The sequence below is a fragment of the Dactylosporangium maewongense genome (genome assembly GCF_039531485.1).
Classification (GTDB): Bacteria; Actinomycetota; Actinomycetes; order Mycobacteriales; family Micromonosporaceae; genus Dactylosporangium; species Dactylosporangium maewongense.
Map to the genome: position 1 here is coordinate 1 of NZ_BAAAQD010000052.1, position 57671 is coordinate 57671.

50 protein-coding genes, 1 pseudogene and 1 CRISPR repeat array (1 of these 52 running past the window's edge) are annotated in these 57671 nt (G+C 70.2%); of the genes and pseudogenes, 14 read left to right on the forward strand and 37 right to left on the reverse strand.

Going from position 1 to position 57671, the window contains the following annotated elements; all coding sequences use genetic code 11:
- Together ABD332_RS57070 and ABD332_RS57075 are read right to left on the reverse strand one after the other, a co-directional pair.
- On the reverse strand, window positions 1–577 hold a 577-nt coding region (locus ABD332_RS57070; protein ID WP_344515057.1), incomplete at its 3' end, for an ISAs1 family transposase.
- A gap of 31 nt (window positions 578–608) precedes the next feature.
- A complete protein-coding gene (locus tag ABD332_RS57075) occupies window positions 609–944 on the reverse strand; it encodes a transposase family protein (protein WP_344515059.1) in 336 nt (111 codons plus the stop codon).
- A 156-nt stretch (window positions 945–1100) separates the two neighbouring features.
- Here ABD332_RS57075 and ABD332_RS57080 point away from each other — a divergent pair, with 156 nt between their 5' ends.
- Entirely contained in the window at window positions 1101–1247 is a 147-nt protein-coding gene (locus ABD332_RS57080; protein WP_344515061.1) for a hypothetical protein, read from the forward strand.
- Window positions 1248–1273: 26 nt separating this feature from the next.
- Here ABD332_RS57080 and ABD332_RS57085 read toward each other — a convergent pair whose 3' ends face one another.
- The 5 genes from ABD332_RS57085 to ABD332_RS57105 are packed head-to-tail and all read right to left on the reverse strand — an operon-like array spanning window position 1274 to window position 6131.
- Window positions 1274–1582 carry a hypothetical protein gene (locus ABD332_RS57085; RefSeq protein WP_344515063.1) on the reverse strand — a complete coding sequence of 103 codons (309 nt, stop codon included), beginning with the start codon at window positions 1580–1582 and terminating at the stop codon, window positions 1274–1276.
- Window positions 1569–2225, reverse strand: a complete 657-nt coding sequence (locus ABD332_RS57090; protein WP_344515065.1) for a TniQ family protein — start codon at window positions 2223–2225, stop codon at window positions 1569–1571. The genes ABD332_RS57085 and ABD332_RS57090 overlap by 14 nt, the downstream gene beginning before the upstream one ends.
- Complete coding sequence (locus tag ABD332_RS57095; RefSeq protein ID WP_344515067.1) at window positions 2222–3295, reverse strand: TniB family NTP-binding protein; 1074 nt, start codon at window positions 3293–3295, stop codon at window positions 2222–2224. The genes ABD332_RS57090 and ABD332_RS57095 overlap by 4 nt, the downstream gene beginning before the upstream one ends.
- Window positions 3292–5370 carry a Mu transposase C-terminal domain-containing protein gene (locus ABD332_RS57100; RefSeq protein ID WP_344515069.1) on the reverse strand — a complete coding sequence of 693 codons (2079 nt, stop codon included), beginning with the start codon at window positions 5368–5370 and terminating at the stop codon, window positions 3292–3294. Before ABD332_RS57100 ends, ABD332_RS57095 begins: the two co-directional genes overlap by 4 nt.
- A complete protein-coding gene (locus ABD332_RS57105; RefSeq protein WP_344515071.1) occupies window positions 5367–6131 on the reverse strand; it encodes a TnsA-like heteromeric transposase endonuclease subunit in 765 nt (254 codons plus the stop codon). The genes ABD332_RS57100 and ABD332_RS57105 overlap by 4 nt, the downstream gene beginning before the upstream one ends.
- A gap of 530 nt (window positions 6132–6661) precedes the next feature.
- Here ABD332_RS57105 and ABD332_RS57110 point away from each other — a divergent pair.
- The 12 genes and pseudogenes from ABD332_RS57110 (at window position 6662) to ABD332_RS57165 (ending at window position 20797) form a co-directional block, all read left to right on the forward strand.
- The gene (locus tag ABD332_RS57110; RefSeq protein ID WP_344515073.1) at window positions 6662–7906 is read left to right on the forward strand and encodes an FAD-dependent monooxygenase; all 1245 of its coding nucleotides are present in this window, start codon (window positions 6662–6664) and stop codon (window positions 7904–7906) included.
- 79 nt (window positions 7907–7985) lie between these two features.
- On the forward strand, window positions 7986–8156 hold the full coding sequence (locus ABD332_RS57115) for a hypothetical protein (protein WP_344515074.1): 171 nt from the start codon (window positions 7986–7988) through the stop codon (window positions 8154–8156).
- A gap of 91 nt (window positions 8157–8247) precedes the next feature.
- Window positions 8248–9330: pseudogene (locus ABD332_RS57120) on the forward strand (IS701 family transposase); the annotation flags it as partial.
- Between the two features lie 572 nt (window positions 9331–9902).
- Window positions 9903–10691 carry a hypothetical protein gene (locus tag ABD332_RS57125; protein WP_344515076.1) on the forward strand — a complete coding sequence of 263 codons (789 nt, stop codon included), beginning with the start codon at window positions 9903–9905 and terminating at the stop codon, window positions 10689–10691.
- A 677-nt stretch (window positions 10692–11368) separates the two neighbouring features.
- Window positions 11369–11635, forward strand: coding sequence for a hypothetical protein (locus ABD332_RS57130; RefSeq protein WP_344515078.1), 267 nt, complete (start codon window positions 11369–11371; stop codon window positions 11633–11635).
- A gap of 79 nt (window positions 11636–11714) precedes the next feature.
- The gene (locus tag ABD332_RS57135; RefSeq protein WP_344515080.1) at window positions 11715–12173 is read left to right on the forward strand and encodes a hypothetical protein; all 459 of its coding nucleotides are present in this window, start codon (window positions 11715–11717) and stop codon (window positions 12171–12173) included.
- A 2-nt stretch (window positions 12174–12175) separates the two neighbouring features.
- The gene (locus ABD332_RS57140; RefSeq protein WP_344515082.1) at window positions 12176–12568 is read left to right on the forward strand and encodes a hypothetical protein; all 393 of its coding nucleotides are present in this window, start codon (window positions 12176–12178) and stop codon (window positions 12566–12568) included.
- A 209-nt stretch (window positions 12569–12777) separates the two neighbouring features.
- On the forward strand, window positions 12778–12906 hold the full coding sequence (locus ABD332_RS57145; RefSeq protein ID WP_344515084.1) for a hypothetical protein: 129 nt from the start codon (window positions 12778–12780) through the stop codon (window positions 12904–12906).
- Window positions 12907–13233: 327 nt separating this feature from the next.
- A complete protein-coding gene (mobF, locus tag ABD332_RS57150; protein ID WP_344515086.1) occupies window positions 13234–17760 on the forward strand; it encodes a MobF family relaxase in 4527 nt (1508 codons plus the stop codon).
- 249 nt (window positions 17761–18009) lie between these two features.
- Window positions 18010–19692, forward strand: coding sequence for an enoyl-CoA hydratase-related protein (locus tag ABD332_RS57155; RefSeq protein ID WP_344515088.1), 1683 nt, complete (start codon window positions 18010–18012; stop codon window positions 19690–19692).
- 87 nt (window positions 19693–19779) lie between these two features.
- On the forward strand, window positions 19780–20058 hold the full coding sequence (locus tag ABD332_RS57160) for a hypothetical protein (RefSeq protein ID WP_344515089.1): 279 nt from the start codon (window positions 19780–19782) through the stop codon (window positions 20056–20058).
- A gap of 31 nt (window positions 20059–20089) precedes the next feature.
- On the forward strand, window positions 20090–20797 hold the full coding sequence (locus ABD332_RS57165) for a hypothetical protein (protein ID WP_344515091.1): 708 nt from the start codon (window positions 20090–20092) through the stop codon (window positions 20795–20797).
- Window positions 20798–20826: 29 nt separating this feature from the next.
- On the opposite strand, the gene ABD332_RS57170 is transcribed toward ABD332_RS57165, so the two are convergent.
- Together ABD332_RS57170 and ABD332_RS57175 are read right to left on the reverse strand one after the other, a co-directional pair.
- Complete coding sequence (locus ABD332_RS57170) at window positions 20827–21552, reverse strand: hypothetical protein (RefSeq protein ID WP_344515093.1); 726 nt, start codon at window positions 21550–21552, stop codon at window positions 20827–20829.
- The gene (locus ABD332_RS57175; protein ID WP_344515095.1) at window positions 21549–23024 is read right to left on the reverse strand and encodes an APC family permease; all 1476 of its coding nucleotides are present in this window, start codon (window positions 23022–23024) and stop codon (window positions 21549–21551) included. The genes ABD332_RS57170 and ABD332_RS57175 overlap by 4 nt, the downstream gene beginning before the upstream one ends.
- 569 nt (window positions 23025–23593) lie before the next feature.
- Between ABD332_RS57175 and ABD332_RS60370 the strand changes: the two genes are divergently transcribed.
- Entirely contained in the window at window positions 23594–23869 is a 276-nt protein-coding gene (locus tag ABD332_RS60370) for a hypothetical protein (RefSeq protein WP_425552464.1), read from the forward strand.
- Here ABD332_RS60370 and ABD332_RS57180 read toward each other — a convergent pair.
- From ABD332_RS57180 to ABD332_RS57315, 28 genes are all read right to left on the reverse strand, one after another.
- Window positions 23839–24732: a hypothetical protein gene (locus ABD332_RS57180; protein WP_344515097.1), complete on the reverse strand. Its 894-nt coding sequence runs from the start codon at window positions 24730–24732 to the stop codon at window positions 23839–23841. The two genes, ABD332_RS60370 and ABD332_RS57180, sit on opposite strands and share 31 nt — an antisense overlap.
- A gap of 18 nt (window positions 24733–24750) precedes the next feature.
- Complete coding sequence (locus ABD332_RS57185; RefSeq protein WP_344515099.1) at window positions 24751–25002, reverse strand: hypothetical protein; 252 nt, start codon at window positions 25000–25002, stop codon at window positions 24751–24753.
- A gap of 232 nt (window positions 25003–25234) precedes the next feature.
- Window positions 25235–26053, reverse strand: coding sequence for a hypothetical protein (locus tag ABD332_RS57190; protein WP_344515101.1), 819 nt, complete (start codon window positions 26051–26053; stop codon window positions 25235–25237).
- Entirely contained in the window at window positions 26050–26616 is a 567-nt protein-coding gene (locus ABD332_RS57195) for an RNA polymerase sigma factor (RefSeq protein WP_344515103.1), read from the reverse strand. Before ABD332_RS57195 ends, ABD332_RS57190 begins: the two co-directional genes overlap by 4 nt.
- A gap of 399 nt (window positions 26617–27015) precedes the next feature.
- Window positions 27016–27288 (reverse strand): hypothetical protein, encoded by a 273-nt coding sequence (locus ABD332_RS57200; protein WP_344515105.1) that lies wholly within the window; start codon window positions 27286–27288, stop codon window positions 27016–27018.
- A gap of 374 nt (window positions 27289–27662) precedes the next feature.
- Window positions 27663–33135: a CRISPR direct-repeat array (repeat unit 37 nt; unit sequence GTTGTGATCCTCGCGGTCGGCGCACCGACCGCGCTGG).
- 133 nt (window positions 33136–33268) lie between these two features.
- On the reverse strand, window positions 33269–33559 hold the full coding sequence (cas2, locus tag ABD332_RS57205) for a CRISPR-associated endonuclease Cas2 (RefSeq protein WP_344515107.1): 291 nt from the start codon (window positions 33557–33559) through the stop codon (window positions 33269–33271).
- On the reverse strand, window positions 33559–34590 hold the full coding sequence (cas1c, locus tag ABD332_RS57210; protein WP_344515109.1) for a type I-C CRISPR-associated endonuclease Cas1c: 1032 nt from the start codon (window positions 34588–34590) through the stop codon (window positions 33559–33561). Before cas1c ends, cas2 begins: the two co-directional genes overlap by 1 nt.
- On the reverse strand, window positions 34583–35227 hold the full coding sequence (gene cas4, locus ABD332_RS57215; RefSeq protein ID WP_344515111.1) for a CRISPR-associated protein Cas4: 645 nt from the start codon (window positions 35225–35227) through the stop codon (window positions 34583–34585). The genes cas1c and cas4 overlap by 8 nt, the downstream gene beginning before the upstream one ends.
- 16 nt (window positions 35228–35243) lie before the next feature.
- Complete coding sequence (cas7c, locus tag ABD332_RS57220) at window positions 35244–36140, reverse strand: type I-C CRISPR-associated protein Cas7/Csd2 (RefSeq protein ID WP_344515113.1); 897 nt, start codon at window positions 36138–36140, stop codon at window positions 35244–35246.
- A 14-nt stretch (window positions 36141–36154) separates the two neighbouring features.
- On the reverse strand, window positions 36155–38008 hold the full coding sequence (gene cas8c, locus ABD332_RS57225) for a type I-C CRISPR-associated protein Cas8c/Csd1 (protein ID WP_344515115.1): 1854 nt from the start codon (window positions 38006–38008) through the stop codon (window positions 36155–36157).
- Window positions 38008–38499, reverse strand: a complete 492-nt coding sequence (locus ABD332_RS57230) for a type I-E CRISPR-associated protein Cas5/CasD (RefSeq protein ID WP_344515117.1) — start codon at window positions 38497–38499, stop codon at window positions 38008–38010. Before ABD332_RS57230 ends, cas8c begins: the two co-directional genes overlap by 1 nt.
- A complete protein-coding gene (cas5, locus tag ABD332_RS57235; protein WP_344515119.1) occupies window positions 38432–38752 on the reverse strand; it encodes a CRISPR-associated protein Cas5 in 321 nt (106 codons plus the stop codon). Before cas5 ends, ABD332_RS57230 begins: the two co-directional genes overlap by 68 nt.
- A complete protein-coding gene (gene cas3, locus ABD332_RS57240; RefSeq protein ID WP_344515121.1) occupies window positions 38683–41034 on the reverse strand; it encodes a CRISPR-associated helicase Cas3' in 2352 nt (783 codons plus the stop codon). The genes cas5 and cas3 overlap by 70 nt, the downstream gene beginning before the upstream one ends.
- A 123-nt stretch (window positions 41035–41157) precedes the next feature.
- Entirely contained in the window at window positions 41158–42195 is a 1038-nt protein-coding gene (locus ABD332_RS57245) for a tyrosine-type recombinase/integrase (RefSeq protein ID WP_344515123.1), read from the reverse strand.
- Window positions 42196–42336: 141 nt separating this feature from the next.
- Window positions 42337–43452, reverse strand: coding sequence for a C40 family peptidase (locus ABD332_RS57250; RefSeq protein ID WP_344515125.1), 1116 nt, complete (start codon window positions 43450–43452; stop codon window positions 42337–42339).
- Complete coding sequence (locus ABD332_RS57255; protein WP_344515127.1) at window positions 43449–43613, reverse strand: hypothetical protein; 165 nt, start codon at window positions 43611–43613, stop codon at window positions 43449–43451. The genes ABD332_RS57250 and ABD332_RS57255 overlap by 4 nt, the downstream gene beginning before the upstream one ends.
- A gap of 377 nt (window positions 43614–43990) precedes the next feature.
- Entirely contained in the window at window positions 43991–44281 is a 291-nt protein-coding gene (locus tag ABD332_RS57260) for a hypothetical protein (protein ID WP_344515129.1), read from the reverse strand.
- Window positions 44281–44598, reverse strand: coding sequence for a hypothetical protein (locus ABD332_RS57265; protein ID WP_344515131.1), 318 nt, complete (start codon window positions 44596–44598; stop codon window positions 44281–44283). Before ABD332_RS57265 ends, ABD332_RS57260 begins: the two co-directional genes overlap by 1 nt.
- Window positions 44595–45287 (reverse strand): hypothetical protein, encoded by a 693-nt coding sequence (locus tag ABD332_RS57270; protein ID WP_344515133.1) that lies wholly within the window; start codon window positions 45285–45287, stop codon window positions 44595–44597. Before ABD332_RS57270 ends, ABD332_RS57265 begins: the two co-directional genes overlap by 4 nt.
- On the reverse strand, window positions 45284–47143 hold the full coding sequence (locus ABD332_RS57275) for a type IV secretory system conjugative DNA transfer family protein (protein ID WP_344515135.1): 1860 nt from the start codon (window positions 47141–47143) through the stop codon (window positions 45284–45286). Before ABD332_RS57275 ends, ABD332_RS57270 begins: the two co-directional genes overlap by 4 nt.
- Window positions 47143–48822 carry a hypothetical protein gene (locus ABD332_RS57280; RefSeq protein WP_344515137.1) on the reverse strand — a complete coding sequence of 560 codons (1680 nt, stop codon included), beginning with the start codon at window positions 48820–48822 and terminating at the stop codon, window positions 47143–47145. The genes ABD332_RS57275 and ABD332_RS57280 overlap by 1 nt, the downstream gene beginning before the upstream one ends.
- On the reverse strand, window positions 48819–50366 hold the full coding sequence (locus tag ABD332_RS57285; RefSeq protein WP_344515139.1) for an SCO6880 family protein: 1548 nt from the start codon (window positions 50364–50366) through the stop codon (window positions 48819–48821). The genes ABD332_RS57280 and ABD332_RS57285 overlap by 4 nt, the downstream gene beginning before the upstream one ends.
- Window positions 50367–50452: 86 nt before the next feature.
- Window positions 50453–52375 carry an ICP22 family protein gene (locus ABD332_RS57290; RefSeq protein ID WP_344515141.1) on the reverse strand — a complete coding sequence of 641 codons (1923 nt, stop codon included), beginning with the start codon at window positions 52373–52375 and terminating at the stop codon, window positions 50453–50455.
- Between the two features lie 836 nt (window positions 52376–53211).
- Window positions 53212–54039: a hypothetical protein gene (locus tag ABD332_RS57295; protein ID WP_344515143.1), complete on the reverse strand. Its 828-nt coding sequence runs from the start codon at window positions 54037–54039 to the stop codon at window positions 53212–53214.
- Window positions 54039–54419 (reverse strand): hypothetical protein, encoded by a 381-nt coding sequence (locus ABD332_RS57300; protein ID WP_344515145.1) that lies wholly within the window; start codon window positions 54417–54419, stop codon window positions 54039–54041. Before ABD332_RS57300 ends, ABD332_RS57295 begins: the two co-directional genes overlap by 1 nt.
- A 19-nt stretch (window positions 54420–54438) precedes the next feature.
- On the reverse strand, window positions 54439–55368 hold the full coding sequence (locus ABD332_RS57305; RefSeq protein WP_344515147.1) for a cellulose synthase operon protein YhjQ/BcsQ: 930 nt from the start codon (window positions 55366–55368) through the stop codon (window positions 54439–54441).
- A 958-nt stretch (window positions 55369–56326) separates the two neighbouring features.
- The gene (locus ABD332_RS57310; RefSeq protein WP_344515149.1) at window positions 56327–57124 is read right to left on the reverse strand and encodes a hypothetical protein; all 798 of its coding nucleotides are present in this window, start codon (window positions 57122–57124) and stop codon (window positions 56327–56329) included.
- A 114-nt stretch (window positions 57125–57238) separates the two neighbouring features.
- On the reverse strand, window positions 57239–57671 hold the 3' portion of the coding sequence (locus tag ABD332_RS57315; protein ID WP_344515151.1) for a L,D-transpeptidase. Its footprint extends 485 nt past the window's final position; 433 of the gene's 918 nt are visible here — the last part of the coding sequence; its start codon lies off the right edge, out of view; it ends in the stop codon at window positions 57239–57241.

The window sequence follows — 57671 nt, forward strand, 5'->3', positions numbered from 1 at the left end:
TGGCTTGGCCGGCGGTGAAGTTGGCGACGGCGTAGATGGTGACGGTCGACCAGTGGCCGGTGGTCAGGTTCATGCGGCGTCGGCGCACGCGGATGGCCTGCACGGCGTGCGGGAAGTCCAGGCCGATCGCCGGGGCGACGGTGATCACCTGTAGACGGCGGATGTCGTAGCGGCCGTGGCCGCGGGTGTGGACCTCGTCGCAGACCGGGATCTTGCCCCAGGGTAGGTGTTTGACCTGGTGGTAGAGGGTTGGTTGGTTCTTCTTCACGACGAACAGGTAGCCGGCGTTGCGCTGTTCGACCAGCCAGCGGGCGTGCTCGCGCTGGGTGTGCAATGCATCGGCGGTGATCACCGCGCCGTCGAGGTCGAGGCCGGCCAGCAGCGGCACGAACCTGGTGATTTCGTTGGTCTTGCCGTCGACCGCGGTCTGGGCGAGCACGGCCCCGGTGTGGTGGTCGACCGCTGCGAGGAGGTGGATCTGCGCCCCGGCCGGGCCGGACCCGCAGGGGGTATTGCCGTCCGCGGCGTAGGCGCGCCGCTGCGGTGGCTGGCCGGCGGGTGGAGTGGGCAGGCCCACCAGCCACCGGCTGACGGCGGTGTCGAAGGCATCACTGTCGAGGCTCGGCCAGCACCCGACCGATCGTGGTGGCGTCCGGCACGCGGTGGATGTCGGTGAACGGGTCACGGACCACGCCCAGCGCGGCGAGGATCGCGGCTGGCACGTCGGCGACCCACTCGCCGATCGCGGCGACCGAGCGGGCGCTGGCCAGCACGGCGGCGACAGCGACCGCGAGCAGACTCGGCAGCGGGTGGATCACACCGCGTGGATCGCGTGGGTCGGGCACCCGGGCCAGCGCTTGCAGCAGCGCCGGTGTCTGCATGGGGTCGATCGACACACCCTGGGTGCGTGCGGTGAGGCGATCAATCAGCGATGACGCAGCCACGAGCGCGGTCCTTCTTCTGATCATCCAGCGTAGACAACTGCATGATCACCACGGGCCTCGCTCGCCTCGTGAGGCCGCTGCAACGGGCGCGGCTATCCCCAACCCGACGAACCGGTCAAATCCTTATCTTGCAAAGGCCCTGACCTGGATCTGCTGTTGACCTACTCCGGGCACCGTGCCTTGCCGGACGTGCAGCGCAGCGCACTGCTGAACTCCATCGCGCGGCTGATCGACGTGGACTACGGGGCCCAAATTATCAAGCGCTACCTGACTGAGCTGAGGATTGCCCAACGAGTCCGGTGAATCGCTTCGACCAGTGGCGGTTGGATTCAGCAGAGCGCCTGTGCCCCCGCCGGGGACTGATTGAAGGGCAACAATGGCGCCCCGTGCAGGTCGGCTGCACGGGGCGTCCAAGATTCTGTGCGAGGCGCTCCCGTCACGGAGGGCCCTCCCGGAGGCTGGCGCGCAGGGGCGGTGAGCGGAATGAAGGCCGTGCCGTTGCCGAGATCGTTCGGTGTCGGGCCGGATGGAGTTGCGACGTCGGCGAGTCGATTGGCGAGGGCGGTCAGGGCCTCTCGGTCGCCGTCGAGTGCGGCGCGTTCGTCGTCGGTGAGGTCGAGTTGCTCAAGCTCGATCATGGTCGAGAACGGTAGGCACGCCAGATTCCAAATAAGTCCGCCGTTGGTTGACGACCATGGCGACGTTGCCGTAGGAGACCTCGATATCGGTGTTGTCGAGGATCTGCTCCCAGACCTGCAGCGCCGAGATGAAGGGTTGGCGCTCGAGCAGCGCGTCGATGATGGCGGGGAGACCGAGCAGGGATTTCTTGTTGGGCGGTTTCCAGGGTGGGGGTTCGGGGGATCCGATGGCCAGGGCCACGGTCCGGGCGCCGACGCGGAAACGTGTGCAGAGGCTCTTGACGCTGGTGTCGGGCTCGGCGGCCAGGGCGGCGCGGATCGCACGGTAAAGGGCGGGTTTCTCGGAGTGGCGGCGGCGGAGCCTGTCGGTGCGTTGCGGCCGGCGGGGCGTGGCGTCGAAATCGGCGAGGGCTCTGGTGAGCGTGTCTGCGGTACGTCCGGACAGCGCGATGAGGCGTTCCGGGCGGACTGCGCTGAGGCCGGGGCGGCCGGCGAGGTAGCGGCGCAGGTAGCTGGGGCGCAGGTGGTTGGCGCGAGCGAGTCTGCGGATGTAGGACTCGACGGTTTCGCCGCGGCGTGGCCGGACCGCGATCGGCAGAGCGCGCAGCTGGTCATGCTCGGCGGTCCGATGGTCATGGCTCATGTCGAGGGCTGCGCGCGGGTGCGGTAGTGGTCGGCTGCGTGATCAAGCTCCACGCCTTCCAGCACTGTCTTGGTGATCTTCTCGGTGCCGTCGAGGATGGACTCAATCGCGGCGCCGCGGATCAGGTGGGACAGGCTGCCGATCATCCCGCCGGTGCGTTGGTGCAGGTACTGGTCGAGCCGGCTGAGCGTTCCAGCGCGGTGGTGGTGCAGGCGTAGCGCCTGTTCCAGCGATGCGACCAGACCTTGCCATTCGGTGGTGTAGGGGAACGGCACGGTCTCGACCAGGCTGAAACGTCCGGCTATCTGGCGGCCGCGGGTGCCGGAGAACAGGCCCTCGCGTTCGACGTCGATCCCGGCGTACACGAAGGTCGCCGGGATGCGCTCGGAGAAGTACTTTAAGGTGTCCGATACCTCGGCGCCGCTGCGGGTAGCCAGCTGCAGATTATGGATTTCATCGACACAGACCAGTCCGACGCGGGCATCGATGGCCACGCCGCAGACTGCCTCGATCACGTCCGTCATGTTGGCCCGGTAGGTCATGGGCAGCCCGAGGAACCGGGCGAACTCCACCGCCAGCATCCTCGGCGTGGCCGCCGGTGGCACCGTCACGTAGACCACCGGAATCCGCGCCAGCCCTGGATAGCGCAGCCGGTCGGTGGCCTCGTGGGTCTTGCCGAGCTGGGCGATGGCGGTGGTCTTGCCCGTGCCGGCCGCGCCGGACAAGATCAGACCCCGCCGTGCGCTGACCGCATGCCGGTTGAGCAACGCCAACCGTCGTCCGGCGTTGACGACCTGGCGCAGGGTGCTGGTCGCGACGACCGCCATGTGGGTGTGGTAGTCCAGCCGTTGTTCGTCGTATCCGGCCCGGTCGACGTCGGTCAGTGCCTTCCACCTGGCGGCCGGTAACAGCGCGGGCGCGGCGACCTCGGCAGCGGTGAACTGCCGCCAGCCTTCCAAGGTGGTCAGGTGCCGGTGATACTCCACCTGCCCACCGGCCCACGTCTGCTCGCCGGGCTCGTCGGGTCGCGTGCCGTCCTCGGCCGTGTCAGCGCTGGTCGTGGCTGTCATCGCCGCCTCGCCTCAGCGAACGGGTCGAACAGCGGCAACGGGATCACAGTCGCCATCGGGGTGTCGTCCTCCTCGTCGTCGGGCGCGGGGGCAGGCGGGACGCGATCTGCCGGGTCCGGCGAATGCGACGGCGTCGCATTCGTGTCCGGCGGCGCCGCGGCGCGGCTGGTGGCGCGGGTCCGTGCGGCGACCCGCCGCGCCCGCCGGCCGCGGCGGGCGGGCGGTTCGGGGCCTTCGTGAGCACGGGACAACAGCGCGGCTACCGCGTCGGCGAGCTGTTCCTCAGTGCCGTCGGGTCGCTCATGACGCACGTGGTCCCAGGCCAGTTCACCGAACGGTGTCGGCACCCGGTGCAGGTGCTTCCAGAACGCGGTGATCCAGCCGCCGTCGCGGTGGTTGCGCACCCAGACCCGCGACACGTCATAGGGATCGTGGTGGATCTCCCACAGTCCTTTCTTCTCCTTGACCGCGGACCGCTGCCGACGCAGCGGGTTGAGTCCTTCGGCGTCGTAGGTGCGGCGGTTGAGCCGGATGCCGTAGGCGTTGATCGCCTGCCATCGGGCCGGGAGCAGCTCGACGTAGTCGTCGGCGGACAACGCCACCGGCACATACCCGGCGGCCTCGACCAGCGCGGCGTACTTCTCGTTCGGGGTGAACGCCCGCCCCGGCGCCGCCGGATCACGCAGTTCGTCGTGCGGACGGTTCTGCCAGGCCGCGACGAGCCACTCGTCCAGCAGCTCCTGGAGTTCCAGCATCGACCACAGCGGACCGTCTTCGACCTTGGTGCTGCGCCGTTCGACGTTCGAACCGGTGTAGCCGGCGACGAACTGCGCGAACAGGGTCGCCACCGAACCCAGCATCCGCTCGATATGCGGCTTGTCGGTCGGCGTCCCCTTGTGAGCCGGCTGGAAATTGATCCCCAGGAACCGGCACGACGACCGGAATGTGCGGGAGATGAACACCTTGCCGTGATCGCACACGATCGTCTCCGGCACGATCACCGGCCGTGCCGTCGCGTGCGTCAACCGCTCGTCAATGCTCAGCAACCGCGCGAACGGCAGGACCGAGTGGGACATCCGTAACGCATCCACCCAACCCGGACGCATCGGCTCCGGGGTTACCGTGCGGGCCAACAGCACCGACGCGTCCACCGCCTTCGTGGTCGGGCGCAGCACCGCGGCGGTCACCGTCCTTGTCGCCACGTCGATCATCCCGGTCAGTTCCACCGGGCCCACCACGGCGTCGTCGAGCCGGACGAGCACGTCCAACGGCGTCGAGTCGATCTGCACCAACTCGCCGGGTGCGCACGGCGTCACCTGCCCGAACGGCGGCGGCGGACGGTTCGCCTCCGACCGGCGGGTCCGCGCCGACCCCGTCGTGTGCCGGCCCTGCGTCAGTTTGCCGAACAGCCGATACAACGTCCGCCGCGACGGCACCGCCGCCGGGTCCGCGTCGGCGGTCTGCTGCAACAGCTGCACCGTGCGCCACGCGATGAACCCAACCGTGCGCGTTGAAGACTGCGTGGCCTCGTCGATCGCGGTGCGCATCGCCTCGACCACCCGCGGGTCCACCCGGCCGAACTCCGTCGTGTGCTTGTCCGCCCGATGGTCGACCAGGCCGACCAGGCCGTGGGTCTCATAGCGCTGCCGGCGGCGCTTGACCGTGGCAACGGTCACCGCATACCCCTCGGCGACCAACTCTGCGGCCTTGGTCTGCTCCCGACTGGCCAGCGAATGCCGGGCCGGGTCGTACTGCGGACGCGGTCCCGTCCCAGGTCCACCGTCCGGACGAACCCCGTGCAGCACCTCCAGGATGTGCGGCTCCCACCACAAGGCCCGCACCAGCACCGATTCCGGCAGCCCTTCCAACGACGCCACCGCCGGCACCGCTCGCCGGCGCCGGCGGTCAAGCACCTCGAAGTCGGACGCGGCCTGCAGCAACGACAACGGCACCGCCGTCACACCGCCGTGCACGTCCGCCAGCCGGACCAGCGTTCCGGACAGCCCTACCACGGTGCGCACCAACCCCTCGGCGCGTACCTGGTCACCGATGCCCAGCACCTCCGGACGGCTCACGGCACGCACCGTCCCACCCTGACCACGGTGCCCGGCCGCAGCGGCTCGACGGTCAGATCGGCGACCAAGACCTGGCGCCAGAGCAGGTGATAAAGCACCGGCAAAACAGCCAGCCGGTCGCCGACCTCGGCCGCGCCGGTGAACAACCCGGTTGGCCGGTCGAACACGCCAACCAGGGACGCGACGACGTCACGCCGAACACCACAACGGGGGTGGCGATACCGCGCCAGCCAGCGCAGATTCGCCGCCAACACCGGATCCGGTGTCCCCACCCGGTGAAACAGCCAGCCCACCTCGGCGCAGGCCCGTGCCGTCGCGTCGAACGCCTCCGCGTCGGCCTGTTCGATCCGATCATCAGGACGAACGTCGATCACGACACCCGTACCGTCAGCCCGCCGGGCGAAGAAGTCCGGCGCGTGCCGACGTGTTCGGTCACCGTGTCGCCACGACAACCAAAACGGCTGCGATGCGAACGCCACCACATCGGCCCGAAAGTCCAGCAGCATCGCATGATCCCGTTCGAGCCACGACTCGAACCCCACGTGGTCGCCCATCGTTGAGGACCACCACCAGCCAGCGTAACTGCCCAGCCCTTTCGCCCATCGGAACCGGCGAACCGGCATCGCGTGTTCGAACGGCACATGCCAGCACGAGCCCAAACTTCCATGGCGAGACTCACCGTCCTCGCCCACGAACTCGACGGCGAACGCCGACCGGTCAACCGCCGCTACCGAGACAGCTGGCTCATCAACGTGCGTCACTCCGGCAGCATCCCGCGTCCCGGAGCACCTTCGATGGCACCATGCCGCCAGTCGAGCAGATTCGTTGGCACACGAGCACCTTCGATGGCACGGGACACGTAGGTCGCCAGCGCGTGCTGGCTATACGAGCCACGGCATCACTAGCGGCAGACACGTGCTGGCTGGCTTCTCGCGGCGAAGGTCCAGGCTGACCTGCCGCACTGCCGGGGCTGGGACCACAGCGGCGCCGGAGACGCCGCTGCTGAGGACACAAGGTCAGGCCACCCGAACCGGGGACAGCCAAGCCCCAGCGCAGAACATCTTGGCACCCATGTCTCGCTCGACCGAGACAGGTGCTGTGTCTCGCTCCGCTCGACCTGCACCATCTCGCTCCGCTCGACGCCAAGATCTTCCTTCTGGTGGCTTGCGGCCCCGGCCCTGGCGGCCTCTGACCAGGCCCGTCAGCGCGGCACACCGACGCCCCGGGATCGCCCGATCCGGCGCACACAGACAGGTGAGCCGCACCGGAACGCCCGATGGGAGCCCACCGCATGTCCTCCACCGCAGGCACCGAACGCGACAGCGACCCGCAATCCAGCACGACGCCCGACCCCGACACGTCGACCACGCCGCAGTCCAACCGGCCGGCCGGTCCGCCGACCAAGTCGACGCGAGCCACCGCGCGGCCGCGGGTCGCGGTCGTCGGCGGATCGCTGAGCGGCCCGACCATGGCGCTGCTGCTGTTGCAGGCCGGAGTCGAGGACGTCGCCCTCTACGAGGCCGTCCCGGCCAGCGCCCCGCAAGGCGGCGGACTGATCGGCCTCGAGCACTCCTCCCTCGACGTGCTCGACCACCTCGGCGTCCCCCAGGACGAGTTCGTCCGCTACGACTCCGAGGCCGTCATGCACATCACCCTCTGCCAACGCCGCCCCGGACAGGTCGCCCGCCACCTCTACGCCGGCCGCAACACCACCTGGACGCTGCTGCACACGGCCCTGTCCCGCCGCCTGCCCACCGACGTCCTGCACACCGGCGCCCGGGTCACCGGCCTGTCCGCCGAGCACGACCGGCCGCTGCTGCACTTCGCCGACGGAAACACCGCCCCAGCCGACCTGGTGATCTTCGCCGACGGCCGCTCCTCGACCGGGCGCCGGCTGCTGGACCCGCAGCGGCGGCTGCACTACGCCGGCTACGTCGCCCACCGCGGCCAGACGACCACCACCCGGCCGACCCTGCACGACTTCCTGCGCTTCGAAGCCTCCGAGCACAGCGGGATGCAGTTCAACGTCGCGCCCATCCCCGACGGCGCGGACTGGACGTTCTACCTCAGCGCCACACCCGCCCAATACGAAGACTTCTTCGGCGCCTCACCGACCCGGCGTCTCTTCGCCCTGCCGCAGCACATCACCGCAGCGGCCCGCGCCGAGGTCGACGCCAGCGCCGAACAGTACCTGCCTGAAGAACAGGCCGCCCTGGTGCACGCCACCACCACCCGGATGGCCGCCCCGGTCATGGACATCGAACCCCCGACTCGGATGGTCTGGCCCATCGGCGCCGGCCACGCCGTCCTGCTCGGCGACGCCCTCGCCCCGGTCCGGCCGCACACCGCCCGCGGCGCCAACAACGGCATCGAACAAGCCTGGGGCCTCACGGCCGCGCTCACCCAGCACCGCAAATACCACGCCGACCTGACCACCGCCCTCGACGGCTGGCAGCGACGCCACCTGCCCGCCGCCGTCGCCGCCGTACAGCTCGGGCCTGAACTCGGCCGGCGGTTCGGCCTCGGCACCGTCTGACCCACTCCCGGTGGTGGGTCGGCCCGCACGCCGCGGGCCGACCCACCACCGGCAAGCGTCCGACACCTCAGGGGGAACCGTGACCACCGACCGCACCGCCTGGCTCGCCCTAGCCTCCCTCGCCCAACCCGGCCAGCCCCGCCGCACCGACGCGCACATCGTCACCGTCGGCGAGAAGGAGCACTACGACCCGCGCTCCGCCCGCGACGCCGCCGAGTACCGCATCGCCCTGGGCTACAGCAAGCGCTGACCCACGCCGAGCACGGGCCGGACTAGTACTGCAACGGCGGGTCGTGGCTCCGCTCGTGTTGGCTCGTTGACTGGTTGTGGTCGATGTTGAGTTGGTCGGGTCGTGGGATGCCGGGTTGAGCGAGTTGTTGTTCCGGTTTTCGCATCGGTTTGAGCGGGTGGAGCCGCGCCGGCGGGCAGCGGCGTATCTGCGGGGGCTGTTGGCGCCGTTGGAACGCCGCAACGGTTGGACCCTGGCCGAGGAGGCCGGTCATGGGTCACCGGACGGGTTGCAGGGCATGTTGTGCAGTCCGGCGTGGGACCGTGACGGTGTCCGTGATGATGTGCGGGCCTGTGTGATCGAGGCGATCGGCGCTCCGGACGGGGTGCTGATCGCGGATGAGACCGGGTTCGTGAAGAAGGGCCGCGCGTCGGCGGGGGTGCAGCGGCAGTACTCGGGGACTGCGGGAAAGGTCGAGAACTGTCAGCTCGGTACGTTTCTGGCGTATGCGTCGGGTCGGGGCCGGGCGTTGATCGATCGGGAGTTGTATCTACCGAAGTCGTGGACCGATGACCCGGCCCGGTGCGCCCGGGCTGCGGTGCCTGAGGACGTGGTGTTCGCGACGAAGCCTGAGCAGGCCCGGGCGATGCTCGAACGGGCGGTCGTGGCTGGGGTGCCGTTCGCGTGGTTCACCGCTGATGAGGCATACGGTCAGAACCCGGGTTTGCGGACCTGGCTGGAGGGGCAGGACATCGCCTACGTGATGGCGACCCGCTGCGATCACGAGGTGCCGTCCGGGTTGCGGACCACGACCAGCGTGCAGGAACTGGTCGGCAGGATCCGGGCGGGTGCATGGCGGCGGATGTCCTGCGGTGACGGCGCGCACGGACCGCGGGTCTACGACTGGGTGTCCACGCCGATCCGGGCGCGGTTCCCGCACGGCCGGCAGGGTTGGGTCCTCGCACGGCGCAGTATCAGCACCGGCGAGTTGGCGTACTACGTGTGTTTCGGGCCGCGCGGCACCCGGCTGCGGACCCTGGTCCGGACCGCGGGCGCGAGGTGGGCGGTCGAGGAGTCGTTCCAGACCGCGAAGAACGAGGTCGGCCTCGATCAGTACCAGGTCCGTCGCTACGACGCCTGGTACGGCCACATCACCCTGGCCATGGCCGCGGCGGCGTTCCTGGTCATCACCCGGGCCGCCGAGGCCGACCGCGACGCCGAAGCCGCCGAGGCCGTCGAGGTTGACCGGTCACAGGGGGACCAAGCCGGGCCAGGACATGCTGATCCCGTTGAGCAGCAACGAAATCCGTCGCCTGTTCACCCGGCTGATCTCGACCGTCCAGCACCACGCCAGCCACATCCTGCACTGGTCGCAATGGCGTAGACGCCGGCAAGCCCAGGCCCGAGCCGCTCACTACCGCAAACGACTCGAACCGCCGTAAGACACGACCCGCCGTTGCAGTACTAGGCCGAGGTCCGGCCCCACTGGCGCATCACACACCAGCCGATCCAGGCTCCGCCGCGACCGCGTCCGCGCGCCATGGCGGGCCCAGCACGCCCGCAGGTCCTGACACCGCCCAGCCGGTGCCCACACGGCAGGCCACAGAATCCCCGACCGCGCTAGAATGCACGGTGTCGGCTCGGCCTCTCGAGGTGGGCTGGTTTTGGGAAATTGGTGGGCGAGGTGTGCGAACACTCCTGGAGTGATCCTCGCCCGCCGCCTCACCACTCTGCCGGCACAACCGTCACCGATAGGACTGCCAAGCCGTGCTGATCAAGGTCATCCGCGGCCACGAGTGCACGGACCGCGCAGGCGTCGCCGAACTCCTCGAACGCAGCCTCCAAACGGTGAAGTATCTCGCCGCCGATCGTCCGGTCACCGGCTTCCCTGAACCGTTCGAGGTCGACGTCACCGGCCGCGGCTCCCGCACCACCGCCGACGGCGCCAGAACCGGCCGCGAGTACTACCGCATCGCCGACATCCTCGCGTTCAAACCCGGCTACCTCGCCCGAGTCGCGGCCGCCACCCTGCCGCGCAGCCATGGCCGGACCCTCGACACCGACCCCGACACGATGCTCGACCCGGCGGCGTTCGCCGCGTACCTCCGCATCAGTCCAGACACGTTCGGCAGCTACGTCGCCAAGAGCAAAGACTTCTGGCACGCGTACGCCATCGTCACCCGCCACGCCACCACCGAGGCCGACCGGCTCACCATCCACGCGACCGTGAACGGCGAGTCGCTGCTCATCGCCGACGGTGATGACACATTCTCCGTCGACGCCGACATCCACAAGGTCTTCGGCTACTACGACGGCACCTGGCAACCCGAGCTTCCTGGCTACACCTTTCCCGGCGACGCGCGTGCAGCGCTTTCGACGCTGCTGACCGGCGAGGACTTCTACCTCCCGCCGCCCGACGAACAACACCCCGGCCGTGGCGGCATGCACCGCCGGTGGCGCGGCGCCACCGCGCAGTCGTTCAACGACCAGCGACACGGTTCCGCCGACTGGCCACGGCGACGACGGCGAGCGCGCCGAGCCCACCCGTCGGCGTAACGACCCAGCAGCGGCACCCCACGCCGGGCACCGGGCGCACCCACGCCCCGCCCTGCGCCCACCGTCGGCGTGCCTGGGCCCGTGACGGTGCAGCATGCTTCTGGCCCAGGTCCGCGGGACGTCTCGCCGTAGCTCCCGCGGACAACGGGCCGGGGCCCAGCTGACGCCGGCCCGGGCCCTGCACCCCCGTCTGTGGTTGCGCGCCACGCCTGCCGCCCGCCAAGCCGCCGGCTACGCCCCGCCCGCTGCAGCACAGGCCCCGAAGTTCTCGGGGCACCGCCCCGAACCCCGCGCCTCGCCGGCGAGGCAGGCCAACAGGATGGGCAGCAACACGACCGGCCCTCAACCGCCGTCGTGGGGCGCCCCGCGTTCCGGGCCATCCCGCCGTCTGACCCAAGGGTCTGCCACACCGGGCGACCGGCCGCAAGATCGCAAAAAGAGCGCTCACTTGCACCCGGCCACCCGGCGCGGCCGATCAAAGACCAGACGACGGGACGGCCCTCCACACGAGGCACTCAGGTGAGTGAAAACCCTGCCGCTACGCGGCAGGCAAACACCGTCCCACCTGCACAAACATCACATCAACACTGGCCAATCACCACTTCATCGGTTATTATTAACCCAGGTCGTTCGCACCGGCCGAATCCAAAACCACCACCGACCAAAGGAGCCACAGCATGACGCTCGCGCTCGAAACCCCCGACCTCATGACCCAGGTCGGCCACGCCATCACCGCCCATGACACCGGCGACACCACCACCTACCGCACCGCCCTCGCCCGCATGCACGACACCGGCTGGGGCACCTACGCCGACATGGTCACCGCCCTGCTCACCGGCGACGAACAACCGGACGGGCCGAACCGCTACCTCGGTGACGACGCCGGACCCGTCACCGTCACCGCCACCGACCTCTGCACCTTCCACGGCGAGCCGCCGTTCTAACCGCCCCAGCGGCGCCGGGCCACACCGCCCGGCGCCGCACGGCACCCACGAACCGCCCGCTCACCGCGAAGGAACCGCAATGCGAACCCCGACCCCACTCCGCCGCCGCCTCACGATCCGCTCAGCCGCCCTCTACCGCTCCGAACACGGAGCCCTTCAGCGAGGCATCATCGTCGGCGTCGAGTTGCACAACGGCGCATACCGCTACCGCATGTGCGACGCCGACGGCCCGATCTCCGCTCGCGTCACCGCCGCCGACGTCACCACGGACCCTCCCCACACGCACACGCCCTGGCGCGCACGCATCAGCGCCATCTACCACGCCGCCGCAGACCGCGACCTTCCCTGGAACGAGCTACACCCACGCCTACCCGACCTGTACTTCCACCTCTACCGCAACAACCGCGCCCGAGCCATGACCACGCTCCGCGCCCTAGAACGTCAGGTCGGCATCCACCCCACCAGAAGGCGCACCGCCCGTCACCACCTCAAACCACAACCCCACCGTGCCGCACGGCCAGCACAAGCGTGGGACTAGCCATGCCCCACACGCAACACCGCCCCGCACCGGTCGGCGCAACGGTCGTCTACCACGGATCGGCCACCGAATACACCGGACGGCACCTCACCATCACCAACGTCGACACCACCGGACGCGACCGGTACGAACTCTCCGACGACACCGGACCGTTGCTGCGCAACGTCCACGCCGCATCGTTCACCCTCGACCACTGGACAGCACGCCTGCACGCAATCGCCCGAGCAGCCAAAGCCACCAGCGAAGCCGACCTCATCAACCCCTACCTCGCCGAAGTCCGCACCCTCATCATCCAAGGCAGCCAGCGCCGCGCGCACGACGCCGCCCGCGCGCTGGAATTCCACCTCGGCCTCCGAACCGCCACCCGCACCGGACCCGGCGCCCACCGCCGATAGACCCCCGAGCCGGGCGGCGCAGCAACCACGCCGCCGCCCGGCCCGGCCTACCCCGGTCAACGGCACCCCCCGACATCCCGAAAAGCCACCCACGCCATGCCGCAGCAGTTCAACCCAAACCCACCCGCCCCAACCACACACCCGCGCCCAGCTACCGCATGACACCCTCCCCACCACACCACGCAAACGGCGACCCGAGGAGACCCGCAATGACCGAACCCGCCCGCAGCCGAAAGGGCCGGACCGCCGTCATACTCGGCGGCGCCGCCGCCGTGATCGGCCTACTCGCCGCCGTCGCCGCTGTCGTCGCGCTCATCCTCGCGTACAACTACCGCTGACCCCGCACCCCGCGCAACCCGACCGCCACCACCCGGGCCACCACGGCGCCCGGCAACTGCCGCCCGAACCGCCCCGGACGGCGCCCGCACCTCCTCAGCCGTCATCCCGACCGCCGACGCCGCCCGCTCCACGCCACCGAACACCGTGACCGACGCCGCAACCGCGACGCCCGCCGCCGTCAACCGCTCGGTCGCGTCCACGACCCGCCGCACCGCCCCCAGCTCAGCCGCATGACGCTGCCGCAGCCGCTCCACGTAGTCATTGGTACTCTGCCTCGCCATGCCCCCACGCGACGTCCAACAACCCTCAGAGCGCCACCATTCATAGTGGTTCGTCGTCGATCTAAAAACCTGTTCCTACCCTTGCCAGGTCAGCGCAAGGTGATTGACGTGGCGTTTCTCTCCCTACACCTTTGGTTGCCCTCCTCTCTGGCACACAACCTTGCATTCACAATGTCGCTGGGACGTCCGGCGGCGCCGTACGCTGCTCTCATGCTCTCCGTCACCAAGATTCACCCCGGTGCCGGAGTGAACTATCTCCTCACTCAGGTCGCCCCCGGAAAGCACGATTTCCGGCCAGCACCGAACAATTCCGGATTGGCGTACTACGCCGACTCGGCCGCGCACGGCGAAGCCCCCGGATGGTGGACCGGGCAAGCCCAAGAATTGTTCGGCGTCGGACCAATCGTGCAGCCGCAAGAATTGCAGCTGCTCATCGGCGAAGGGAAGCACCCGGTCAGCGGGAAGCAGTTGGGGCGGTTGTGGCGACGGTTCGAGCCGCTAACCGACTCCCGCCGGGAAGAACTCGCCGAGCAGGCCCTGAAGGCGCTGCCGGACGACGCCACGCACGAACAGCGATACAAAGTCTGGCTGGACGTTTGGACAGCGCCGGAGCGGCGGCCGGTGGCCGGGTTCGACGTCACGGTCTCGATGCGCAAGTCCGAATCACTGCTGTGGGCGTTCGGCGACGACCGGGTCAAGGCGCAAGTGATGGCCGCTCACCACGCTGGCATCCAGGCGGCCGTGGCGCATCTACGTACGCATGCTGCGTTCACGCGGTTGGGCACGAACGGGGTCGCGCAGGTCGACACCGACGGTCTCGCCGTCGCGGTGTACGACCATCGGATGAGCCGGGACAAGGACCCGCAGGTGCACTCGCACATCGTGGTCTCGGCCAAGGTCGCGGTGACCGGCCCGGACGGTGAACGACGCTGGTACGCCCTCGACGGCAAGGCGGTGTACCAGGCGTCGGTGAGCACCCGGATCGTCTACGAGCGGGCCGTTGAGCTGGAACTCGGCCGGCGGCTCGGCGCCCGCTACGCCGCCCGTCCCGGCTCGACGATCCGGGAAATCGTCGGCATCTCCCCGCGGGCGATCCAGATGTACTCCAAGCGGCGGACCGCGATCGAGTCGGAGCTGGCTGCGGAGCCACCGGCCGGCTCGGCGGGCATGTCGATGCGGCGGTGGCGGCGTATCGCGCAGGTCGCGACGCTGCGGACCCGGCTGCGCAAAGACGGCGCCGAGTCGACCGCCGAGGCGGTGCAGCGATGGCGCGCCGAGGACGCCCGGCACGGCCTGGACACCGCCGGGGAAGTGCGGACGATCGTCGCCGGCCGGGTCCGCAACGACACCGCCGAACTCGCCGCCCGAGCTCTGGCGCGGGCCCGCCGCAGTCTGCGGCCCGGCGCGGTCCTGACCGAGGTCGACGTCGACGCCGCCGTCCGGCTCGGGGTCAGTGATGAGGAACGGCGGGCGGAGATCCTGAGCGAGGCGGTCCGCCGCGACCCGCAGCTGGCGGCCACGCGGGCGCTGCGGGAACTGTCCGCCGATCGGGCGGTGTTCGGTTTGGACCATCTCGAACTGGCGATCGGCCGGGTCCTGCACATCACGCCGGGCGAGAACATCCGCACCGACTGGTCGCGGGTGCATCGCCTCGCTGTGCGCGCCACCAACCACGGCTGGGGCGGCCTGCGGGTTCTCACCCCGCCGGCGCTGGTGCAGTGGGGGCCGACGCTGCTGCGGACCGGCGACCGGCAGTCCATCTACACCCGGCATCGGCAGTTGCGCCTCACCACCGAAGCGGTCCTCGACGTCGAGCGGCAGGTCCTCAGTTACGCCGCCCGCCTCGGCGCTACCCCCGCCCCACCCGAACTGCTCACCGCGGTCGCCGAGGAGCTGCGCCTGTCCGATGACAAACGCGCCGCCCTGGTCCACTTGCTCGGCGACGACCATCGCGTCGCCGGGGTCGTCGGCCCGGCCGGAACCGGCAAGACCTACCTGCAGCGCGCCGTTGGGATCGTCGCCGCCCGCGCCGGCGTTCCTGTGCTCGGCCTGACGGTGTCACAGAACGCCGCCGAGGTGCTCGCTACAGAGGCCCGTCAGGATGGTGCGCCCGGGTTCCGGACCGAGAACATCGCGATGTGGCTGCACGCGCAACACACCCCGCCGAAGGACAGCCGGCCGGGGCAATGGGATTTCCGGCCCGGCCAGTGGCTGATCATCGACGAGGCGTCCCAGGTGTCCTCCACCGACCTCGCCGCACTCGTCCAGCTCCTCGACGCGGTCGGCGGGAAACTCATCCCGGTCGGCGACCCGGCACAGATCTCCGCGATCGGTCCCGGCGGGCTGCTGCGCCACCTCGCCGGGATCGGCCGCACCGTCGAACTGCGCGACATCAACCGGTTCCGGGAGGCGTGGGAAGGCCCCGCATCGCTGCGACTGCGGGCCGGTGACACCACCGTGCTGCGCGAGTACGACCAGCGCGGCCGGATCGTCGCCGGCACCGACGAACACCTCACCGAACGACTCCTCGCCGGATGGCTCGCCGACACCCTCGACGGCCGGGACGCGCTCATTCTCGTCGAGACCGAAGCCGAAGCCGCGGACCTCGCCGCCCAGGCCCGCGCGATGCTCATCCGCGCCGGTGTCGTCGGCCGGGGCCGCCGCGTCGAACTCCGCGACGGCACGAAAGCCTCCGCGGGAGACATCATCGTCACCCGGCACAACGACCGCCGACTGACCACTGACACCGACCCTGACTTCAGCATCGCCGCCGCCCTCGGCACCGCCCTCGGACTCGGTTCCGACGATCGGCAGGCGGGGAAGTTCGTCGCCAACCGCGACCGCTGGCGCGTCTTGCACGTCGGCCGCCACGGCACCCTGCACGTACGCAACGTCCGCACCGGCGACGACATCGTGCTGCCCGCCGACTACGTCGCCGAACATGTGCAGCTCGCCTACGCCGCGACGGTCGACTCCGCGCAGGGCCGGACGGTCGACACCGCCCGCGCGCTCATCCGCGACGGGATCACCCGCGCCAAGCTGTACGTGATGGCCACCCGCGGGAAATGGCTCAACCTCCTGTACGTACTGACCAACCCCGAGCCACCCGAACCGTACGGGGCCGAACCACCCTTGTCCGGGACCGGGCTGCTCGCCGAAGTCCTACGCACCGACGACGCCGACCGCACCGCCACCGAGACCGAACAAACGCTCCTCGCCGAGCACGACGCCCTGCACACCTGGGGCCCCACGTTCGAAGACCTCCTCGGCCGCGCACACGCCGCCCGGTACATCGCCATCGTCGCCCGGCTCGACCCCGCAGCCGGCGCCCGGCTGCGCCACGACCCCGCGATGAGCGTCGTCGCGTACAAACTGCGGGCACTCGCCGATGCCGGCTACGACGATGCGCGCATTCTCACGGCCGCCGTCAACCGGCGGGAACTGCACAGCGCCGACAGCGTCGCCCAAGTCCTCTCCTACCGTCTCGACGACATCTACCTGAACCTCGTCCACGACCCCCGCCGGGCGCTGGCGGCGAACCCGTCACACACCTTCGCCTCCCGGGTACCGGACCTCACCGGCGTGCACCCAGACGTCGCGGATGCGCTGCGTCAGGTCACCGCCGTCGCCGACCAGCGCATCGCGGCCCTCGCCGAGTCCGCCGCGGAGCAGCCACCGGCATGGGCGGCGCCGCTCGGACCCGTCCCGTCCGACGCCGACGGCCGCCGCGCCTGGCTCGACCGGGCCGAGGTCGTCATCGCCTACCGCGACCGCTACGACCACACCAGCAACGAACCGATCGGCGCCGAGCCACCCGAACGGGACATCACCCGCTCGACTGCGTGGCACCGGGCCCAGCTCGTCCTCGGGCCCGCCACCCTCGCCGGTGAGGTCCACGCCGCCGGCGTCGTCCGCATGCGCCAGTTCCTCGCCGCGCTCCGCGACGCCGACACCCGCGAACCCGACTACGTCGCCGACGAGCTGCGTACCGCCCACCTCGACCTGCTCGACGCCCGCGACACCGTCAGCGGCCTGACCACGGAACTCGCCGTCGCCGAGCACGACCGCGACCAGCCACGGCAGCCGCCGTCCGCACGACGCTGGTGGCGAGCTGGACCTCCCCAGCCCTCGACCCCAACACCGACAAACGCAGCCGCGCCAGGTGCTGCCGCCCAGCAGCGCGTCGACCGGCTCCGGGCCGCGCTGCGCACCGCAGAGGCGCAGGTCGGCCAGGTTGCGGTCCGGGTCGAGCATCTCGAGCGGCAGCACACGACGTGGCTCGGCTGGTACACCGACACGCTGCCCGCCCGGTACGCCGGTAATCTCGCCAACGCCGAGCGTGCCCGCCGCATGCAGCGGGTCATGGGTAACGCGAAGGGCGTCGTGGATCGGGTCCGCGCCACCACCGCGCGGGTGCGGGCTGTGGACGCCACCCGCCCGGCGCCGCATGAGCGCCCGATGCTGCCGCGGATCGATGACGCGTCCGGCGCTGCGGCGAAGCGTGTCGCCGATCATGCCGGTGCTGCCGGCACGCTCACGGCAGACCCGGTCGACGAACCCGACCTGGACTGAGCGCCACTGCTGCGTTGCGCCGTGACCACCGTGGCGCGCGGCATTCGCCGCTCTGTCGGGGTCCGCCAGAGCTGACGCGTCCCGGTCGTCTCGTGGCACCCGATGGCACCCGTTCGCACGTATTGACCCGTGGCCGGCGCCGATGGACGGCGGAAGCCTCACGGGTGTGAAGCCGCCATCGCCATTGCTGCGCCGCCCTGCCCACCGAGGACGCGATGTCGTCCCAACGTCCGGGGCGGTGGTGCGCGCATGAGAATCCTGCTGCTCGTCTCGTCGTTCAACTCGCTGTCCCAGCGTGCGTGGTGCCGGCTCCGGGCGGGTGGGCACGACGTCGCGGTCGAGTTCGCGCTCGACGAGCAGACGATGATCGCGGCTGCGTACTTGGCGCAGCCGGACATCATCATCGGCACGTTCCTCAAGGATCGGGTTCCAGCGGCGGTGTGGACACGGTGGCCCACGGTGGTGATCCATCCGGGTCCGGTCGGCGACCGCGGGCCGTCGTCACTGGACTGGGCGATCAGCGACGCAGCTCCGGTCTGGGGCGTGACGGCGCTGCAGGCCGTCGAAGAGATGGACGCAGGCCCTATCTGGGCGGCCCGAACATTCCGGCTGCCGGACGACCCGGCCCGGAAGTCGGCGCTCTACGGCGGTCTGGTTGCCGACGCCGCGATGGAGTGCCTGGACGAGGTCATCGTGAAGGCCCAGCGGCGTGGCTTCCGGCCGGTCGAGCTCGAGGCCGCGCCGAGGGCGGTGCCGTCCGCCACGCTGCGACCGCCGATGAGGCAGGCCGACCGGGCGTTTGGCTGGGACGAGCCGGGCGCGTCGATCCTGCGTCGCATCCGGGCAGCCGACGGCAGCCCAGGTGTCCGCACGATCCTGGACGGCCGGGTGGTGCACATCTTCGACGCCGACCTCGCACAGCGGCCGGTATCCGGCCGTCCGGGCACGATCGTCGGCCGCGACGACGAAGCGGTACTGGTGGCGACCGGTGACCGGTCCGGACTCTGGATCGGCCGCGCAAAGCAGGTCGCAGCGGACGGCACAACCGGCATCAAACTGCCGGCCGTCCACATCCTTCGGAACACGACGGCAGGGGTTCCGTGGCTGCGCGACCGGGCACGGATCCGGTACCTACGCCACGACCAGCACGTCGGAGAGCTGATGTTCGCGCCGTACAACGGCGCGCTGGACGTCGCCTGGTCGCGGCGGCTCGCCGGCGCACTGCGCAGGGCACTCGCGCAGGACACCAGGGTGCTCGTCCTCCGGGGCGGGTTCGACACCTGGTGCAACGGCATCGATTTGAACGCGATCGAGGCGTCCGACGACCCGGCGATGGCGGCGTGGGCGAGTATCCGCGCCATCAACGCCGTGTGCCGGTTGATCGCCCAGCACACCGGCCAGGTCATCGTCGCCGGCCTGTCCGGCAACGCCGGCGCCGGTGGGGTCATGATGCCGTTGGGCGCCGACCTGGTCGCCGCCCGTTGCGGCGTGATCCTCAACCCCTTCTACGCCGACATGGGCCTGTTCGGCTCCGAACTGCACACCAGGACCCTGACGCGACGCGTGGGCGCGGACACCGCCCACCGATTGCTGACCGGGCGACTGCCGATCGACGCTGACCAGGCCGCCGCCATCGGGCTGGTCGACCAGGTCGGGCCGCGTGGCGAGGAGCACTACCGCGACTGGCTGCTCGACCTGGCGCGCGAACAGGCCCAGGAGCGGCGATGGCGGCGGACGCTCCAGGGCAAGCGCGACGCTGCCGCAGTGGAGCCGCGCCCGCTGGCGTACTGGGAACAGCTGGAGCTCGCCGAGATGGCACGGGACATGTTCGACGACCGCCAGCAGTTCGACGAACGCCGCCGCAGCTTCGTCCAGAAACGCCGGCCGGACCGGACACCCCCGCAGCTCGCGACGCACCGCGCTGCCCGATAGCGCCGCCGCGATGCCGCGTCCACAGGTCGCCCCCGTTCTCCACGTCCGGACCCGCCGGTGCCCGACTTCGGACCATCGAGGCAGGCGATGAACCGGCCGACGGCCCTCACCGCGTTCGTCGACGAGTCGTTCATCCACCGGCAGGGCCATCCGGTTGTCTACCTCCTCGCCGCGGTCCTCGTCGAAGGCGACGACCTGAACCACGCGGTGCAGGCCGCCCGGACATCGGCCGCCGGCCACGAGTTCCACGCGACCCGCCTGCACCGCCTCGGACACATGGGCGTCGTGGAGGCGATGCTGGGCACGGTCGCACAGTGGGCGGGCTGGACCGTGGTCGTCGCGCACACCGATCGGGCAGCATCGTGAGGCTGCCCGGCAGAGCGCGCTGCAACGTCTCTTGCGCTACCTGGACGGGCAGAAGGTCAGCGACGTCGTGCTCGACCGGCGGGCCGACACGGCACAGGCAGCCGCAGCGGAGCACAGCGGCCAGCGGCTCGCCGACCCGGAGCACCGCGACCTGCGCACCTACCGGCATCTCGTGCGCGGCGGGGAAATCTCCAGCAGAATGCGGCTGGTCCACCACGACGACGTGACCGAACCCGGGCTGTGGATGGCCGACGCGGTGGCGTGGTCGACTCGTAGGGCACTCGCGTCGAGCGAGCCGCAATGGCTCTACCAGGTGATCGACGCAACCACCGTACTGCACGCCCAGACCGGCATCGTGCTGACCATCAGCGACGACGGGGCCGCTCTGCCCGACGGTGATCGCGGCCCCCACAGGTGGGCCCAGCGAGACGTGGTCTCCGCCCAGCCCATGTTGTCGTCCACGTCAGGAAATCGCGCGGCACAACCCGACGCCTACCCCGACCACGTCGGAAGGTACATGGCATCGGTACTACGCCAGGTCGCCGCAGTGACCGCCCCGGCCCAGACTGCGCGGCTCATCACCGAGGTCCGGCAGCTGCGCGCCCAGATCGACAGGCTCACCCGAGCGGTCGCCACCGGCGGCATCGCCACCCCGGCAGGATCAACCGCAGCGCTCACCCACGAGCCGACGGCCCCGGAGTCCGACCAGCGCAGCATGCAGGAACCCGATCTCGGCTGAGCACATCCCACACGGGTCGAGGGCACCCGTCAGCCGAGCTCGACGCCAGCCGACGTCGAATCCACGACCGGAGACGCCACCTCACCTAACGACGAGGTCGACGCCGCCCGCCATCCCACGCCGTCGAACAGCGGTGCTGACTCGGTCGTGGTGCCGGGCGTGCCCACACCGGCTGCCCGGTCGGCGACATCGGCGCGAAGGCTGGCGATGCCGCCGCGCACCACCGCAGCGTACTGCCGCTCGACATGCCAGTCCAAGGCCGCGTAGAGCGCTGCCTCACGCTGCAGCGTGCTCCGCCAGAACGGGCCATCGCTCGGTTCGTTGGCGGCCCGCAGCTCGGGGTCGATCCGACGCACGACGTCGGCGCCCGGTGCAAGCACCGGATTGAACCGGTCGCGGGAATGCGGCTGGGCCGCGACCAGCGCGGCGATATCCGCGGCATGGCCGACAGTGAGCCGGTCGGTCTGGCGGTCCAACAGCAGCCAATGCGTCGCGTCCTCGCGGTCGTTGCCCAGCTGGACGCCCCCCAGCAACATGCCGGCAATCGGGGTGGCGGCGTACTGCCGCCACCCGGTCGCGTTGCCCTCGTCACGGACGCCGCCGTCGTCGAGCCGCAGCACACCCTGCTCGAAGTAGATCGCCACGTAGCGGTCCCCGCCGCGGTAGCCGAGCAGGTCACCGAGGACCGGTGGTGCGTCGGCCGGCAGCACCACCGGCTCGCCCGGTCGCGGCGTGGGAACCCTGAGCTGCGTCATTGCCGTGACCGCGCACGGCGGGACGGCGTCGTCGCGGCCACCTTCACCACGCCAACGGGCGTGGTCCGGGTCGGGGACTTGCGGGAAGGCAGCGGCCGGCGGCGTCGGGACCGGTGCGGTGGCCGGCGTTGCCAGCGCGCGGCGGCGAGTGGTGGTGGCGTGCTGCTTCGGCTCGTGCTCGGCGGCCGCCCGCGACGCAGCACGGCGAAGGTTACGCCGCCAGCGCCGACCACAGCCGGGGCGACCAGCAGCGGTCCGGCCGCGCCGAGCACGACCGCGGTGACGGCCGTGGCGATGACGGCTGGTGCGGTGCGTCTCCAGGTCGGCAACAGCACAATGCCGGCGGCCGTACCGGCCAGCGTGACTGCGGCAAGGAGTACGGACAGCACCCGCAGCAGCGGGCCGACGCCGACGTCGGCGCTGAGGCATCCGGTCGCAGCCAGGGCGGTGAGTCCGGCCAGTGTCAGCAAGTTCCGGCGCGGCCGTCCGGCTGGATCGCCGGGGGTTGTGAGCAGGGCAGGCAGGGCGCCTCGTCGGGCCAGAGCGTCACCGAGCCGTACCGCACCGGCGACGAACGTGATCCCGGCGCCGCAGGTCAGCAGGAGCGCGACGGCCGCGGCCGCAGGTCCGGCCGCTTCACCGATCCCACGGTGCAGCAGCGTGATGAAGGGGGCGGGGGCGCTTGCGGCGGCCGGACCCAGCACGCCGATGGTGACGGTGGCCAGGCTGAGGTAGAGCACGCCGACGATGGCGACCGCGGCGGCGGCGACCCTCGGCAGGGTCCGCTCGGGACGCGCCACGCTGTCGGTCAGATGCCCGCATGCCTCCCAGCCTGAGAACGCGATGAACAACACCGCCATCGCGCGACCGACCGGCACTGGACCGGCCGGCAGCAATGGATTGAAGTTCGCCAGGTTCACATGCGGTGCAGCGCTGACGGCGGCCGTGGTCAACAGCACCAGAAGCGCGCCCACTAGACCAAGTTGCAGTCGTCCCGAGGTGTGCAGCCCGAACGCGTTGGCGGTGAAGACCACAGCCAGAATGCAGCCGGCGACGGCGAGCCCGACGCCGCGACCAGCACCGAGGGCGGTGGCGGCGTACTGCCCGCCGATCAGCGCGGCAGCGCACGCAGCCAGCGGTGCCGCGCAGTAGAAGCACCACCCGACGACAGCGAACGCGCGAGGTCCAAACGCCAGCTCCGCCAGACCGGCGATACCACCGGCCTGCCGGTGACGAACGGCCAGAGCGGTGAACGTGGCGGCCAACGGAACGCTCGCAGCGACGAGCGCCGCCCAAGCAAGCAAGGACCCAGCGCCAGCTACTGCCGCCGCGAGGGCCGGCAAGGTAAGCACGCCAGGACCGAGGAGCGCTCCGACCCACAGGGCAGTCGCCTGGACAGCACCGATGCGCGCGGTCACAGCGCGGCCCGGCTTCGAAGGAGGTGACTCACCATCCGATCGTTGGCGTGCCACCTACGAAGTGGGCAGGTGGCACCCGGTACCAGGCCGTGCCACGAAGTCGCAGCAGCAGGCAGTCACCAGGCCGAATCACAACGACGCGTGTGCCGATCCTGATGGCCGCTGATGGCCTTCAGGACTGGACGCCCCCATGGACTGCTCGTAGGCGACGGTGGCCGTCATGGCCGTATCGGCACGGTGCCCAAACAACAGTGGTCAACGACATTGCGGGCCTCACGAGCAACATGAAGTACACGCCAGCACGCGTCAGGGTTCGACCTCCCCGCTTCGTGCTCGCCTATCGACCACGAGCGGACTGGATCGGCACGGCGCGGTCTGCGGTCACTTCGGCATCGATGGTGTGGGGAGGCGGGGGCGCTCCGGTTCCGGTCCCCGGCCGCCCGGGTGGACCCGTCATCCCCTTCGAGTTGCCCTTCGCCACGCCGCTGACGAGCTCGTCGCGACCGCCAACGCCGAACGCCGGGCCGGGCTGACCAGGTCGCGCGCGGATCGTCGCCGCCGCTGACCAGACTCGTCAACGTTTCGAGCGCGACCTGCACAACGGCGCCCAGCAGCGGCTAGTCGTGCTGGCGCTGCAACTACGGGCGGCGCAGGAGACCATGCCACCCAAGTTCGGCGCGCAGCTCGACGGAGCCGTCGCCGGGGCGAAAAGCGCGCTGGACGAGCTGCCCGAGATCGCGCGGTGCATCCACCCGGCCATCCTGACCACGGCGGCCTCAGTACAGCGCTACGCGTGCTCGCCCGCCGCTCACCGATCCCGGTCGACCTCCAACACGGACGACTCCAGGTCCGAGCGGGACCAGCCCCGTCATGGTTGTCGCCGCGGCGGTGCGCCGTAGACCCGGGTGAACTCCTCGATCGCGTCCCGGTACTCGGCCGACTTCGCCTCCAGGACCCCACGGTTGAACGCCTGCGGGTTCTGCCGGAGCATCCACTGGCCGAGCCGGGTCCAGAACGCCCGCACCGGCAGCTCATCCACCCCGGGTGACAGGAACCGCATCGCCTCCGTGGCCGACCCGTCCGCCTGCACCAGCAGGTCGAAGACCCGCCAGTACTCCCGCGCGTCGATCGCCCGCGGTCCGAAGCCGAGCAGCAGGTCCCGCGCCTCCGCCTCCGCCTGGCTGGCGATGAACATCCACCCGCCCAGGTCGATCACCGTGGACGGCGGGTCCTCCGGGTGCGAATACACCCCCACCCCAGTCGGAGTCTGACCGTTCGGCCGGGGTTGCAGGTGTACGACGATGTCCCGGTACCGCACGACCCAGTCGCCGTCGACATCGAACGTCTCCGCCGCCCGCACCGGGTCCTCGGTCGGGTCGTCGGGCTGGACGTGCAGCAGGATGTAGGCGTACGCCTCGGCGCGCGAACGCACCCACAGCCGGTCGTCCTCCCACGCCTCCGCGGCCGCCACCCAGCTCACCTCGTCGTAGCTGAGCCCGGTCTCGAAGAGCAGCTCGCTCAGCACGTCCCGCGGCGGGCGGTCGCCGAACTGGTACAGGTCGGTGCCGGGCTCCCGGCCGTCGATCAGGCGCGACAACCCGACGACGGTGCCGTCGTCCAACTGGCCGAACGCGAACAGCACCGGCCCGAGATTGTCATCGAGCTCCGAGAACCGCAGCCCGAGCCGCGCCTGCAGCTCCGCCGGCTCCAACGTCAACTTCGCCACGGGCCAGCGCGTGCCTTCGACCGCGTGGAGTTCCATGGGCCGCACTTGGTCTCCTCAGTAGATCTCGTACGCGGTCAGCACCTCGCGGTACGCCGCAGTGACCGCCTCGATCCTGCGCCGCCTGAACTGCGTGGGATCCGCCCCGAACATCGCCCACCCCACCTCGGAGGTGAACGCCTCGGCGGGCACCGCATCACCCCGGCCGGCACGAACTTCCCCACCTCGTCCATCGCGGCCACCGCCATCGCGATCGCCTCCGAGCCTCAAGGCCAGTTCACCGACGACCAACTCGCTGCTGATGAGCACCTCGCCAACTTCGGCCCGCTCTTCGCGGCTGCCCGCGGGCGCAGCTATCGGAAGGTGCGGAATGCGCCTGGCGGCCGGTGTGCCTGAACCTCGGTGACGCCTTCTCAAGAAGATCGTGCCGTAGTCGGCCGAATTCCATCGATCCCAGTGTCGGCCCTGGTACCTCCGCCTGAAGACCAGCACTTTCGTCTCGGAGTACCGTTGCAAGCGAGCCCGCAATGCGAGCCGTTGTTCAGCGGGTCCAGGGTTCCGCAGGCAGGCAGGCGGGGCCGGGCTTGCCGTAGACGATGGTTCCTTCCGGGTCGACGTAGCACCGGCCGAGCCGGTCGAACGGAACAAACAACGGCCGGCGGTCGATCTCGTTGCCAGCGCTGTCGTAGCTGACCAACTCTGGGCTGTTGCGTTCGCGGACGTCGCCCTGAGCGATGAGCCCAAAGGCGCCGTTGGCGATGCGCGCGTCCGTCGTCCTGCCGTCGCCGTGCTCAAGCACCAGCCGGTGCACCCGTGCGCTGACCCGCCCGATGGTGACCACGCCGGCGCCATCGTGCTCGGTCGAGGTCAGCAACAGCCGGTCAACCGGCCCCGGCAGCCAGTCGTGCTGCCAGTTGGGCCCGTCGGTGTCGGCGGCCATGCCTCCGGACCGGCTCTGGTGCGGCGGGTCCCACTCATCACAGGCGAGGTAATGATCCTCGGTGAGGAACAGCAGCGCGACATGGTCGCCATGCTCGGCCCCCACGGCCAGATCAACACTAGTTACCGGCAGCCGGGCGTGCGTGTCGTTCATTTCGAGGCACCGCTCGGCCGCCGCCCGCAGCGACGGCGACATCTCGTCGGGTCCGAGTGCCAGAAGTTGCTCACCGTCCCTACCGGACCACGCCGAAACCCCGACAGCAGCCACAGCGACGATTCCGGCGAGGGCGAGCCCAACACCGACACGACGCCGCACCGGCCGCGCCGGTCTGGTGATGTCGGCGAGAAGTCTGGTGCGCATCTCTTGCACCCTGCCGGGCGGGAGATCCCGCGCGGTCGGTGGAGTGAACAGGTCGTTCATTGATCCTCCGTGGTGTCGTGGGACAGTTGGCGGGCCAGCCGGGCGCGCGCCCTGCTAACCCGGGAACGGAGCCCGGCCTCGCTGATGCCGAGGACGGCTGCGGCGTCGGCGTATGACACGCCGGACCACACGCATAACGCGACCGCCTCCCGCTCGGCTTGCGGCAGTCGACGCACGGCGGCCAGGATCGCGCGCATCCGCCGTTCGTCGTCGACCCGGGCCGCGACCTCGTCGGACAGATCAGCGTCGGTATCACGCTCTGCCGGAAGCCGTCGCAGCAGCGCAAGCCAGCGTCGTGCGGAGCGTGACTCGGTGCGGGCCGTATAGGCGGTAATCACGAGAAGCCAGGGCAGCGCAGAACCGTCGACCAGACGAGCGTCCGCACGCCGGCGCCAAGCGACAAGGAATGCTGACTGGGTGACATCCTCGGCGAGCGACCAGGAGCCCGTGAGCTTGAACGCGTGGTTGTACACCGCCCGCGCGTAGCGGTCGAACAGCACAGCGAACGCCGCCGCGTCGCCGGCCACCGTCGCCGACCACAACTCCCGGTCGGTAGGGCTCATCTGGACCGTCACACCGTACTATTGCCGGCACGCCGCATTCTGTTGCACGCGATTGCGAAAATGACCGCGGGCGAGTCGGCTACGATCGCCAGGCTGTCCGCCCACTTGGGCGTGCACGACCATGAGGGTGGCAAGCGGGTCCGGGTCTGCGGCCCCGCGTCACGGTCGCGCACTCATGACGACTGTTGCGGGTGCGTTTCAGAACGGCCATAACGGCGGGCCAGTTCAAGGGCGTATTCGACGCGGGTTCCTGCCGCTTGTCGAGTCCAACGGCTGGCGGAGTTGATGTGCAGGCCGAGGAGTCGGCTGAGGGCCACGGCGGGAAGTTCCGCGGCCAGTTCGATGAGCGTGGTGTTCCGTGATGGCCGAGTTCGGATACTAGTGGCTGCAGGCGCCGGATCACTTGGTGGACAGTCTGCCAACTTCGCTGAGACCGGACAGGAACGGCAGCGACGTGCCGGACCGGGCCGACGCGGCGGCAAGTTGGTTGGGCAGGCCGGCGAACGGCGCGGGCACCGGGCTGGGTGGCTCGCCGAGGCGCAGCTGCAGCTCCCCGTCGACGATGGCGAGGTCGTCGGTGGTCAGGTACAGGATGCGGCGCAGCAGCTCGACATCGAATGCCCCGGTATGACCGACGGCTGTGCCGAACGGATCGCCAGCAAGCAGTCCCACTGCCCTGGGAACACGGGCGGAGACGACATCGCTTCAGTGAGACGACACGCCGAAGATGCCAACTTCGATGAGACGGGCGCAACCCACGGTCCCTCGGCGACAAATTCAATGAGACGCAGCACCGAATGCCGCCAGCTACCGCGAGATAGATGCCAGATCGCCTGAGACAGGACAGTGTTGGAGCGGCGCGCCAGCTACGCGGGAGGGCATCTCACGAAACTTGTCGGATCCGACAGGTTGGTGAGACACCGACAAGTTCAACGAGAACCTACAAAGGCTATTTATAGTAACTTCACCAGCCAGTTGTGATCTCGCGGTCGGCGCACCGACCGCGCTGGCACCGTGTTGCCGCTTGCGGTGCCGAAGTCGATCCCGTTGTGATCCTCGCGGTCGACGCACCGACCGCGCTGGTCGACGTCGACGTGCGCGGGGTCATGGCGGCCACCGCGTTGTGATCCTCGCGGTCGGCGCACCGACCGCGCTGGTCGCGGCACGTCCGGGAGTGTTCCTCGACGCGGATCGCGTTGTGATCCTCACGGTCGGCGCACCAACCGCGCTGGTTGTCCCTTGTGCCAACCGGACTGGCTCAGCGTGTTGTGATCCTCGCGGTCGGCGCACCGACCGCGCTGGGGAACCCGGGGTGCTCGGGCAGCGTCAGGCCGAGGCTGTTGTGATCCTCGCGGTCGGCGCACCGACCGCGCTGGACACGCAGCGTGAACGGCGTCGTCAAAGCCCAGTCCGCGTTGTGATCCTCGCGGTCGGCGCACCGACCGCGCTGGCACACCCGCGATGCCCTGTGCGCGCGGACGCCGCTGTTGTGATCCTCGCGGTCGGCGCACCGACCGCGCTGGGGTCTCCGAGGTCCGCGCCTACGCCTGGGACCAGCAGACGTTGTGATCCTCGCGGTCGGCGCACCGACCGCGCTGGGGGAAAGTGGACGATGCCGAACGTGTCGTTGTCCTCGTTGTGATCCTCGCGGTCGGCGCACCGACCGCGCTGGGGAGCAGAACCTGACCGAACGCCGCCGGGTCCGGGCGGTTGTGATCCTCGCGGTCGGCGCACCGACCGCGCTGGTTGACGTTGCCGCCGCTTTCCACGGCGTGGACCTCGAAGTTGTGATCCTCGCGGTCGGCGCACCGACCGCGCTGGCTCGTCGTAGCGCACGATCACGCCAGAGGCGGTGACGTTGTGATCCTCGCGGTCGGCGCACCGACCGCGCTGGGGGTTGATGTCGAAGACGTCCCCTGGGCATCGTAAGTTGTGATCCTCGCGGTCGGCGCACCGACCGCGCTGGGCCCTTGGCCTGCCGCTTGTCCACGTCGTCGACCTTGTTGTGATCCTCGCGGTCGGCGCACCGACCGCGCTGGAGGTTCCACCCCGCCGGTCAGTGGACGGAGGAGGTGTTGTGATCCTCGCGGTCGGCGCACCGACCGCGCTGGCCGCGTGGCTCAACATCCCGTGGGAGACGTTCCGCAAGTTGTGATCCTCGCGGTCGGCGCACCGACCGCGCTGGCCGCACGGCCGCCACTCTCGACGGCCTCTACGTGTGGGTTGTGATCCTCGCGGTCGGCGCACCGACCGCGCTGGTTCCGCCATGAGGTCGTTCTTGTACGACTCGGTCAGGTTGTGATCCTCGCGGTCGGCGCACCGACCGCGCTGGGACCTACCCGAGCACCCTGGACCCGACGTATGTGTTCCAGTTGTGATCCTCGCGGTCGGCGCACCGACCGCGCTGGCGCGTTGCCCAGTTGATTCTGACGTCGCTGCATTCGTTGTGATCCTCGCGGTCGGCGCACCGACCGCGCTGGCGTCTCGCGCTGGCGTCTCGCGCTGGCCGTGGAGCTCGCCCGGATCGCTGTTGTGATCCTCGCGGTCGGCGCACCGACCGCGCTGGTCTCTGTCGACCAGCCGGGCGGGTCGGCGTACATCCGTTGTGATCCTCGCGGTCGGCGCACCGACCGCGCTGGCTCGGAAGCGACCAGGACCCGCTCACCGGCGGTGTTGTGATCCTCGCGGTCGGCGCACCGACCGCGCTGGCCAACAGCTGGTGGATGGAAGTCTCCTCCAACGTCTGGTTGTGATCCTCGCGGTCGGCGCACCGACCGCGCTGGCTGTGGGCTAGCGCGGACACAACCGGTGGCCTCCTTATCGTTGTGATCCTCGCGGTCGGCGCACCGACCGCGCTGGGATCGCGGCCTCCAGCTCGGGCGGGTTGACGCCGCGCATGTTGTGATCCTCGCGGTCGGCGCACCGACCGCGCTGGTTGCCGTTCGTGCAGACGTGGCTGCCGCGGGTCTTGTTGTGATCCTCGCGGTCGGCGCACCGACCGCGCTGGTGCTCGGCGGCGGCACGGACGGGGTGGGCCTGGTCGTCGTTGTGATCCTCGCGGTCGGCGCACCGACCGCGCTGGGCAGGTGGTCGAGGGCGCTGTGGCGGTCGCAGGTGTTGTGATCCTCGCGGTCGGCGCACCGACCGCGCTGGTGACGATGGGGGTGAGCAGGTGCGGGAGGTTCGCGTTGTGATCCTCGCGGTCGGCGCACCGACCGCGCTGGGCTCGCCTACCCCGCAGGGTCCGACCGGCTGTACGTCGGGTTGTGATCCTCGCGGTCGGCGCACCGACCGCGCTGGCTCGCCTGCTGGGCAGCTGGGACCCGTACGCGACGACGTTGTGATCCTCGCGGTCGGCGCACCGACCGCGCTGGTGGCGTCCGCGCAGACGTTCGGGGAGACGACCGCGTTGTGATCCTCGCGGTCGGCGCACCGACCGCGCTGGTCAACGTCAACGGGACGACGATCTTCACGACGCAGGCGTTGTGATCCTCGCGGTCGGCGCACCGACCGCGCTGGACCCGCGGTCCGCCGACGTGCAGCGCGGCATCTGGGTTGTGATCCTCGCGGTCGGCGCACCGACCGCGCTGGTCCAGGTCGCCGCCGGTCAGGTGCGACCACAGGCTGACGTTGTGATCCTCGCGGTCGGCGCACCGACCGCGCTGGGTGTACCTCCGCAGCGTCATCGACCGCGAGGTGTCCCCGTTGTGATCCTCGCGGTCGGCGCACCGACCGCGCTGGCCGAACCTCCTGCTGGGCGTCCTTCAGGTCCTTCACGTTGTGATCCTCGCGGTCGGCGCACCGACCGCGCTGGACAAGGCCACCTACATGCGGGTCACGGCACGAGTGAAAGTTGTGATCCTCGCGGTCGGCGCACCGACCGCGCTGGCGGAAGAGGACGAGTGCGTCGTCTGTGTCGACCTGTTGTGATCCTCGCGGTCGGCGCACCGACCGCGCTGGTCCATGCATTTCGGTCGGCATCGTCCACCTCCGGTGGGTTGTGATCCTCGCGGTCGGCGCACCGACCGCGCTGGCCGGGGCACCCGTAGCCGTCACGGTCGAGCCGGGCGTTGTGATCCTCGCGGTCGGCGCACCGACCGCGCTGGACTGCGAAGCCCGGGTCGCCTACTCCAAGTCCCTCGGTTGTGATCCTCGCGGTCGGCGCACCGACCGCGCTGGCTCGGGGTCGTCGGCGGTGTACGTGATGTCGGCGGCGTTGTGATCCTCGCGGTCGGCGCACCGACCGCGCTGGCGGGCCCGCTTCGGAACCCCGGTCGGCCGGTCGTTCCAGTTGTGATCCTCGCGGTCGGCGCACCGACCGCGCTGGGTGACGCGGATCTGCTCGCCGCCGATCTCGATGTCGTTGTGATCCTCGCGGTCGGCGCACCGACCGCGCTGGGCCGATGGCGATCTGCGTGCACTTGGGTTCGGTGCAGTTGTGATCCTCGCGGTCGGCGCACCGACCGCGCTGGGGCCTCCCAGGTCAGAGTTTGAGCCGCTCCCGCGGCCGGTTGTGATCCTCGCGGTCGGCGCACCGACCGCGCTGGCTGTCACCCTCGCCGAAGCCGCAAAGCTGTCCCTGTTGTGATCCTCGCGGTCGGCGCACCGACCGCGCTGGCGATCGACCTGGACACGTGGGAGATCGCCACGTCACGTTGTGATCCTCGCGGTCGGCGCACCGACCGCGCTGGGCGGGGTCGATGTGGCTGTGGGCGTGCTGCTGGTTGTTGTGATCCTCGCGGTCGGCGCACCGACCGCGCTGGCCCGACGTACCACGCCGACCCGGTCGACGTGACCTGGTTGTGATCCTCGCGGTCGGCGCACCGACCGCGCTGGGCTGCTGGCCCGACGGGACGATGCGGCTGCGGTTCCTGTTGTGATCCTCGCGGTCGGCGCACCGACCGCGCTGGCCGTGTCGTCGCCGCGCAGCAGGTGCACGTTCTGGGTTGTGATCCTCGCGGTCGGCGCACCGACCGCGCTGGGCCGCGGCCGAGTTCGGGGTGCGCTGGTACGACAAGTTGTGATCCTCGCGGTCGGCGCACCGACCGCGCTGGTTCCTCACGGGGTCCTCCTGCGGGCCAGCTCGCCGATGGTGTTGTGATCCTTGCGGTCGGCGCACCGACCGCGCTGGCTGTCGGCTCGGCGGCGGCGGTCGCCAGGAACGCGTTGTGATCCTCGCGGTCGGCGCACCGACCGCGCTGGTTGCCGGTCAGCAGGTTGTTGTTGCCGCTGCTGTAGTTGTGATCCTCGCGGTCGGCGCACCGACCGCGCTGGGATCGCGGCTGAGCGGCCAATCCGCAACTGGGTCGGGTTGTGATCCTCGCGGTCGGCGCACCGACCGCGCTGGCAATGTGGACATGTTCAGTGCGGCGTTCGACGCGATGCTGTGATCCTCGCGGTCGGCGCACCGACCGCGCTGGCGCGGCGGCGGGCCTCCGCCATCCGGGCGGCCTTGATGTTGTGATCCTCGCGGTCGGCGCACCGACCGCGCTGGGAGGTACGGCGCGGTCTTCTCCTGGAAGATCAGGACGTTGTGATCCTCGCGGTCGGCGCACCGACCGCGCTGGCAGGTACGCCCGATCGAACTCCTCCGGCTTGGACGCGTTGTGATCCTCGCGGTCGGCGCACCGACCGCGCTGGATGGTCCAGCTGCACCGTAACGGCCTGACCCCCACGTTGTGATCCTCGCGGTCGGCGCACCGACCGCGCTGGTGCCGCACGGCCGTATCCCCGTCGTCCGGTTCACGTTGTGATCCTCGCGGTCGGCGCACCGACCGCGCTGGTGCAGCACGCCCGGCCCCTGTCGGGCCGGGCGCAGGTGTTGTGATCCTCGCGGTCGGCGCACCGACCGCGCTGGGGCGGAGAAGCCGCTCGCCGTCATCGGGCAGGTCACCGTTGTGATCCTCGCGGTCGGCGCACCGACCGCGCTGGGACCCGGCGCTGGTACTCCTGTCCGTTGGGGAACGTCGTTGTGATCCTCGCGGTCGGCGCACCGACCGCGCTGGTTGGTCCGCAAGGGCAACCGCGAGCTCGACGCCGTGTTGTGATCCTCGCGGTCGGCGCACCGACCGCGCTGGTGGACGCGCGGAGCGTCAGGTCGACGCCCTTGGGCGTGTTGTGATCCTCGCGGTCGGCGCACCGACCGCGCTGGTCCCGGGCTGGGCGTGGGTGAAGATCCACCGCACGCAGTTGTGATCCTCGCGGTCGGCGCACCGACCGCGCTGGTGGGCGGGGTACCGGCCGTCACGCTTGTCCCGCAGGTTGTGATCCTCGCGGTCGGCGCACCGACCGCGCTGGGTCGAGCCGATCGGAGACGTCGGCGAGCCGCTCGGCCCAGGTTGTGATCCTCGCGGTCGGCGCACCGACCGCGCTGGACGCTGGCGGGGTCCACCCGGCGGCGTCCGGGGCGTTGTGATCCTCGCGGTCGGCGCACCGACCGCGCTGGCCGCCGACCAGGTCGCCCAGCTCGACGGCGACAACCTGTTGTGATCCTCGCGGTCGGCGCACCGACCGCGCTGGGCTTCGCGAACAGGCGAAACGGAGCAAGCACGATCAAGTAGTTAGTAGTCCACTGCAATTGTGTCCGTTTTGGGGTTTTCTTCGCTGCGAATCGAGTGCTGGGGCTTGGTCGTGCTTGGGGTTCCGAGATCGGCTACAGGATGTGGTCGCCGCGGTGTGGTGCGAGTTCGGCGATGCCGAGCCTTTCGACGGAGTTTAGGGTGCCTTCTTGTAGCCGGTAGAGCCGGACGTTGTCGCGGGTTTTGTCGATGATGTCGGTGAGGGTCTGGCGTAGTCGTGGTAGTTGCGCTGGCATGCAGGTCATTTCGAAGACTGATTTCTGTACGCGGAGGCCGTAGCCCTCGCATACTTTCGCGACTTGTCGGAGGCGGCGTTCACCTGCGGGCGTGGTGGTGTCGACGTCGTACACGACGAGGTATTCCATCAGGCTGGGCTCCATGGAATGTAGTGCGAAACGTCACCGCGCAGATGTCTGCTGAGAATCCTGGCCTGGATCAGTGGAATGAGCGCGGCCGGTATCGGCCGACCCAGGTGGCGGTGTGGCCATTGCCTGCGGCGAGCTTCGCTCCAGAGTGTTAGGTAGGCGCGTCGGCCGTCTTCGGTGAGTTCGTGTGCTCCGCCGATGCGTTTGGTGAAGTGCTGGGGCTGGAGCTGGCGGCGGTTGAGGGCGGTGAATACGAGTCGGTCGACGAGGAGGGCTCTCATTTCTTCCATGAGGTCGAGTGCGAGAGCGGGCTTTCCTGGTCGGATGCCGTGTAGGTAGCCGATGTAGGGGTCAAGACCGACGTGTTCGAGGGCGCCGTGGACGGCGACGCGCAGCATGCCGTAGCCGAACGAGAGTGCCGCGTTGACCGGGTCGGTGGGTGGCCGGCTGCTGCGTGCGGTCGGGGCGGGGATGTCGGCGTGGTCGTTGATGAGGTGTCGCCATTGGCTGACGTAGCGTTTCGCGGCTTGCCCTTCGATGCCGAGCATGACGTTGATGGTGTTGGTCGCGGCGAGGGCCGGGAGGTCTTCGGCGATGGCTGCTGCGGTGCTGCGCATGCTGGTTTGGCTGGGGGTGCGGGCGTCGTTTGCGGATTTGAGGAGGACTTGTCGGGTGTTGTGGAGTTTTCCGGCGATGAAGGTGCGGGCGATGTCGTGTCGTCGTTGGTCGTCGCGGAGGGCGTCGTGTTGGGCGACGCGCAGGAGTGGGTTGCCGGCTTGGGGTCCGATGACCCGGCCGCGGAATCGTCCGTTGCCGGATAGCCAGGTGACGGTTCGTTGGTCAGCTGCGCAGCGCAGTGTGAGTTCGTCGGTGACGGTGACTCCGCCGAATACGACGACGTGATCGATACGGACGAGGGGAAGGCGTTTGGCGCCCGTGTCGGGGTGGTAGATGCGTACGGCGTCGTGGTGGAGGTGGAGGCTGCTGCCGGTGGTTGTGACGTAGAGGGTGTTGTTGATGACGTCAGTCATCCCATTTCCCGAGGGGTTGTGGTTGGAATATGTCGCTGGCGGTCTTGGTCAGGGCGTGTGGCAGGCAGTCGTCGAGGAGTGAGCAGCGCCGGCAGCGGGCGTCGGCTGGGGGTGGTGGAAGGTGAGCGTCGGTGAGTACGGCCCGTAGCGCGTTGATGGTGGCGGCGACGGTGCCGATCAGGTGGTCGGTGAGGTTGACTCGGTGGCGGCGGCGGTCGGCGTGGGTGAAGACCTCGCCGTAGGGGATGTCGAGGTCGAGCATGTCCCGTAGGCAGAGTGCCTGTGCGGCGACCTGAACGTCGGCGGGGCCGCCTGGGTGGTAGTCGCCGATTTTGTGCTCGATGGGCACGGCGATGTGTTTGTCGGTCTCGATGACGTCGCACCGTCCGTACAGGCCGAGGGTGGCGCTCCATACCGGTACGGCGTAGTGCTGGCGCATGCCGGGTTTGGCGGTGGCGCGGATCCCTGGCCGGTCGACGCGGTCGTGGGCGAGGTGGCCGCGGGTGGTGTTGACGTCGTCGGTGAACACGCTCTCGACGTGGATGAGGGCGGCCTGACGGGGGCAATAGGCGTGGTGTTCCAGCGCCGAGATCGGGATTCGGTCGGGGTTCGGGTCCGCGTCAGGCCACCATGTCATCGTGGATGCCCGGCTGTCAGCCGTGCAGGGCTTCGAACGTAACGCCGTCGGGCAGATCCGCGATATCTGTGGTGATCTTGTAGTCGGTGAAGGTTCGCGGTGCGGCGCCGTCGGTGAGGGACGCGATGTCGATCCGGTCGATGAGGGACTGGGCGGGGGCGTTGCCGAAGGCGTCGGCGTGGCTGAACACGTAGAGGCCGCGCAGTGCCATCACGCCCCGCGTGGCGGTTCGGTCGTGGTCGAACATCATCAGGATGGTGCGGTACAGGGCGGTGAGGTCGTCGGCGGTGACGCCGGTTTTGGTGCCGAACGCGGCTGAGTAGTGGAACTGGGCGCGGTAGAGGCCGTAGGGCACGGTCCATTTGCTACCCATCTCGGTTGTCTCGCCGTTGTCGATGTCGGCTTGGCGGGTCTGGGTGACACGGGTGATGGCGTGGGAGACCGGCAGTACGGGGTGGATGGATCGGGCCAGGCCGAACTGGAGCGGGCCGCGGATCTGTCCGAGGGCTTTGGTCTCGCCGGTGGACAGAACCGCGCCGAAGAGGCGGATGTCGACGTATCGGTCGCAGAGCCAGCGTCGGGCCGTGCCGGCCTGTTCGGTGGTGAGGCTGCGGGACTTGAGTTCCAGACCGGTGGCGGTGTACGACTCGGCGGTGCGGGTGTTCAAGGCATGGCCCGCCTCGACGAAGATCTGGTACCGGGCGGTGTCCAGGTTGCTGTGTTCGGCGGTCAGTCCGATGGTGTCGCGGATCTTCCGTTTGAGGCATACGTCGGTGACGATGCCGTGGCCGGTCTCGTCGTCGACGCGGGGGCGGTTGCCGCCGTCGGGGTCGCCGTTCGGGTTGCCGTCGGTGACGTCGAAGAGCATGAGGGCGTCGTGGCGGACGTCAGGGTTGATCGTTTCGGGGCGCATGGCAGGGGTCCCTTTCACATCGTGACGGCGTTGAGCGGTTGCTCGGGCTGGTCTTGCTCGTTGACGGCGATCTCGGGTGCGCGGCCTGTGCGAGCGCGGACCAGGTCGTCGGCGCGTTGGTGGTGGTAACCGACGATGAACAGCGACTGCGCCTCGGTGGTGATCCGCGCTGGCAGGGCCTCGGCGTTGAGCAGGGCGAGCAGGTCGGTGATTCGGGTTCTGAGGGCGGCGGCAGCCGCGCGTCGTTTGTTGCGGCCTTGTGGTGTGCGTTCCCGTTCGGCGGAGCTGGTGATCTTCTTGATCCAGGCGGGCCAGAGTTGGCTGCCCTGGACCAGGGCGATACGAGGGTTGGCGACCGCGCCGGCGAAGTAGCGGTCGAAGAATGTGGTGTTGGGCTGTTCCTCGCGCGGGAATGCCGCGCGTTGGGTCGCCTCGAGGACGGCGAAGAGCCGGCCGGACACGTATGCGGGGTCGTGCTGGGCGGGGTCGAGGCCAGGCATGGGTGCCTCCACGGTGGTGTGCGGATGTCGGGTGAGGGCGACGCGGATCAGGGCGGCGCGTGGTTCGTCGACGTGGCCGTCGGTGCGGATCCGCCGCACGACATGGGCAAGGACATACGACGGCAGGTTCGCGCCGTACAGCGCGCTGTGCAGCAGCAACTGCGCGAGGTCGTCCGGCCGGTCAGCGGCCTTGTCGTACAGCGGGATGTAGCGGCCTTGCGCGCCGGTCACGCCGGGTTGCCATTGCCCGGCGCAGGTCAGCAGCAGCCACATCGGGAACCTGGCACGGTGGTCCTGCCACCGGTGGGTGATCTCGTGGTCGGCGAACCACTGTTGGACGGCCGCTTCGGCCTCGGCGAGGGGCTGCTCGATCCAGTCGTGCACGACGAGACGGGCGACGTTGCCGGATACGGCGATCGAGCAGAGTTGATGCTCGTGCAGGCTGCGGGGTGGGGTGGCGGTGTAGACGCGGTCGAGGTAGTCGCTGATGGCAGCCGGGTTCGCGTCGAGCAGCGCGATGGTGGCGCTGTGCCCGCCGTGGGTGATCCACCATGCCAGCCGGGTGCGTTGCCGGGGGTAGGTGAACGTGTGGGTCGGATCGGCGAGAATGGTCTGAAGGTTGGCCACTGCGGTTCCACCGCAGTTCACGCAGATCGGGGCGGTGCCCAGCCCTTCGCTGAAGTCATAGGTGTGGATGGCCTTGTTGGCCGATATCAGCGCGACCTCCTGGTCGGCGCCCGGGACGAGGGCCTTCGGCAGTGCCTGCGGCATCCGGTTGAGCAGGGCGCCGACCCGACCGCAGGCCAGGCACAACCCGCGTCTGACGTCGTCGCCGCCGCCGCTCTTGCGTTCCTCGACCACGGTCTTCCACAGTTGCCACAGTGCGGCCGAGTCGGTCGACGGTCGGCCGTCGACAACGATCGTGACGGTCTCTTTCGACGCCCACTTGTCCGGCTTGGGCACGAGGTCAGCGCCGCCCCGGTCGTAGAAGGCAATGATTGCGCGCGCGGCGTCGTTGTCGGGATGCTCGTGTTTCCAACGTCGGCACAGTGCGATGAACGCCGCGTGTGCCGCCTTGACCCGCTCGGGTTTGGTCTGCTCGTCGCACCATCCCAGGATGTATTGCACGTCGTCCGCGCCGAGGCTGGGTGCGATGGCTACTGTCCGGCCGGCGTTCGGTACCAGCTTCATCCGGCCGGACCTGGCGGCCTTGTCGGTGGGGTCGGCCAGGTCGACCAGGGCCTGGAACTGGCCGTCCCGGTCGAGGTTCAGTTCCCATCGGACCCGACGTTCCCGGCTGTACGGCCGGCTGGCGTCGTGGTCCGGACCGGCCGTCGGACGGAAGTTCACGAGCTGGCGCAGCAGCATCAGGCCACCGCCGTGTCCGACCCGGTCTGGCTGGCGATGCCCACTGCTGGGACGTGGAGTACTCCGTTGTCCAGCCGGGCGGTGAACCAGTCGAACCGGACCGGCGGCCCGTGGTGCACGCGGTGCAGCATGATCCCGAGGTCTTCGGTGTGCGGAATCGGAGCTTGGTCGTTCGGGGCGAAGAACTCGCCGGGGAACTCCCGTGCGCCGAGGTACGGTCGCTGGAAGCATGCGCCGCGGTTGACTCGCCGCCGAAACTGTTCCCGGTAGGCCGCCTCGTTCTTGTCGGCGTGGTCGGCGAGTTCCACGTGGGCGTGGATGCGGTACTCCACGTCGCGTAGACACAGGGCGCTGCGCTGGTCACGTTTGTCAACGGTGTTGATTCGTCGCCCGGTGTTGACCGCGTCGGCCAACGACGGCAGGTCATGGGTCTCGTTGCGGCGCAACGAGAACTGGCGGATCGGCCGGAGCACCTCGATCGTGACCGGCACCCACCCGGAACTCCGGCTTCCAGAAGATCGACTCCAGGACACCGACCGCGGCGCTCGGCGTCATCACCGGGTAGGTGACCCGTTCCACCCGCATCTCCGGTCGGGTGAACAGGGCACCGGACGCTTTCACCTGGACTACGACCGGCGGGAAGCTCCGCGGCTGGGTCGATGTGGTTGATGTGCTCACAGGATGAAGTCCTCTCCACGGGGTTCCAGGGCAAGTCCGAACCCGTCGTCGTAGTCGCCACGCCATTCGCGCAGATCACCCACGACCGGGCTCATCAACGCGGCGATCTCGGGCCGGTCGACGGTCCGCCGCCGCACGGTGGTCATGAATGGCTGAAGGCGACGCCAGACCGCTGAATCCGGAGTGGGGCCGCGCAGCGCGGCCAGCCCGTCCCGAACCATTCGCCGCTCGTCCGGGCTGCCGTAGGGCACCACGACAGGGACGGTGTCCTCAAGGATCAGCCGGAACGCCTTGGTACGGTCGCGTCCTCGTCCGCCGGGCAGCGGCGGCCCGTCAGCAACACCCACGAAGTCCAGATGCCATCGGTGCCACTCGATTGTCGTGGAGACGCTTCCGCGACCCTCGATGTCCAGGGTCCGGTACAACGCCGCGAAGTATCGTCCCAACGCGGCCAGGTCGTCCGGTTCGGCCTTGTCCGGCCCGAAGTAGGCCCCTGCCTTGTCGATCTGCGTCTGGTACGACGGCGGTGCTCCGCCGTCGGCCGGGTCGAAGAGCACCACCAGGCCGCCCTCTGGGCCCAGCCGTCCCTCCCGGTTGCACCGCCCTGCGGCCTGCGCCTCCGAGTCCGGCGGCGCGACCGCGCGGTATACCACCGGAAAGTCGACATCGACACCGGCTTCGATCAACGAGGTACTGACCAGCATCAGCGACTCGCCAGCGGCCAGCCACCCTCGAACCCGTTCCAGGACCGTCTGACGGTGTGCCGCACACATACCCGTCGACAGATGCACCACCCGCACGTCCGGCGCGGCAAGGTCCCGTGCGCCCTCGAACACGACCCGGGCGTCCCGGACTGTGTTCACCACGACCAGCACCTGTCGGTATCCGAGGGCTTCCGCGACAACGTCTGCCAACATCGGCTTTGGGTCCACCCGCCACTGGTACCGGACCCGGCGCGCACCCGCGAACATCGCCTCGACGTCCTCCACGACATCACGCGGCTTCAGCGCCGCCAGCGGGCTCAACGACCACAACTCCGGCTGGGTCGCCGAGGACAACAACACTGTCACCCCGAACCGCTCGGACAGAATCCGCAGAGCGTCGGCCACCTGAGGCAACAGCCGATGCGGCAGCGCCTGCACCTCGTCAAGCACGATCACTGAATCAGCCAGCCGGTGCACTTTCCGCATCTGCGCCGGCCTGCGCCCGAACAGCGACTCCAGCAGCTGCACCGTGGTCGTCACGACAAACGGCGCGTCCCAGTTCTCCGCGGCAAACCGCTGCCACGAACGCGTCCGTTCATCTCCCCTCACACGATCGACATCGACGTTGCTGTGGTGCTCCAACACCACAGGCTCGGCACCCGCAGCGTCATCATTCAATAGAGCCCGGTACACCGCCGCGTTCTGCTCGGTGATCGTGATGAACGGAACCGCCACGACCACCCGCCTCTTCCCGAACTCAGCCGCATGCCGCAGCGCGAACCCTGCGGCAGCGATCGTTTTCGCCGCACCGGTCGGCGCCGTCATCCGAAACAGCCCCGGCCCTACCATCGCCGCCGCCAACGCCTGCTCAAACACCGACTCACGTAACCAATCCATCGGCGAAGACAACCGCCCTCGCACGAATTCTGATCGGCGCGCAACAAACCGCTCGAAGATCATCGACGCTTCCAAACCTGAGCCCACCCTCGGTCCAGCCAGGCCCAGCCGATGGGCTTGCGTGTCCAGCACGTCGGCGTCCACCAGACACGAGTACAAAAATCGCAGCGCGAACTCCCGCACCATCCTGTCGCCGCCGTCAACGAAGTCACCGGGCAACGCCGGCACATGGGAGAAGATCTCCGGCACCAACGTCCGCAACACCCGCTCGGAATCCGCCCACGGCCCGAGCCTCAACTGCTCCTCACGGTGGTCGTCCTCACCGAACAGCGCGTCCACCTCAGCACGGCGAGTCAGACCACCGTGATGCCCGGCCACCGCCCACTCCACCGGCTCCAGCCCATGCCGACGGGCCAACTGCACGCCGAACGACTTGTGATCGAGACCCACCCGGGCACCGCTCGCCTCAACACGTAGAAGTTTCGCCTGCCACTCACACCACGCCTTACCACCGTCATGGATCAACGCCGCCCACCACGCCAGATCACCCAGCCCGAACGGCTCGGCAAAGCCACGCGCAAGCCCAGCGCAGCCCCGAAGATGATCCTCCAGGCGATGCCGACGACCATGAGAATTCACGCTATGCGCCCACACATCGACCTCCACCAGCCATCCCCCGGAGAACGGACACGAGTAGACCACGCGGGTACGACACAACCGCCCCACGACCAATGCGGTGAATCCCATTTATTCGATTTGACCGAAAGAAGAAATCCAGGTTCACCCGAACAGGTGAGCCGACAACATCGAGTTGGTGGAAATGTCGTGCATGGATTTGCGATCCAACGCTCAGGTGCTGGTGATCCTGCCCTACGGCACCCGGCCACTGCACGCCATGTGGGAGTGCCACCGTTGAGGTCTCACTGGCAGGCGAGTCGCTAGCCCCCCATGCCAGTGGCAGCGAGAACGACGTCCTCCCAGCTCCGGCGGCAGCCCCGCGTCGTCGGCAGCGCGCCGGAACGCCACGTCCAGATGCGCCCGCGCCACCCTGCTCTGCCGCTCGGTGACGAACAACGCCGGATGCGACCCAGGCCCGAACAACGGCCGCAGCTCATCGCCCCACTCGAGCAGGACCTCGACGACCCAGTCCATCTCCGGCACCGTCAACACCGTGCGCCGCTTCGGCGGCCCGCCCCGCGACGCCTTGCCGTAGCGGACCTGCACGCACCCGAACCGGCCGTACCGCTCCGCCCGCGGGTTGCGCCGCAAGTCCACCAGATCCAGCCTCGCCGCCTCCTGTCGGCGCAGCCCGAACCCGTACACCGTCTTGAGCAGCACCGCGTCCCGCCGAGCCACCAGGACGCCCTTGCGGCCGCGCCGGCGGATCTCCTCCGCCCGGCCGTCCGCGGCGTCGAACAGCACCTGGACTTCGTCGTACGTCAACGCCCGCCGCCCCGGCCGGCCCTCGTAGTCGCTCAGATGCTGCACGGTGTTCCACTCGTGACAGATCTGCGCCGGCGCCTGCCCAAACCGCCGGACGCATTCCTCCGCCCACCCGTACCGGCGATCGGTCACGAACTCGCAGAACAACCGCAGCGTCATCTGATACGACCGCACCGTCGAATGCGCCAACGGGCTGCTCCCCGACGTCAGCGATGTCGTGAACGCCTCCACCTCCTCAGGCGTCCACTGCCACGGGTACAAGCCGGTGAAATCCGCGAAGCGACACAGCAACGCAAGCCGCGGCCTGATCGTCGACTCCCGCGACATCCGCGAACGCTGCTGCCGCCACCAGCCTTCCAGCATGCCATCGAACACCGCACGTTCCGGGTCGAGCTGGACCACGCCGACCGGCATCACCAGGTGCACCGCACCCGGCAAATCAACCGAACGGCCTCCCGAACCCATGTTGCATCCAGCGCAACAATGTGGGGCCTGGTGACGTCCCACCAGGCCATGCCCACCGAACGTGTACCATCAGTTACGCTGAAACCGTTGCCGTGCAACTGTTTCAGACAGACGCCAATGTTGCATCTGTTGCAATAAAGGCTACTTAATGATGCGCCTCACGGCCGCGACCTGACTACTCCACGAGGACAGCTTGCTGATCTTGACAACGTCGCCGGTATGTGGAGCTTGGACGATGAGTCCCTGACCGATGTACATGCCGACGTGTCCCGGGCGGGTCCGAGTCCCTTGGCTGCCAGGGATGAGGACGAGGTCGCCCGGGTGGATGTCGTTGAGAGATGGCACGGCGGTGCCCGCACCGACCTGGCCGCCAGTGGTTCGGGGGATGCTGACCCCTGCCGCCCGGTAGGCGCCTTGCATGAGGGAAGAGCAGTCGCATTGGTGGGCGGGGACGCCGGAGTGGGCGGCCGTACAGTCGCCGCCGTAGTGGTATGGGGTCCCGAGTTGCTGCAAGGCCCAGCCGATCGCGGTGACCACTGCGGCTGGCGTGTCGGCGGGGAGGGTGAACCCGTCGGGGAGTCCGGTGCCGTCGATGTCGATGCTGCCGTCGCCGCCGTCGATGGGGCAGCTGAGGTCGGTGACGCCGAGTTGGCCGCCGGGATCGCCGCCGACGGCTGCGACGACCTGGACGGCGTCGTCCTCGAACTGGGCGTATCGGTCGGGGTAGGCGGAGCGCTGGACGGCCTGTGCGGCTTGTGTGAGGGGCAGTTGTTCCCAGTTCTGGATCGTGAGGAGTTTGTCGTAGAACTTGCCGGCCGCGTAGCGAGGATCGAGCAGTTGCGCGGGGGTGCCCCAGCCCTGGCTTGGGCGCTGCTGGAACAGCCCGACTGAGTCGTGGTCTGTGACTTTGGACGTGTTGATCAGCGAGGATTCGGTCATCGCTGTGGCGACGGCGATGACTTTGCCGCGGGTGGGGAGGTTGCGTTCGGCGCCGACGGCGACGATGACGGCGGCGTTGCCGACCTGTTCGGGGTTCCACCGGCCTACCTGCCGGCCCTTGCCGGCCGTGCTGGTCGGGTCGCTGGACGCGCTGGTCGTGCCGTTCGGATCTTCGACGGCGCTGGTGGTTGCTGCACTGGTGGTGCACGCGTAGGCGTTGTCTGGGGTCAGGATGGCCGCGAGCGCGCCGCAGCCGATGACGACGACTGCGACGAGGGCGAAGACGACGATCCATCGGGTGCTCGTGCGGCGACTCATGGCGTTGGTCCTGGTTCGACGTTGTCGACGAGCCAGATGCTGCCGGTGTGGAGGACGGTGACCTTGACGGCGCCGCCGGTGATGGGCACGACCACGACGGCGCCGGCCGGTGTCGCGGTGAGCACTCTCGGCGTCGGTCCGGTCGAGGTCGCGGTGAGCACTCTCGGCGTCGGTCCGGTCGAGGTCGGTGTGCCGGGCGGTTGTTCTGGCAGCGCGGCTGGTACCCGTGTGGGGTCGATGGTTGCCAGGGCTCGCCCGTAGCCCGGGGTCGCGAGTGGGACGACGTCGGCCAGCCATGCCTGAGGGTCGCGGTTCGGCCGCCCCCAGAGCCCGATGAAGCGAGTCGCCGCGTCGACGGCTGCCGGATCGATGGGCGCTGCGGGATCCGAGCCTGCCGTGCCGGCCGTCCGCGTCGGGGTGGCGCTGCGAGCGGTCGCTGCCGGAGTCGAGGCCCGGCTGGTGGGTGCGGCCGGGGTGCTGCATCCGGCGGTGGCGGTGATCGCGACCGCAAGCAGCAATGCCAGCCTGCGTGCGCTGCTCATGGCGCTTCGTCCGGTGCTGTTGGTGGCGGCCATCCACCGGCCGCCTGATCGACGGCGCGGCCGAGTTCGTGAACGACACGTCGCAGATCGAGGAGCGCAGCACCGCGCTCCTGCGCTGCACCAGTACGGATCCGCCGTAGCTGCAGGGCGACGTCGGCGGCGAGCGGGTCGACACGGTCGGCGAACCCGGCCAGGTCGATGGCTGGGTCATCGCTTCCGGTCGTGCCCTGCATCACCGGGCCGTGCGGGTACAGGTGTTGTGATCGCGTGGTTGTGGTCTGGCCCATCAGGTCTCCAGCTCGGCAGCGCGGTCGCGCTCTCGCGCCGCGTACTCTTCGGCGAGCTCGCGGTCCTCGGCTGCGAGTTGTTCGATGAGCGCGGTGTCGCGTTGCTCGCGCAGTTCTTCCTCGTTCATGGCGGTGTCCTTCTGTTGGTCGGGTTGTTTGTCCTGCCGCTTTTCGGCTTCATCGCGGGCGTCGCGGTAGGTCTCGATCCGGTTGTTGATCCACTTGCCGGTGGCGTTGATCCCTTCGCTCAGGTCGCGGACATCACGCTCGAGAGCGGCCCAGCCGGACTCTGTGGTCACCAGGGCTGGCCGGGTCACGGCTGATCACCTCCGGCACGAAGTGCTCCGTTGGGTCCGTCTGGTTTCGCTTCGCTGCTCGCCGTGGGTACGGCGTTGGCGGGGCCGGCCGGAAGTGGCCGCTGGCGGCTGTCTGCTTCGGCTGTGTCGAGCGCGGTGTCGCGCCAGCCGGGTGGCCAGTGCAGGTCGACCCGCCGGTCGGTGTGTTCGCCGTTGCGGCAGCGCGTTGGTTCGTCCCAGTCGCGGATGCGCGCGCGGGCCCGGCCGAACGCTTCCAGCCAGCGCAGAGGCCCGTCACCGCTGGCGCGTGGGTCGTAGGCCACGTGCCAGCTCGCGGCGAGCGCGGTGAGCTCGTCGACGAGTGCTGGGTGGCGGTGCCAGCAGGCGGGGAGTTCCTCGGTGAGCTGGTAGCGGTCGCTGATCCAGGCGACCCAGTCGATCAGCCAGACCCAGAGGTTGGCGGCGGTGGGACGGTCGAGCAGTTGCCAGCGCAGGTCGGCCGGTGCGCCGGACCGGCTGGCCGGCCCGCCGGCGGCGCGGACCTCCTCACGGAGCTTGAAGTGGTCTTCGGCGAGGGCGGCCACGGTGTCGTGCAGCTCGGAGAGGCCGCCGGTGAGCAGCGCGACGGTCTCCAGCGCGTCGTCCCCAGGGTCCGGGGTCGCGCTCGTGTCGGACGGTGGCTGGCCGGGGTCGGTCGAGGGTGTGGTCATGCTGCGGCCGCCTTGGCGAGTCGGGCTTGGAAGGTGTCGCGGTCGGCGACGCGGTCGGCGGCGTCGGGGCGCTCGTACCAGGCCGGCACGGCGAGCTCGACCGGGCGAAGGTTGCCGACGAGGGCGAGGGCCCGGCCTTCGGGCAGGCTGCGTAGTTCGGCGAGGTCGACGAGGTTTTCCCGGCGGACGCTTTCGGACACCGATGCGCGGCCGCCGCCCCATGAGTGCGAGGAGGAGATTTCCTGGACCTGCCCGGCGAGCGCTTGGGCGTCGCGCAGGCCCTGCACGTCGGTGGAGCCGCCGATGAGGAGCCGGGCGTTCGCGGACGCGTCGATGGATCGGCCGGCCTTGTCGCCCCATCGTTCGATGAGCTGCTGGGTGTTCTGGCAGTAGATGTCCACGGCGATGCCGGAGCCGCCGCCTTCGGTCATCAGTGATGGCAGCGATCCGAGGGGTGCCACGTTGGCGATCTCGTCGCCGACGAAGTACAGGCAGGGTTCGATGCGGCCGCCGGGTGCGGTGAGGGCGATGCGTTTGGCCTGGTAGAGAAGGTCTTCCGTGACAGCGGTCAGCAACGGCGCGATGAGCGCCTGGGCGTCCCTGGTCCCGACCAGGTAGAGGGTGCCGGACTGGGCGAGCCAGTCGGCGGCGTGGAACTGCTGTCCGCGCGGTGGGCTGCACGCGGCAAGCACCCGCGGGTCGTTGAACGCGTCGAGGGCGCCGGAGACGACGCTTTGGATGGTGTCGCGGGCGCGGCCGGTGGTTTCGCGGTGCCGCGCGAGGCGGTCGGCCCAGCTGTGCACGCCGTGGTGGCGCAGGATCCGTTCGGGCCTCGCGTTGGACGGGTTCTGGCTCCAGGCCAGGACGTCGACCATGGTGGCGTGTTCGTCGAGGGCGGCGGCGCGTAGGAATCCGCGGATGAGGGACGCGGCCTGGTCCTGGAAGTACTTGCCGTTTTCGACGTTGTCGGCGCCGACGCCGGAGCCGCTGGCGAAGCCTTGGGCGCGGAGCATCGCGACGATCGGGTCGTCGGCGCCTTCGATCGGTGACCAGCGGATCCTCGGCACGCCGGGGATCTCGCCCTGCGGTTCGAAGATGTGCGTCGGGCCGATCCGGGCCCGGTGTTCGAAGGTGACGGCGGCGACGTCGAGGCGGGTGCTGGTGGAAATGACCGCACCCCGCGCGTCGAGCACCCGGGGGATGACGAACCGCGTGGTCTTGTTGCCGAATCTCGCGACCGCGGTGGCCAGCAACGTGTACTCGTTGGCCAGGAAGAGCGGGTCGTTGGTGACGGCGTCGTTGCCGAGGAACCGGCCGACCTCGAGCGGGTCGTGGCGGCGGGCGGTCTTCGCGGCGACATCAGCCGGGGTGTCTCGGTCGCGGATAGTCAGGCCGGGTCGGACGATGTCGGTCCGGGCGAGGACCGCGCCGGCGGACAGCAGCCTGCGGGCGTCGCTGTTGCGGGCGAATCCGGGACGGCGGCGGTGCCGCAGCAGCAGCCACGTCACGCCGGCGAGGCTCGATAGGTGATGGGCGAGCAAGACCGTCCAGATCGGGTAGAGCACCCACGGTGGTGGCTGGTCGGACCGGGCCCGGACGGGCCACGCGTCGGCGGGGTGACGCAGGTGGCCGGCGAGGCGCAGCGCGATCGCCGGCGCGTCGGCGGGGCCGCTGTCCGGCCAGGTGGCGTGAGTGAGGAGCCCGCCGACCTGGCCGGCCAGCCACAGCGTCCACATGGTGGTGCCGGTGACCACGGCGAGGAAGGCGAGCATGCCCAGCCGGACCACGATGTCGGCGCGGGGCAGTCCCTGCCGGGGCATCCCGTGCCCGGGTGCGGACAGCGGTGGGCGCCGCATCAGTCGGCCCCCCGCCCCGCCGTCGACAGCTGCCCTGCGCCGGCAGGACGGCCTGCGGGCCCGCGGCCGGCGTTCGGGGCGACCTGGCCGGTGAACGCGGCCTCGATCCGCGCTTCGGCGTCGTCGGGGTCGTCGGGGTCCTTGCCGGCGTCGACCACGTCGGGCAGGGCTTCCATCTGGCTGTCGGTGTGCACCATGCCGCGCTCGATCGAGGACAGCTGGTGCCGAACGACGTAGGAGCGGGTGCCGATCTTCCACAGCCCGACGCCTTGGCGTAGAAATCGCAGCAGGTCGGTTTCGACGTTCGTCGCGCCGAGGAACTCCCGGGCCGGTTCCAGGGAGCCGGGTTCTTGCCCGTAGGAGATCCGGACGCCGGAGTCCTCGATCAGGCCGCGGGCGATGCGGACGGCCTCGCTGTCCCCGTCGCCGATCGCGGCCAGGTCGGAGAATCTGTGGAATCCCAACGCGTTGCCGATGCCCAAGGCACGGGCGAGTTTGAGCTGCTCACGCATCCGCCGGATCAGCGGCAAGTGTCTCGAGATCAACGCAAACTCGTCGTAGATACACAGCCTGGGTCCGGCGTCCGGCCGGGACAGTTCGGCTTCCAGCCAGCTCTGGGCACAGGTCATGGCCATGGCGGTGAGCTGGTCGGAGGCGCGGATGTCGCGCAGGTCGAGCACGGCGCCGGGCTCGTTGAAGTCGAGGCGGGTGAAGGCGGTGGTGCCGTCGCCGTCGAAGACGCCGCCGATCGCGCCGCGGATGAGCCGCTCCAGGGCGAGCCGGACCCGCCGCGAGTCGGCGATGAACGTGTCGAGGGGGTAGGCGAGGTTCGTCAGTCGGTGCTGCCAATGCTGGGGTTCGCCCATCGCGGCCAGGACCTGGGACAGGGTCGGGGTGCCTTGCCGGTCCGGGCTGGTGCCGTCGTCGGCGCGTACGACGGTGTCCACGGCGTACTCGACGAGGGAACGTTCCGCCTCGCTCAGCGGCCCGCCGAGCTGGATCTCCAGCAGCCCTTCCAGCAGCAGCAACCGGCGGGTGCGTTGCACCTGCAGCCACTGCGGCACCGACATCCCTGGGTCCCGGCGGATCCCCGACAGGGGGTTCATGACGATGCCGCGGCCGGGCCCGATCCGCAGCGGCGTGATCCCGCACAGCTTCGCGAGCTCGGCGTACTCCGAGCGGATGTCGGTGACGTAGAACCGCTGCCCGAACGGCACCCCCCTGAACGCGAGCGTCTTCAGCAGCGACGACTTCGCCGTGCCGATCCTCCCCGTGACCACCATGTTCGGGGCGCTGAGCAGCTTCGCCCGGTACAGCTCGTGCAGGCTGAACGTGAACCCGGAGCGGGAGTAGACCTCGGTGCCGACGAGGGGGCCGTCAACGGGCAGACCGCCGTCAGTGACGAACGGAAACACACTGCAGAGCTGCGCCGAGGTGGTGACGAGCGGCGGCAGCCGCAGCAGCGACCCGGGCCGGCCGGCGGCAGGTCCGTAGCCGCCGCGGCGCCCGACCGGCGGCGGACCGGTCAGCTTGGCCTCCTGCGCCGCGAGGGTCTCCTGCTCGAGGCGGACCGCGGCGAGGGCGCGAGCGGCGTCACGGCTGCGGGCCTCGTCGGCGATGAGGTCGCGCAGTGCCCCTTCCCGCCGCACCCGTGGGCGGTCCTGCCGGTGACGGGTCATGCCGACCACCCGCGCAGCGGCTTCAACCCGCGCCCGAGCGGCAGCGCACCGGCGGCGAAGGCTTGATCTTGCTCGCCGTACAGGGTGACGGCTTCGCAGCCGGCGCGGGACAGCACGCGTTTCGCGGCCCGGGTGTGCCGGTCAAGCTCGTCGGGGCTGTCGGCGGTAACGGTGATCAGCAACTGGTAGCGGTAGCGGACGTGGCCGGCGGCCTGTTCCCGGTCGATCTGCAGCACCGCCTTGGCCTCTTCGTCCTCCCGCGCGGTACGCACGAGCCGCAATTTCCGTTTGGTGACCTCGTCGCCTGCGGTGGCGACCTGGTCGCGGCGGGCGGCGAGCTGCGCCAGCGCGGCCGGGACCGGCTGGGCCGTGAGGGTGACGGTCCGCCGGCCGCTGCCGCGGGTGTAGAGCGGGGTGAGCCAGGTCCCGCCAACCGGCTGCCGCGGCATCTGCGCCACCCACAGCGTTCGGGACAGCCCGGAGTCGTGCCGGTACGTGTCCCAGCCGACCGTCTCCGCGGCGAGCGGCCCTGCCAGCCGCGGTTCGACGCCGGGCGCGACACCGGCGGCTGCGGCCGCCTCGGCGGGCGTCCCGGCGTGCCCGGCGGTGGTGCCGCCCCGCAGGTCGACGGCCTCCTGGTCAGCGGGGTCCCACTGGGTGCGCAGCACTGCCGCGTACCGGCGGGGGCTGAGCCAGCCGTGCGTGGTGAGCCCGGCCTCGGCGACGGTGGCGGCGATCCCGGCGAGGCGTTCCAGGATCACCACGCCGACCGCGGCGTCGGTGCCGCCTGCCGCGTCGATCTCCCCGGACATCCGGGCGATGTCGAACGCGACGACGAGGAACGTGTCGTGCCGCTGTCCGGTCGGTGCCGCGGCCGCGGTCAGTTCGGCCAGGGACCGGTAGGCGATGCTGCTGGTCTCGACCGCCCGGGTGGCGAGGTAGCGCTGGGCGCGGTTGCCGGTGTCGGGCACCGTGCGGGTCGACAGCGACCACCGCACCAGCCCGGAGTCGGCGTATTCGGAGCCGAGGATGTTCAGCGCCTGCGCCCAGTCGGTGAGGCGGCGGGTCTGGTCGGCCGGGTCGGCGAGGACGAAGTTCGCGCCGGTGCAGGCGAGGGCTGCGGTGACGGTCTTCTCGGCCCGGTGGTGCAGGAGCCCGATCTGGGTCACGCCGTCGGTGGCGACGGCGGTCAGCCACCGGTATCCGGCTGCCGCGCCGGGCAGGTCGAGCAGGTCACCGCCGTTCGCGGCGAAGATCCCGCCGCGGTAGCGGTCCTGCCGGGTCGTCTTCTGCACCAGCGCCCCGGCGATGACCGGCAGCCACTCGGTGATGCGGCGGCCTTTCAGCCGCAGCAGCGCCAGGACGATGAGCAGCACTGCTGCGCCGAACATGGTGAAGGCCGGCCATTTGTGTCCGGCGGCGAGCAGGTTGATGCCGATCATGGCGCAGATCAGGCCGACGACGACGCCGCCGATCTGCGACCAGGTGAACCCGAGCACCGCTCCGCGGGTGCTGCGGGGCGGAAACGTGAACCTCGCTGACATCGATCCCCCGTCGTTTCAAGGCCGTACCGAACGCTGCTCTCGTCGATTGCCGCAGGCCGCCGCATGCCGGCGGCCGCGACTTGGGGCTACACCGCAACCACGGCGAGTTCCTCCGCGGAACCGGCTGCCGCACCGGCACCACCCCCACCGGCCGGGCCCCCGCTAGGACCGCTGCCGCCGGACGGGGCGCCGCCGCCAGGACCAGGCTCTGGAGGATCGGGTGGCGTGTCCCCGCCGGGTGATTGGCCTTCGCCGCCGTCGGTGTCCGATCCGCCGGACGGACCGCCGGCGGGGCCGAGCCCGACCGAGTCCGGGCCGCCCGGCAGTCCAGCTGCGCCGCCCGTGCTGTCCGAGCCGGTCTGGGCGGCGCCGGTCTGGGCGGCGCCGGTCTGGGCGGCACCGGTCTGGGCGGCACCGGCCGATCCGCCGGTCCGATCCGTTGCAGCCGGGTCGACACCGGTCGGGTCCGCGCCATTGCCGTTTGCGGACACGGCCACGGCGTCCGGCCGGACCGGCACGGCGCCGCTGTCACCGGTCTGCCCCGGCGCGGTGAGCTTGCCGGAGCCGAGGTCGTGCCGGGCGCTGCGGGCGGCGCCTTCGACGTCGGCGGCCTCCCCGGCGTGCGGCTGGCCGGCCGTCTCGCCGTTGCCGGCCTCGTCGTCACCGGTGCTGCTGGCGGCGTTGCCGGCCGCGGGGCCGCCGGCCTGGCTCGGGTCGCCGGGACTGCCGCCGTCCTGGCCGGTCTCCACGGCCTTGGTGGCGTCGTCGACCGGACCCTTCTCAAGGCCGGCCATCTGCTGCAGACCCTTGCCAGGGTCCTCGTCGCCGCCCTCGTCGGCGTCTGCGTCTGCGTCGCCGCCGGTCTGGCTCGGGTCGGTGGGCATCTCGGCGATGTTGGCGTCCATGATGTCCGTCGCGTCACCGCCGCCGTTGCGGCCGCCGAGGCGCTGCATGGCGGCGTCAGCTCCCCGGGTTGCGAAATCACCGATCCCGGCCGCAGCGGCGGCGACCAGCCCGCGGCTGTTGACGTCGGACAAATAGGAATCGAAGATCGTCAACAGTCGCAGCATGATGCCGGGGCACAGCACCATCAGCCAGATCAGCAGCAGGGCCTGCAGCATCGTGGTGAAGTCGTCGCTGCCGTAGGCGGCGCGGGTGCCGTAGATCCAGAACAAGGTGATGAAGAACTTGCTCGCGGCCAGGGCGTTGACGGTCCAGAACCAGGTTCGCGCCCAGGGCCGGGTCTCTTCTTTGACCTGTCCGGACATGGCCATCGCACCGAGGAGGGCGGCGCCGGTCGTGAGGAGCCCTCGGAACATCATCATGATGAACAGCAGGACGAGCCCGATCAGTGCGAAGATCGCCACGATGAGCACCAGCGCACCGGCGCCTTCCTGCCCGGCCGCGAGCCGGAATGACACGAGCCACAGGGAGGCGTCCCAGCCGGTGCTGGCGTTGTAGTCGATCAGGGCGTTGGTCGCCTCGTCCCAGGCGGACACGACCGTCCAGGCGATGCCTCCGGCGAGCGTGATGCCGAGGATGGCACGTACGAGACCGCCGAGCGTGGCGACCGGGCTCGGACCCTGGACGCGGAGCCCGTTGATGATCGTGGCCCAGATGAAGTAGATGAAGACGAGCACGATGAGGATGCCGGCGGCGGCGTTGTAGCTGAAGAAGAACGCCTCGTCCGGCGCGCCGATGCTGGTTTTGGTCAGGACCAGTTTCGCCAGCAGCGACAGCATGTAGCCGACGGCTTGGACGAAGAAGTCGGTGAGGCCGGAGATGCCGGTGCGGATGCCGGCGGCGACGGCTTCCTTGAGGGCCTTCTCGATGCGGCACTGCTGGTCCGTCGTGCCGCATGCGTCGCTGGCTGCACCGACGATCTTCGGTGGGCGCAGTGCCTGCACCAGGGTTGGCGCTGCGGCAACGCACCGGTCGTGCACGGCGGTCCATGCGTCGGCCTGTTCCGGGTGCGCGGCCGCCTGGTCGGTGAACAGGTTGCAGCGCACCAGGTCGTTGCTGGCTGGCGTTCCGCTCGGGACGTCTGCGAGAACGGATGGGGTCCCGGCAGCGGGCCGCGTGTTGAGGGTGAGGGCGACGGCCTGGCAGAGGGCGTATTCGTCAGTGGTGCGGGTGAGGTTGCAGGCGGTCAGCCAATGCGACGAGGCTCCTTGCGGTGGCGTGGGCGTGTAGCGGATCCACTGCAGACACCACCGCTTCTCTCCGACCGGGGCCTCGCCGACGCAGTCCGATGTGTCCGGTCCCTGGCTCGGTGCGGACGGTGACACCGTTGGCGACACGGTCGGCGAGGTCGTGGGCGGTACTGACGGGTCGGCCGCTGCCACACCGGGAGTGAGGAGCGCGAGCAGCACCGCGGCCGTGAGCGCTCCGCCGGTGAGGATGCCGAGCACGCGGGCGCAGCGGGATCGTCCCCGCGTTGGGCGGCTGGTGCTGCGGCGCATGGCCGGCGGACGGACGCAGGTGCGGTCGGGCCGCGTCGCAGCCTGGGCCGGCAGCGGTGCCGGGCGAGGCGGGCCGAAGCCGGCAGCGGCTCTCGTCGAAGGACGCTGCCAGCACGGTGATGCCGGGCGGCGACGGATCCGGGCCAGCCGTGTCCGGGCAGGAGCAGGCAGCCCATCCCGGGTGCGGTGTTGCGCCTGCCACGCCGCTGGTCCGCTGGTCGCCATGCCGGGTCGCAGCGCCCTTTGCCCGGCAGCGTGGTGGGTGAGCACCATCGCCAGCACCGCCCCGGCGACGATGGCTGCGCACACCGCCACGAGGCCGTACGGTCGCATCCCGGCCCGCGCGTTCCGGTGACGCGCCGGGGCCCGCCGGCTGGTCGCGGTCATGACAGCGGTACCCAGCTGTCCGGGCCGAAGACCTTCGCGAGCAGCCGCGCGTCCTGCTGGGCCGCGGCAGTGTCCAGTGCACCGGGCGGGGCCGCCGGCACGGCAGCGGCGATGGCCGCGATGCGCCATCCGTCGGCGGTGAGCTGCATGGTCAGGTCGTGCAGCATCCACCCGGGGGCGAGCACCGGCCCGGAACCGGTGCCGGTGCTGCTGGAGCCCGGGTTGGGGCTGCCGGTCGGGCTCGGGGGCAGGGTGGCGCCCGGCGTCGTGATCGGTGGTGTGTCGGTTCCGGTGCCGCCGTCGGGATGCCCGTCGAGGTTGGGGGTGGCGCCGAGCAGGACCAGGACGTAGGTCTGCACGTCGACCTTCGCACCGACCGGCAGGGCGGTGCTGTCGGCGGCGTGGGCGGCCCAGACCCGTACGGTCGTGCTCTGCTGGATCGCACTCGCAGCGTCGCGGGGCACGGACGGGATGAGCTGGTCGGCGAGACCGGCCGCGTCGACGGTGCACAGGCGTCCGGCAAGCTCAAGTGCCGCGCTATGGTCGAGTGCACCGGCGGCGGTCAGCACGGTCTCGAACCGGGCGGCGGCCTCGCCCGCCCCGCGTGCGGTCACCGGATAGCCGACCGGGACGCCGTCGACCAACCGCACGCCCGCTCCGGTGGTGTCGGCTGCCGGGCCGTCGCCGTCTGCCGCAGTACCTGGAGCCAGGATCACCCGGTCGGTCGCGGCGCCGAGGCCGAAGACCAGCAGGATTAGCAACAGCGCGGCGCCGAACCGGCGGCCGTTCGACGTGTCGGCGTGGGCCGGTTTGTAGCCGCCCATCACGCCGCCGCCGTGAGCAGCCAGGCGATGACGCTGGTCGCGGACCCGACGATGAGGGCCACGAGACCGGCCTTCCACATCATCGCCTTCCCTCTATCGGAGATGATGTGTGACCCGAAGATCGGTCCGACGGAGAACGCGATCGCGCCGGCGGCGATCCCGCACACCGCGGCGACGATGCCCAGGAACAGGGCGGCGTTGCACAGCTGGTAGAACAGGTCGCTCTTAGGGACAGCGGCTGGATCGGGGTGGACCTTGTCCCAATCGAATCCGCCGCCGGGGTCGGCGCCGCCGGTCGGGTTCGGTGTGGGGGCAAGCAGGAGCCGTGGACCGGCGTACGTCAGCGTTGTGGTGATCCACGCCCCCGCGTAGGACAACATCAGGTGGGCTCCTTGTCGGCTACGCCGTCGCTGTGCGACCGGCCGCGGAGGCGGGCGGCGCGTCGGCGTCGGTGGCGGCAGCGCTGGCCCTGGACGGGCCGGCTGTGGGCTTGCTTCGGGTCAGGCAGGCGGCGGCCAGTTCCAGCAGTGCTTGCCGGGTCGCGCGGCGGGTTCGGCGCGGATCGACCGGCTCCGGGCGGGCCAGGTGCGGGTCGTACGGCACCTCGACGACCAGCCGGACCAGCTCCGCGGTCTGTCGGCACAGGGCCTTGGCTTCGCGCGGCGGGTTCGGCACGGTCGCCACGACCGCCAGCACCGTGCGGTCCACGACGTCGCCGAGTCCGGCGGCGCGCAGTTGTGCCAGCAGGCGCTGGGTGTGCCGGAGACTGTCCACTCCGGCTCGGGCCACCAGGATCGGCACGGTCACGTCCCGCAAGGACTGCCACGCTGACCGAACATCAGCCACCGGCAGGTCCAGCAGGGCAACGGCAAAGTGCTGGTGCAGCCGGTCCACGGCGGTGCGGGTCTCGCGCAGCACCGGCGGGCGTCGCTGCGCGGTCCGCTGCGGCTCGGCGACCAGCGCGTGCAACCCGGCCGGGGTACGCCGGGTCCACCCGAGCACCGTCTCGAGGTCGATGTGCACCTGCGGCCGCATCTGCCCGTCGGTGGTGTCGGCGGCGTTGAGCCCTGCAACGGCATCCCAGACGGTGCCGTCGCCGTCGGCGACGCGCTCGGTCAGGCCACCCCAGCTGCGCCCGGTCGCGTCAACCGCGAGCACGAGCCTGGGAACAGCGCAGGCCAGGACGCCGCCGAGCGCTGCGGTGATGGCGGATCGGCCGACCCCGCCGTCGGCGGAGGAAACCCCGATCAGCGCACCGCCCACCGGCAGGCGCGCCGCCGACTGCCACAGCCGTTCCACGACCGCGCCACCGCCGAACTCGCGGGGCACCACCGGTGCGCTACCGCCGACCGGCGGGGACCGATGCGGTGTGAAGCTCGCTGCGGGTCGGTTCCCCGTGGGAACGGCGGCTGGCGGGGCAGCGGTCGTGCGCCGCCCCGCCAGCACGGTGCCGGGACGCCGCCGTGCGTCGGCGCCCGACGGCGCGGGGTGCGCGCCGAGCCGGGCGGTTGCGCCGGCATGGTCAACGACATCGGGCACCGGTTCCTCCTTGTCGGACAGCAGGTCTTCGAGGGCGGCAACGTGATCGGGTGCGGTCCCCGACCCGGATGCCGCAGGCTCGGCGGGGTTCGTGCGGTGGGGCCGCGGCGATCGGGGTGAGTGCTCGCCGCGGCCGCACGGTGGGGCGCTGACCTGCCCGGGGCAGTGGAAACAGGTCGCGCCGGTCAGCCGCCCCCGCGAGCCGCCGGAGAAGCACGGCCCGCGAGGGCGTCGGCGCTCCGGCCGAACATCGGCGTGGAGCGGATGAGACGACGCACGGAGGCGTGCGCCGCCGTGTCGTGGTGGCTGCTCGGCCGCGAACCCCCGTAACAGCCGGGCGGCTGCTGCGACACGGACGAACGCATCACGATCACGGTTCGACCCTGCCCGCCACGCTCGGCCGCCGGAACGGGACAACCGGTGCCGCCGGGTGCCAACATCCACAAGGGACGGTCGATCGCTCGGGCGGCAGGCTGGGTGTCAGAAGGAGAGCATGGCAACGGCGCGCGCACGGCGCACGGGTCTGTGGAGGTGGAGCGGCGTACATGCGCCGCCGCGGCGGTGTGCATGCGCAGATACGACCGGCGGTGGCGGGTCGTTGACGACGCTGGCGAGATTGGACGTCGCTCGGCGTGGGCGTGGTGCGGTAGCCCCGCCCGGGGCCTGGCGGACGTCACCGGGCGGGTACGTGACGCGGCGGCCAAGCCAGTGGCTCGGCCGCTGCGGTGTCGATGCGGAACGGTCGCGCCTACCCGGTGACGGGCGCGTGGGTCTGGCCGGGGGTCGGCACCGGCGCCGCAGAGGTCGGAGCGCCACCGCCCGGCGGAGCGACCGTGGGGTTCGTGGGCGGGCCGCCAGTGGGACCGGTCGTGGGCGGCGCGGTGCTCGGACCGCCGGTCGTCGGGCTCGCCGTGGGCGACACGGTGGGTGACGTGGTCGGGCTGCTGCTCGGCGGCGCCGAGCTCGGCTTGCCGGTGGTCGCCGTTGGAGTGGGGTTGCCACCGGGGGCGGCGCAGGTCGCGACCGCGAGGTTGATGGTGGCCGCCTCGGTACCGGCGCCGGCCTTGATGGTGACCTGCATCGCGATGATGGTCACCGACCCGTCACCGTTGCGAACCTTGACGCCGTGCGCGACCGTGCCCTTCTTGCCCAGCGGGCCGGCGGCGGTGCCGCTGACGCTGGACGTGGTCTGGCCGTTGGTGCACGACGCCGACGCTGACGATGCCGAGACGAGGCCGTCGAAGGCGGAGAACCCGGTGACGGTGGCGCTGGCCTTGCCGCCGCCGGCCTTCACGGTGGCGGCGCTCAGGGTGATGGTGCCGTCGGAGGAGCGTGCACCGCCGCTGGCGCTGTGTGTGGTTCCGTCGGTGGACGACACCGACGGCTTGGCGCCGATCGGTGCGGCGCCGCCGGCCGAGATGCCGTAGGCGGCGTCGCGGTAGGTGGCGGCGGCACCGGCGGAGGTCGCCCACATGGCGAACCCCAGCGTTCCTCCGGCAACGGTGACGCCGAGCGCGGCAAGACGTCGAACGGTTCTGGTCTGCACGAGCAGTTGCTCCTGTCGGTGAACGGGTGTCGCGGAACCGGACCGGTCGGCCGGTCGACGTGGTCGGCGCAGGGCCGACCCTTGCGGTGGTGCAGCCCGCGTCGCCCCGCGCGGTCACGGGTCGATACGGACGAGGGTGCCGAGCGGCACCTGGGTCAGGGCGTTCAGCGCAGCGGCCGGCACTCGCAGGCAGCCGTTGCTGACGGCGTGGCCGTACACGATGCGGTCCGGCCAGGTGTGCAGGGCCGTGGTCGCCGGTCCGCCGTGGTAGCTGGCCAGCACGGCGCTGTGTGTGCCGAGGGCCAGGATCACCGGGGAGAAGGTCTGTGCCGGGTCGGTGATCTGGGCGAGCAGGAACGTCCGCCCGGTCGGTGTCGGTGTCGTCGGCGCGCCGACCGCGACGGTCCACCGGCCGACCTGTGCCCCGTCCCGGATCAGGGTCAGCGACCTGGTGTGCACGCTGACCCGGACTTCGTACGGGGTGCGGGCCACGTCGACGGCGGTGGCGTCCAGCCAGCCGCTGGCGCCGTTGGGCCGGCTCGGGAGC

Excerpts from the sequence above, each read along its gene's own strand:
- ABD332_RS57085 (WP_344515063.1), bottom strand. The coding sequence starts at position 1,582 with ATGATCGAGCTTGAGCAACTCGACCTCACCGACGACGAACGCGCCGCA.
- ABD332_RS57090 (WP_344515065.1), bottom strand. The coding sequence starts at position 2,225 with ATGAGCCATGACCATCGGACCGCCGAGCATGACCAGCTGCGCGCTCTG.
- ABD332_RS57095 (WP_344515067.1), bottom strand. The coding sequence starts at position 3,295 with ATGACAGCCACGACCAGCGCTGACACGGCCGAGGACGGCACGCGACCC.
- ABD332_RS57110 (WP_344515073.1), top strand. The coding sequence starts at position 6,662 with ATGTCCTCCACCGCAGGCACCGAACGCGACAGCGACCCGCAATCCAGC.
- ABD332_RS57130 (WP_344515078.1), top strand. The coding sequence starts at position 11,369 with ATGACGCTCGCGCTCGAAACCCCCGACCTCATGACCCAGGTCGGCCAC.
- ABD332_RS57135 (WP_344515080.1), top strand. The coding sequence starts at position 11,715 with ATGCGAACCCCGACCCCACTCCGCCGCCGCCTCACGATCCGCTCAGCC.
- ABD332_RS57140 (WP_344515082.1), top strand. The coding sequence starts at position 12,176 with ATGCCCCACACGCAACACCGCCCCGCACCGGTCGGCGCAACGGTCGTC.
- ABD332_RS57145 (WP_344515084.1), top strand. The coding sequence starts at position 12,778 with ATGACCGAACCCGCCCGCAGCCGAAAGGGCCGGACCGCCGTCATACTC.
- ABD332_RS57155 (WP_344515088.1), top strand. The coding sequence starts at position 18,010 with ATGAGAATCCTGCTGCTCGTCTCGTCGTTCAACTCGCTGTCCCAGCGT.
- ABD332_RS57160 (WP_344515089.1), top strand. The coding sequence starts at position 19,780 with ATGAACCGGCCGACGGCCCTCACCGCGTTCGTCGACGAGTCGTTCATC.
- ABD332_RS57170 (WP_344515093.1), bottom strand. The coding sequence starts at position 21,552 with ATGACGCAGCTCAGGGTTCCCACGCCGCGACCGGGCGAGCCGGTGGTG.
- ABD332_RS57180 (WP_344515097.1), bottom strand. The coding sequence starts at position 24,732 with ATGGAACTCCACGCGGTCGAAGGCACGCGCTGGCCCGTGGCGAAGTTG.
- ABD332_RS57190 (WP_344515101.1), bottom strand. The coding sequence starts at position 26,053 with ATGAACGACCTGTTCACTCCACCGACCGCGCGGGATCTCCCGCCCGGC.
- ABD332_RS57195 (WP_344515103.1), bottom strand. The coding sequence starts at position 26,616 with ATGAGCCCTACCGACCGGGAGTTGTGGTCGGCGACGGTGGCCGGCGAC.
- cas2 (WP_344515107.1), bottom strand. The coding sequence starts at position 33,559 with ATGGAATACCTCGTCGTGTACGACGTCGACACCACCACGCCCGCAGGT.
- cas1c (WP_344515109.1), bottom strand. The coding sequence starts at position 34,590 with ATGACTGACGTCATCAACAACACCCTCTACGTCACAACCACCGGCAGC.
- cas4 (WP_344515111.1), bottom strand. The coding sequence starts at position 35,227 with ATGACATGGTGGCCTGACGCGGACCCGAACCCCGACCGAATCCCGATC.
- cas7c (WP_344515113.1), bottom strand. The coding sequence starts at position 36,140 with ATGCGCCCCGAAACGATCAACCCTGACGTCCGCCACGACGCCCTCATG.
- cas8c (WP_344515115.1), bottom strand. The coding sequence starts at position 38,008 with ATGCTGCTGCGCCAGCTCGTGAACTTCCGTCCGACGGCCGGTCCGGAC.
- cas5 (WP_344515119.1), bottom strand. The coding sequence starts at position 38,752 with ATGGCGTGGCGACTACGACGACGGGTTCGGACTTGCCCTGGAACCCCG.
- cas3 (WP_344515121.1), bottom strand. The coding sequence starts at position 41,034 with ATGGGATTCACCGCATTGGTCGTGGGGCGGTTGTGTCGTACCCGCGTG.
- ABD332_RS57245 (WP_344515123.1), bottom strand. The coding sequence starts at position 42,195 with ATGGGTTCGGGAGGCCGTTCGGTTGATTTGCCGGGTGCGGTGCACCTG.
- ABD332_RS57250 (WP_344515125.1), bottom strand. The coding sequence starts at position 43,452 with ATGAGTCGCCGCACGAGCACCCGATGGATCGTCGTCTTCGCCCTCGTC.
- ABD332_RS57260 (WP_344515129.1), bottom strand. The coding sequence starts at position 44,281 with ATGGGCCAGACCACAACCACGCGATCACAACACCTGTACCCGCACGGC.
- ABD332_RS57270 (WP_344515133.1), bottom strand. The coding sequence starts at position 45,287 with ATGACCACACCCTCGACCGACCCCGGCCAGCCACCGTCCGACACGAGC.
- ABD332_RS57275 (WP_344515135.1), bottom strand. The coding sequence starts at position 47,143 with ATGCGGCGCCCACCGCTGTCCGCACCCGGGCACGGGATGCCCCGGCAG.
- ABD332_RS57280 (WP_344515137.1), bottom strand. The coding sequence starts at position 48,822 with ATGACCCGTCACCGGCAGGACCGCCCACGGGTGCGGCGGGAAGGGGCA.
- ABD332_RS57285 (WP_344515139.1), bottom strand. The coding sequence starts at position 50,366 with ATGTCAGCGAGGTTCACGTTTCCGCCCCGCAGCACCCGCGGAGCGGTG.
- ABD332_RS57295 (WP_344515143.1), bottom strand. The coding sequence starts at position 54,039 with ATGGGCGGCTACAAACCGGCCCACGCCGACACGTCGAACGGCCGCCGG.
- ABD332_RS57300 (WP_344515145.1), bottom strand. The coding sequence starts at position 54,419 with ATGTTGTCCTACGCGGGGGCGTGGATCACCACAACGCTGACGTACGCC.